This window comes from Streptomyces sp. NPDC021096, from assembly GCF_040641275.1.
Taxonomy (GTDB): Bacteria; Actinomycetota; Actinomycetes; order Streptomycetales; family Streptomycetaceae; genus Streptomyces.
In genome coordinates, this window is sequence record NZ_JBFADG010000015.1 from 1 (window position 1) to 55,615 (window position 55,615).

The following is a 55,615-nucleotide window of genomic DNA, read 5'->3' on the forward strand; positions in this document are numbered from 1 at the left end:
GGGGGCGTAAGGACTACGCGACCGCGGACGCGATCCGTGATCAGCTCCAGCACTCCGGACTCGCGATCGAGGACACCCCCGCCGGACCGCGCTGGACGCTTTCCCCCGCATAGCGGTGCGATGAACTCCCGCTGTACACCCCCCACTCAAGCCGCCCCGCCCGGTACCCCCGGCCGGTCGGGGCCCCCTGAGGTCCGCACCGCTGCCCCGCGCAGCGGTGCGGATCCCGTCCCCCCACGCGGCCGCGCACCCGAACCTGCCTGAAGCGCAAGGTGCGTTCGCGCCACTGGCCCGGAAGATGTCATTCCTCAGGTTGATGTGCGCGGCTGCCGGTGTAAACAAAGGTGAGAGGCATGATCGAGGTACAGGAACTGACCAAACGCTATGGGGCGACTGTCGCGGTCGACAGACTCTCCTTCCGCGTCGAGCCGGGCCGGGTGACCGGCTTCCTGGGGCCCAACGGCGCCGGGAAATCCACCACGATGCGTGCCATGGTCGGCCTGGACCGGCCGACATCCGGCCAAGTCCTCATCGACGGCAAGCGTTACGAGGACCTGCCGCGCCCCTTGACCAAGGTCGGTGCGCTCCTGGAGGCCAAGGCGCTGCACGGCGGACGTACGGGCCGCGGTCACCTGCTGGGCCTGGCGCACAGCAACCGCATCCCCGACCGGCGGGTCGACGAGGTCCTGGACCTCGTCGGGCTGACCAGCGCGGCGGGGAAGCGGGCCAAGGGGCTGTCGCTGGGCATGGGGCAGCGCCTCGGCGTGGCCGCCGCGCTGCTCGGCGACCCGCAGGTCGTGCTCTTCGACGAGCCGGTCAACGGCCTCGATCCCGAAGGCATCCTCTGGATCCGGGGACTGATGAAGAACCTGGCGGCCGAGGGCCGTACGGTCTTCGTCTCCAGCCACCTGATGAGCGAAATGGCGCTGACCGCGGAGCACTTGATCGTGATCGGGCAGGGCCGTCTCCTCGCCGACACCTCGGTCGAGGACTTCATCGCCCGCAACTCCCGTTCGTACATCCTGGTCCGCACCCCCGAGCCGGAGCGGATGCGCGACCTGCTCGCCGCCGAGGGCATCCAGGTGGACGACGGCCCCGACGGAGCACTCGAGGCCGTCGGCACCACCCTGGAGACGGTGGGCGGCCTGGCCGCGAAGAACCAGGTGACCGTCTACGAGATCAGCCCCCGATCGGCCTCCCTCGAAGAGGCCTTCATGCAGCTCACCGCCGACTCGGTGGACTACCGCGCTCGCCAGGAGGTGCGTTGACGATGGCGGACACCACTGCGGCCATGCGCTTCGAATGGACCAAGATCCGCACGCTTCGCTCCACCCTGTGGAGCCTGGCCGTCTACTTCCTGATCAGCGTGTCCTTCGCCTTCCTCGCCGGTCACTTCCTGCGGGGCTCGTACAAGGACATGAGCGCGGAGAACAAGGCGGACTTCGACCCCGTCGCCGCCGGCTTCCACGGACTGAGGCTCGGCATGGTCGTGCTCGTCGTCTTCGGCGTGCTGGCCGTGAGCAGCGAGTACTCGACGGGCACGATCCGCAGCTCGCTGACGGCGGTGCCGCGACGCGGCGTCTTCTACGGGGCGAAGCTGCTCACCGGTGCCGCGACGGCCCTGGTCACGTCCGTCGTCGTCGTGGGCGTCAGCTTCTTCACCACGCAGCTGGCCATGGGCGGCCCGCAGAGTGCCTCGCTCTCCGACGACGGGGTGCTGCGAGCGCTGGCCGGAGGGGTCCTCTACACGACCCTGATCTGCGTGTTCTCCATGGGCCTGGCGAGTGTCCTGCGCAGCTCCGCGCTCACCATCGGCATCCTGGTGCCGCTGTTCTTCATGGTCTCGGCCATCCTCAACAGCATTCCCGGTGTGCAGAAGGCGGCCCAGTTCCTGCCCGACGTGGCCGGCGGGCTCATCCTGCAGAGCGGCCGGCCGGAGGGCACCGTCCTCACGGCCTGGACCGGCATGGCCGTGCTCGTCGCCTGGACCGCCGCCTCCGTGACCGCGGGCTACCTGGCGATGCGCCGCCGCGACGCCTGACGGACGGATCCGACGCGACGCGAACCCCCGGGACGCCCGTCCCGGGGGTTCGCCCGTTCCTCAGGCCGGAGGAACGGGTTGCCATCCCCCGGTCGAGCCCAGCGGCTGGGCGTAGACGGGCCTGCCCTCGGCTCCGCTGGTGCGGAAGGGCCTGCCCTGGTCGTCGAGGCGCAGCACTCCGCGCCGGCCGCCGCTGGACCACTGCAACTCCAGGTCCCACGTCACGTCGTGCTGCTTGACGCCCGCCTTGATGTAGAAGACCTCGGGGTCGCTCTCGCTCACCTTGTACGGGAAGTCCCGCTGCCCGGCCGCGGGCGTGACGACGGGCCGCGCCGAGTCGAGGTCGACGCCGAAGGACTTCGTCGACACGTTGCCGCCGCAACCGACGCCCATGACGTAGGAGTTCCAGGCGAGCGGCGCCTTCGTGCCCCGCACCCGGACGTGCAGCCCTTCGAGGACGACGGTGTCCTTGCCGGTGCCCTGCAGGGTGATCTCGATGAACTGCTCGCCGGCCGCGACGCCGCCGAGCGTGGACACCCAGCCGGGCGCGTCCTGCTCCGTGGGAGGCGGCGTGACGGCGCGGGGAGCGCGGTCGAGCAGGTAACGCTGGGAGCAGGGGTCCTCGAAGGCGTACGGCCGGACGTGGGCGGTCAGCGGAGTGCCGGCCTTCGCCCCGCTGTCCGGCCGATCCGCGGGAGGGGCCGCGGACGCGGTGGGTCCGCCGCCCGTCGCCTCCTCGCCTCCGTCCTTCCCGGCGGCCCCGTCCTCGCTGTCCTCGCTCTTCCGCGCGCCGGGCGAGGACGGCGTGCCGGACGGCTCTCCGCCCGTCCCCGGCTTCCCGTGAGCGGAGGTCTTCGCCCTCGGGGAGGACGCGGCCGCCACGGGGTGTCCCGGGCGTTCCGCGCCGGGGCTCGCGCGGACGAGATCCGCGCCCAGCGCGGCGGTGCCCAGCGCGGTGACGGCGGCGACGACGGAGAGGGCGGCGAGCAGGACCTTCCGGGGCTGTCGTCCGCGCGGCGGCGTCGTGGGTGCCGGCTTGGCGGGCTCATCGGGCTCGGCCGGCCGTGCCGGCTCGTCCGGCTCGTCCGGCCCTTCCGGCCGGGGGGAGGCCGCAGGTATTCCGCCGGCCTGTTCCTCGGCCTGCTCCTCGGTCTGCGCCGGGGCCGGTGACGGCGCCTTGCGTCCACGTGTCGCGTCCGCGACGATCCACCGCCGGTGGACCTCCATCAACTCCTGCGGTGTGGCCTTGCACAGCCGCGCCAGCCGCTCCACCGGCGCGAACTCCGTGGGCACGGCCGATCCATTGCAATACCGGTGCAGCGTCGATGTACTGACGTGCAGTCGCTTGGCCAGTGCCCCGTAGCTCAGCCCCGACCGCTCCTTCAGCGACCGCAGCAGCTCGGCGAGATCGCCCGCCTCCACGTCACTCCCCCATCCCAGGTACCCGTTCCAGGGAACCATCATTCCCCCAGGTCAGAGCCTGTGCGACCGTTCCCGCGTCCCTGATCGGCCGGTCACCCTGGCGCTCGGGACGAGATACCGCACAAGCTTTCGTCATCCAAGCATGCCGCTCCCGTAATCCGGTTGAGCGGCGCCCCGCTGTCCCGCACCGCGACGAAAGAGACCAGCCATGCCCGCCTCCGCCCGCCGAGCCGACCCCCACTCCCGCCCGTTCGCCACCGCCGGCCTGGCGGTCGCCGCGCTCGCCACCCTCACGCTGGCGGCGTGCAGCGGAAGCGGGCAGGGCGAGGGCGTACGCACCGAGGGCGTCGCCTCCTCGCAGTCTTCCGGGCCGGGTCAGGCCGCCCGGCCCGCGGAGCCCTCCTCGTCCCCGCAGGCGGGGCAGGCGCCCCAGGGCAAGCCGACCGCCGGGAAGGGCTCCTCGGCCGGCGCCACGCCGCACGGCGCGCAGCGGACCGGCACCACGCACGACCCGTACGCCCCGGAGAACCGCGTGCCCTGCACCGCCGCCAACATCAAGGTCGTCGCCACGTCGGTCTCCCGCCCGCTCAACCACATGCTGCTCACCGTCACCAACACGGGCTCCAAGATGTGCGATTTGAAGGGGTACCCCGTCGTGAAGTTCGAGGGCGCCCAGTCCGTCCCGCCGGTCATGGAGCACACCAAGCCGCAGGCGGTCACTTCCCTGCCGCCGGGCGGCAAGGGCTACGCGAGCGTGATCCTCTCCGCGGGCGACGGCAGCGGCGGCGAGGGCCGCACGGCACGGCACCTCGAGATCGGCTTCCAGGGCGACGACTCGATGGCCGGGGCCGCCCTCCCGGCCGGGGGCGTGCACATCGACGACTCCCTGCGCGTCTCGTACTGGCTGACCTCGGCCGAGGACGCCCTGTCCTGACCCGCGCTAGCAGCGGACGGGCTGGCCGCTCTGGCGGATGACGTTGTCGGCGGACATCCAGCCCGCGCTCTTCGTCCCGTCGACGCGGACGTAAATCCACTTGTGGCCGTAGGAGTTCTCGACGGAGCAGTGGAACCAGAGCTTCGCGCCGGACTTGGCCGGGGCCACGGCGGCACAGACCTTGTAGGGCCCGTTCAGGATGTTCTTGTCGCCGGTCAGATAGCCGTACGTACCGGGCTTCGGGTCGTGGTGGTTCCAGCCGCTGCAGGTCGTGGGCACCGTGGGCTTGGCCGACGGGGAACCGGACGCGGACGCCGTGGTGCTCGGATTGGCCGTCGCGGAGGCCGAGGGCGCCCCGGACGGCTTCCCGGAGGAGCCCACGGACGGCGAGGCGCCGGGGGAGTTCCCGCCGGGGGCCGTTTCGCCCCCGCCCGGCCGGCCGTCCGCGGGGGAGCTGACCGCGGGGCTCGCCGCCTGTGCCCCGTCACCGCCCGTGCCGTCGTCCTTGCCGGTCAGGGCGTAGGTGACGCCGCCGCCGACGAGCACGACGAGGGCGGCCGCCGCCGCGACGAGGGTGCGGCCGCGGCGCCGTCCGCGGCGGGCCGGCGCGCTGTCGGCGGCGGGAGCGGGGCCCGTGACCGGTGCGGCCGACTGCACGGGCGGCTGCGGCGGGCCGGGCGGCGGGTAGCCGGTGTGCGGAGGCTGCGGGGACGGCTGGTGGAACGGCGGCGCGGCACCGAACCCGGGCGGCGGCACCGGGGCGACGGCCTCCGTCGGCGTCGGCGCGACGGGGGCCTGCGGCGGCGCGGGTGCCGCGGCGGCGTGCGGCGCGGCGCTCACCGTCCCGCCCGCGGCCACCTGCTCCAGCATCGCGCGCGCCTGGTCGGCGGTCGGCCGGTGCTCCGGATCCTTGGCCATCAGCGCCCGCAGCACCGGCGTGAGCGGTCCCGCCCGGCGGGGCTCCGGCAGGGGCTCGGTGACGATCGCCGACAAGGTGGACCACACGGACGTGCGGCGGAACGGTGACGTGCCTTCCACCGCCGCGTACAGCGTCATACCGAGCGACCAGATGTCCGACGCGGGCCCGGGCTCCCTGCCCTGCGCGCGCTCCGGCGGCAGATAGTCGAGGGAGCCGACGAGTTGACCGCTCTGCGTCAGCTTGGCCATGGCCTCGTCGCCGGAGGCCTCCATGGTGGCGATGCCGAAATCGGTGAGCACGACCCTCCCCCAGCCTCCGGCCGGTGGGACCCCCGTCTCGCTTCGCTCGCCGCGCTCCAGCAGCACGTTGCCCGGCTTGACGTCCCGGTGCAGGACGCCGACCCGGTGCGCGGCGTCGAGCGCGTCCATCAGCTTCGCGCCGATCGCCGCGGCCTCGTGCGGCTCCAGCGTGCCGCGCTCCTCCAACACGTCGTCGAGCGAGGGCCCGTCGACGAGTTCCATGACGATGACCGGCAGGCCCTCTTCCTCGGTCACGTCGTGCACGGTGACCACGCCGGTGTGCCGGATACGGGCGGCTGCCTGCGCCTCCCGCTGCATCCGGGTCCGCAGATCGAGCAGTTCGGGCTGTGAGGCGTCGGTGAAGGCCCGCAGGACCTTGACGGCGACCTCGCGGTTCAGCAGTTCGTCCACCGCCCGGGCGACCACTCCCATGCCGCCGCGCCCGATCATCGCGGTCACCCGGTAACGGCCGCCGAGAACCTTGCCTATCAGCTCGTCGCCGTTCGCTTCCCCCGTCACCGCACGCTCCGTTCCGTCGCCGTTCGTCGTGTACCTGGCGAGTCCAGCGTAGAGGTAACGTCCCTGCCCCACCCGGGCCGCAAACACGGCCCGGACAACGAAGAAACCCCCAGATCCATGGACCTGGGGGTTCTTGCAAGAGCGGGCGACGAGAATCGAACTCGCGCTCTGAGCTTGGGAATCACGGGGACCTGGCGAGCGAACGTGCGGCCTGACCTGCGGTGATGCCGGGATTCGTGGCTGATCCGGCGGGCCCTCGTTTTCCCCTCCTGACCGCAGTTTGCTGCTCTGAAGGGCACGGATGGGGCACAGCACCGGTGGCCCGGGCGCCTCGACGCCATCTGTGCCGACTTCGCCTACTCCGGGGCGGATCAGTCAGCGTCCACTGTGGGCAGCCATTGCATCTGAAGCGCGAACCCCGAGGCATCTGCCGCGTGCCCACCACACTCACGCTGCTGAGGAGAACCGTCACCGACCATCGGCGCGTGATCGGAGGGGCTGCCATAACCTGCACGACGCGCCGGTGTCCAGCCGGGGATCCGTATATGCCATTGGGGCGACGTAGCCGATGAAGAGGGTTCTTTAAGGCGTATCTCCAGGCATGGCTAAGGTGCCTTCCTCATGATCACCCATATCCAGCCCAGTGCTTCGAGCAGGACAAAGGCAGGCAGGGCAAGGGCGAGGGTCACCGTTGAGCTGGCTTCCGCAAGTTTGCAGATACCGGCGATTGTCATGCTTCCAAAGATGGGGGGTGCGAGGAGGGCTAGGAAAACTGCTGACCTGTTCAGTTCGGACCCCTCGCGGGATTCGAAGCTGACATGTAGCTCCCGGCTGCCGAACTTGACGATCTCTGGCCCGCGGAAGTGCTCGGGCAGGTTGGCATGCGGTGTTTCCGCCGGCTCGTCAGTGATTTCCCACTCATCACCCCAGTCGAACGGGTCTGGCCCCAAGTTTTCCATGGGTGCCTCCAGGTGCGCCTGGACGCATATCTCTTCATCACCATCTTCCGACAGTGATCGAACTTGCGCATCTGTAGTGAAGGCGTACGCTTGATGGATGTACGCAGATGCAGCATGTGTATGCATCTACGGCCAAGGGAAGGATGGAGGCACGGCGATGACCAGCGGCGTCCGCCCTCGGGAGAGGGTTAAGGCCCAGCAGAATCGTCTGACGAGAGTCACGCTGAATCTAAATCCGCGCGCCGTCCAAGCGATCGCCCAAGCTCACAAGATCTCCGGTGATAGCCGGACAGAGATCATTAACCGAGCTGTGCAGATGTACGCTGAGATCGAGATCATTCGCCATGAAGGCGGAAAACTCTACGTACGCCCTGCGGGGGACGCTGATCGCTTCGAGCAGCTGCGGTTCTGGTGAGATGGATCTCCGTATCACTTCTTGCTGCCTTTGAATGCGATGAGTGGCGAAGCGTGCAGGGCGTCGGGTACCTCCTATTCGATCAGGCGTGGCGGCAGCCTAGGCCTGGGGCAGATCCTTGCTCGGCAAGATGACCGTCTAACTCCGCGCTCATATGCTGCAGGGCATTTGCCACTGCCGGAAGCCCCATACGCATGAGCGACCACAGCGCACTCAGCTCGCGGCTAAACCCCCATGCGCCCGCCTGCGGTGGTCGGAACCTGATCACTTCGATCTCCTGGCCGGTAAAAGCGCTGTGATCGAGGTATGTCATGCCGCCACTACCGCATAGGTACCCGCGCGCCCCCACGGTGGCGGTGAGATCGGCGAGCCGTTGAGATCTCTGGGGGCGGGCTGGGAGTCCACTGCTGTGGAGGGTGCGGCCCTTCCAACCGAGGAGGCCCAGCAGGGCTTGGGTGGATGCTTCGGCGATGGCTGCGGTCCGGCTGCTGTTTGTGAAGGAGTCCAGGACGGGGACCAGGGCTTGCTGGAGGGCGGACCAGTGGGGGCTGGTCCCGTAATGCTGTCGGAGCACACGGGCGGTCCGTCGCTGGGACTGGGCGGGCTCGGCCATCACCGCGTCACGGATCAGGGTCTGTCGGCCATGGGGCAGATGGGTGGGGATGGACAGCCATCGGCGGTCGGCCGGATCGTTCAAGGCGGCGAGGCGGGCCCGATGCTGGTAGTCACGGCGGGTGAACTGGACGTCGTCGAGGACGATCCAGTAGTCCGCCGCGAACAGCTTGGCCAGTGTCGAGAGCCGGGGAAAGAAGTTGGGCTGGTGGATGGCACATAGCCCACCCGGCGGTGGTTCAGGCGGTGAGGAGGCGGCTGTCGAAGCCGTCGCTGATGAGGGATTCGTACGCGGCATGCACATCCTCCGGGACGTCCTGCTCGATGGCGAAGCCGAGCTTCGGATACTCGATGACCCGCTGCAGATCACCGACGAGCTGGTCGACGACGAGCTTCTCGTCGCCGATCGTCTTCAGGTAGTCGTCGAACTCCAGCGGCGCCGAGGCGCAGATCACCTCCACCTCGGGCCACATCTTGCGGGCAGTGGCGAACGCGCGTCGCTCCATGTAGGGCATGGCGATCAGCAGCATGGTCTTCACGGCGATGCCGGCGGCGGTCAGGACGTCACGGGAGAAGGTGATGTTCTGGCCGGTGTTCCTGGCGTTGGGCTCCAGCAGAACCGCTTCGTCAGGGACGCCGAGGGCGAGCGCGTGCTCGCGGAAGTGCACGGCCTCGCCGCGAGGGAAGCGGCCGGGGCGGGTGGGGTTGGGCCCGCCGGAGAAGACGAGGGTGGGGAAGAGCCCGGCTCGGTACAGCTCGGCACAGAAGGCGGGGACGCCCAGGTCGTGGCTGCCCAGGCCGATCGCGGCGTCCGCCGGCCGGAGCTCGTGGCCCATCTGGTGGTAGTCCCAGATCAGCTTGGCGCGTCGGCGCTGGTCGTCGGTGATGGCCCGCTGGATGTCCGTCGTCACTGGCGTCTCTCCCTGGTCACCGCCGCCGGGGACTGATCGCCCCGGCGGTCTTCCGGATGTTCTCGATGCTGGCCAGCTGGTGGCTCATGCCGTACTGAGCGGCCAGCCTCGCGGCCTGATCGAGGGCCGTCAGGCCATCATCCCGGGTGGCAAGGTCGGACAGCAGGATGTGTCCGTGAGCGGTGTCCAGGCGTACGCGCTGCATCGGCGAGTCGGTCACTCCCGTCCTGCGGGCGATGCCGATGAAGTGCAGGGCTTTGCCCAGGTCGCCGACGCCCCGGTGGACGAGGGCGAGTTTCTGGTGGGCGACGGACCAGTCGTCCGGCTCGCCGAGGTCTTCGAAGTCGTGGGTCGCGGCGAGCATGACGCGGGCCGCGTAGTCGTGCTCGCCCTCCTTGCTCAGCGCGGTCCCGACCCACAGGCGGGCCCTGGCGCGGTCGCGGTGGGCGAGCCGGTCGTCGACGGCCAGGTGTTCGTAGGCGCGGGCAGCGGTGTCCAGGCGGCCGGACATCTCGGCGACTACGGCCAGGGAGAGGTCGAGCTGGGCGACGCGGCGGGGGATATCGAGTTGGTCGAAGATCGATCGCGCTCCGGCATACGCGTGCTGGGCCGACAGCGGCCCCACCACCGCCCCCTGGTCGCGCTTGAGGTCACCCATGAGGGCGGTCGAGCGGGCGAGGAGATACAGGCCCTTGTCGTCCAGCTCTGGCGGTCGGAAGCGGTTCAGCCACCGGCCCAGCAGGTTGTCGGCGAAGGTGAAGTTCTGGCGGCTCAAGGCGACCACGACCCGGTCCAGGTCGTCGGTCCACGATTCGTACTCCCAAGCCCTGGGTCCTGCCGAGGTAACGCGGGGGGTCGTCGCGGGCGGCCCGCCGGCCTCGGAGAGGAACGTCTCGAACCGCAAGTGCACTGATGCGTCCGCGCGGGCGAGAGCCGTGTCCAAGATCGCCTGCGTGTCGGGACGAGGCGCGGTCGTGGACAGGTTCTTGTCCCAGTTGGAGACGGTCCGCACGGCGACGCCGAGGTGCTGGGCGAACGCACGGACGCTCATTCGCAGGGCGAGCCGCAGGGAACGGGCTTCCAGGCCGGTCCAGTGATGCACGGTCGCCACGCGTCGCTCCCTTCCGAGAACTCATGCAAGCACGGAACACGCATGCGGAGAGACGGAAGTGCAACGCAAGTGCAACACCGCGTCATTTCGTCGCCGCGCGAGCAGGAGGACGCTTCAACACGCAGGTCACAGCCCCTTCTTCGACCTGGGGTGGCCTTCCTGTTTCATCACCCTTGATCCTTTGGACGGTCCCCTTCATGGAACCCCTCACTGAGCACCGTCGCGTCAGCGGCCCGGTCGTCTATGGCTTCCTGCGGCTGGTCAATGTCTCCACGGCCCGCGAGGCGGCCTTGAAGCGGTCGCTGGCCGAGTACTGCCGCCAGCACGAGCTCTCGCTGTCCGGCGTGTTCACCGAACGCGTCATCAAGGTCAACTCGGCTGCCTTCACCGGCCTGATGGACACGCTGGACGTGCCCGGCACTTACGGCGTCGTGCTGCCCTCCGCCTCCCACCTGGGCCCCAGGGCCATAGCCGCAGCGCGAGGCAAGCGCATCACGGCGACCGGGGCCCGGCTGCTGCTGGTCCGCAAGGAGCTTCCGGGCCTGGCCCGCCGTCGGTGTCCCGGCCACGGCGGCTCCCAGGCCCGCCGGCGCGGCCACGGATCCGCGCCGGTACTGGAGGCAGAGTCATGAACCCCTCCATGACCCCGTCCGACCAGCGATTCTTCGCCTCGTCGCCCGCCTCGGTCGGACTGGCCCGCGACTTCGCCGACAAGACCCTCCTGGTCTGGGGCCTGGACGCCCTCGCCGACGACGTCCGGCTCTGTGCCTCGGAGCTGGCGACCAACGCGGTCGTCCACGCCAACCACAGCAGCTTCCTGGTCCGGCTGGCCATCGACGGCCACTACCTCCACCTGGAAGTCCACGACGAGCACCCCCGCTGGCCCGAAGTCCGCCTTCCCGCCCACGACATTACCTCCGGCCGTGGGCTGCACCTGGTCGCCGCCCTGTCGGTCGGCTGGGGCGTCGCCCCTCTCCACCCCTCAGGAAAGATCGTCTGGTCGCGGTTCCGCATCGCGCCCGCCGTGCAGGAGACGCCATGCTGACCCGCCCCCTCGCGCCCGCGCCGTCCACCGGACCTGGCCCGAGCTTGCTGTTCTCGCTGAGCACCTGGACGTGGTCCGGCCCTGGCCCGGACGGGCAGGACACCGCGCACATCCTGCTGGCCCACCCGCTCGGCCGCGCCAGCCACGACACCCCCGCCGCGATCGAGGCCCGCATGCGACACATCGCCGTCAGGCTCGGCCCCCTCGTTGGCGTCCACGAGGCCGTCGCCGAGCTCGATGGCTGTCTGCGCGTTATCGGCAGCCGGGTGCTGCTGAAGTTCGGCGGCTCCCGCTACGGACTTCGCCTGCCGACCCATCCCGGGTGGACCGACCTGATCACCCGCCGAGGCCAGGCCGTCCTCATCATCGGCCTGGACCCGCTGCCGCAGTCCGCGACCGCCGGCCGCCTCGACACCTACCTCGATGCCGGCCGCGCGGCCGACCGGCTCCTCTTCGGCCTCGCCCGCACCCCCTGACCCAGCCGCCCATGCACGACCCCACACTCAACCGAGAGGGAACTGCCATGGAACCCTTCGAGCGCGCCCGGCTGGACGCCTACTTCACCAAGATCGCCACCCAGTTCGCCCCCACCGAGCAGGCCACCGCCTTCCTCGTCACGCACCTGCTGGCCGAGCGGCCCGCCTTCGTCCGCGCGGTCGCCGCGATGACCCGGCTGCGGGCGGTGCTGCCCAAGCCGAAGTCCATCCACCCCGCCGCCCAGCACGAGATCGAACAGACCACCCCCTGCGACACCCTCTCCCGCGAGCTGTTCACCGACCCCGACACTGCCCTGGACTACCTCGAATCCCGGGCTGCTGGCGACCCGGTGGTGCTGCTGGACGTCGGCGGCTACTTCGCCTCCGCCCTGACCGAACTGCACAGCCGCTTCACCGGTCAGATCCTCGGCGTCATCGAGGACACCGAGAATGGCCATCGCCGGTACGCGGAGCTCGACAAGCTGCCCTGCCCGGTCATCTCGGTCGCCCGCTCGCCGCTGAAGGACCCCGAGGACTTCCTGGTCGGCCAGTCCGTCGTCTTCTCCACCGAGGCCGTCCTGCGCGACCGAGGCGACATCCTCCACGGCCGCCCCGCCCTCGTGATCGGCTTCGGCAAGCTCGGCTCCTCCATCGCCCGGCTCCTGCACGCCAAAGGCGTCCAGGTCACCGTCTGCGACATCGACCCCGTCCGTCGTACACAGGCCCTCTCCCAGGGCTTCGCCGTCGCCCGCGACCGCGAAGCCACCCTCGCCTCGGCCGGCCTGGTGCTCTGCGCGACCGGCGCCCACTCACTCAAGGGCGAGGACTTCCCCCACCTGCGCAACGGCGCCTACGTCGCCACCGTCACCTCGAAGGAGGACGAGCTGGAACTGGACGCGCTGCCCGACGTCTACACCCGCACGATGGTCGGCGAGCACATCACCCGCTACCAGACCACCGGCCACTACTTCTACCTCGCCAACGGCGGCAACGCCGTCAACTTCCTGCACGGCGCGAGCGTCGGACCTTTCATCTTCCTGGTCCAGGCCGAGATCCTGGCCGCGATCAGGATGCTCACCCGCGCCGATCTGGCCCCCGGCCTTCACGAGGTCAGCGCGGACGACCGAGCCGCGATCGCGGCGACCTGGCTCTCCTACTTCAACAGGTGATCGACTTGGCCATCACGGCAGAACACATCCGCACAATCATCCACGGCTACCTCGACGAGCACCCCGACGAGAAGCGGGCCCTCGCCCCTCTCCTCGGTCTCCTGGACGACGGGGCCGACCTGGCCAGCCGCAAGGAATTCCGCGGCCACGCCACCGCCGGCGCCATCCTCGCCCGACCGGACGGCTGCATCCTGCACATCCACCACCTCGCCCTGGACAAGTGGCTGCTGCCCGGTGGCCACCTCGAAGCCCAGGACGACACCCTCCTCGGCGCGGCCCTGCGCGAGCTCGCCGAGGAGACCGGCATCCCTGCCGATGCCGTCACCGCCGTGGCGGACCGACCCGTCCACATCGACGTCCACCCCATCCCGGCGAACGACGCCAAGGGCGAGCACGACCACCAGCACATCGACTTCCGGTTCCTCTTCCGCACGACCGCCGACATTCACCAGCTGCAGGCCGAGGAGGTCACGGACGCCGCGTGGAGGGAGCCGGAAACCATCACCGACGAGCGTCTGCGCCGACGGGTCTCCGCAGCCCTCCGCTGATCACCAGCCTCCGCCACCCCTGGGGCGGAGGCAGCTCGGCCTCGGCCGGGCCGCAAGAGCAATGCTCTTGCGATAACTTGCTCGCCCTCGGGCGACCCGGCGAAGAGTGTCTTCGCCGATAACTTGCTCTCCGGTCGGGGCGAGGCGGGGCATGGTGCAGTTGCACTCGTCCCACCGGTTGCATGCCTGGTCAGAGCAGGTACGGGTGAGAGCGCAGGTACGGGTCGACTCGTTGCGCGCAAGAGACCCGTCCCCGCGCTGACCTGCGCGGGGACGGCTGGGACCAGTGGTACGGGTCAGGCGCCTGAGGAGTCCGCCGAAGTCGGAGCGGTGCAGTAGCGCTCCCACGTGTCCAGGAACTTGTTGCGGGCGAAGCCCTTGGCCTGGCCGCCTTCGGGGAAGCGGATGTTGGCCGAGCGGATGCCATAGTCCTGGAGCAGGATGCCGAGCAGGCGCGGGGTGAGGCCGTTGGTGCCGTACTCGGCCCAGGGCGCTTCGGGGTCCTCCCGCAGGATGTTGATCAGGCGGGTGGTGGGCAGGGCATCGGGGTTGTTGCAGGAGGCGAAGGCGGCGCGGATGTCCGTCAGGATGCGGACCTTCAGCCCTGTGTCCTCCTCTTCCCCGGCTTCGTGACCGACCATGGCCGCGCATGCGGTGCGGGCCAGGTCGGGCCAGCGTCCGCGAGCGAGGTCGGCGACGATGACGAGGGGCTCCCACGTATCGGCCGCCCGGTCCTCGACGGGCATCTCGGGCTCCAAGTGGGCAGCGGCTCGACGGTGGGTCTTCAGCCAGGAGGCGATGCGGTCGCGCAGGGCATGCAACGCGGGCACGTCGCGGCTGGTGCGGAAGGCGGCAACCTTCTCGCCTGGAGCACGGCGGCGCATGCGGATGACGATGGAGCGGTCCATCACGGTGTCGGGCAGATCGCCGATGCCGGCGATGGCGGCCATGGCGAAGGTGGGGAACTCGGTCGGTGTGTGGTCGGGGCCGGCGACGCGGAGGCTGGGGCGGTTGCGCTGGTGACCGGCGTTGAGCAGGCCGCGCAGTTCCTCGTTTTTCTCGGCGGCCTTGACCGTGCCGAAGATGGTGTCGGCCTCGTCGACCAGCAGGGTCGGCGGGTCGGCCTTGGAGATGGAGCGGAAGATCGCGGCCGGAGTCGAGTTCACGGTGATGACCGGCCTGTGCACGGTCTCCGTGACGACGTCCAGCAGGCGGGATTTGCCGCACCGCTTGACCGGGGCCACGACCGCGAGGCGTGGGGCGTGCTGGATGGCGGCCTGGAGGTGGGTCGCGGCGATCCACAGTGTGACCGCGTCGAGGGCCTCCGGGCTGGGCAGCACGACGTACCGGGCAAGGGTCTCGCGCAGTTCGTTGAGCAGGCGCTCGCCTTCGCTGAGGACGGTCCCCGTCCGCTCCGTCGGTCCGGAAGGGGACCGGGGACCGGTCCCCTCGCGGTCCTCGGCCTCATCCCTAGCCCGGTTGACATCGGTACCGGCCGTCGCGGCCGTGCCAGCGGGGGCGGGTACGAGGGGACCGTCCGATGCCATGCGGTCCCCGGCTTCGGGACCGGTCCCCACACCGCTGACCAGCGGATTTCCTTCCCCCGTGCCGCCCTCACGTTCAGCCGGTCCCCACGGCGTCCGTACCGGGGACCGGTCCCCTTCCGGCCCGTCCACCGGTATTCGGGGACTGGTCCCCAAGGTCCCCTCCGGCTGTTCCGGCGCGGATACGGACCGATCCGCGGTCACATCGCCCCCACAGTCCGCCTCCGGACCGCGGCGCCGGCCGGGGACCGCGACCGGAGGCCAGGTGCAGCCGCCGGCTGCGTTGTTCGGGGTCGGGGACGTAAAGTTGGGCATAGACGTTCCTCACCCGGCAGCGCGCGGGCTGGCAGGCCCGCCGCCACCGTTTGTTTGTTCAGGCATGGGCGACTGGTAGGGACACACTGGCCCTCGGCGTTGGCGCGTCGGGGGCCGTTTCATTTCCCTGGTGTGGTCAACGTAGCCACAGTCAAACCGCGAAAGTCCAGCGTTCTCAGGCAGCCTTGGTCTGCTTACCGAGAACGCTGCTCGGGTGGTTGTCCAAAACGGTAAAGCCGAATCACCGGTTGACCAAAAAGCAGCAGGGAAGCCCTGCTGTCCGATGAAGGATGCTGCACGTCAAGGCATGTGGCGCCTCGCCCGCGATCCGCGCCGCCCACCGCTTTTCGGCACCTACTGTCACTTGTGCGGGGCGCTTTATAAACCACGATTCCCGGTTACCGAAAACGGCGAACGCGAGTTAAAACAGAACGCATGTCCCGACGCCCTTTGGAAATCGGTCCTGCCGGAGAGCGGACCGCGCTCGCCATCGAACGTGCCCGAGCGGCACGCGGCCTTGCCCAGCGACAGCTGGCCGACCGCGTCACCGAGTTGGGCCGCTCGATGTCCAACACCATGCTGTCGCGCATCGAGCGCCGGCAACGCCGGTGCGACGTCGACGACCTCGTCGTCATCTCGGCCGCCCTCGGCGTCTCGCCGCTTGCGCTTCTTCACGGGACGCCGTAGCGCCCAGCGCCGTCTTCGCGGGCCTTCAGGTGCGCCAACACCGAAGGCCGCGCCATCCCAACTCGCCCATGCCTGAGCGACCAACACCGGTGCGACGGGCCTGCCAGCCCGCGTGCCAGATGAGGAACACCCCTTGCACCGACCTGCACTGCCCCCTGCCCCGTCCGACTGCCTGCTGTCCGTGGCGGAAGCCGCCGAGCGCCTCGGCACGGGGGAACGTTTCATCAGGCGCCTGATCGCCGAGCGCCGCATCGCCTTCGTCAAGGTCGGACGCCACGTCCGCATTGCCGACAGCGTGCTTGCCGCGTACATCGAGGCCAACACGGTCGAGCCCGCGCGCCGCATACGCTCCCGCTACGGGAAGGCGGCCTGATGGCGGCGCGTCGGACACAGCGACGCCGCGAGTTCGGCACCGTACGACAGCTGCCCTCCGGACGCTGGCAGGCTCGCTACTGGGCGCCTGACGGCGCCCGCCGCAATGCCCCGGAGACGTTCGACACCAAGACTGACGCGCAGACCTGGCTCACCTTGACCCAGGCCGACATCGAGCGCAAAGACTGGATCGACCCGGACGTCGGCGCCGTGAACTTCGAGGTCTTCGCCCTCAAATGGGTCGAGGAGCGCGGCCTGGCCCCCACAACGGACGAGCTGTACCGCAGGCTCCTGCGGCTGCATATCCTGCCCACCTTCGAGCGGCTCGACCTCGACGAGATCACGCCGCCCGGCGTCCGCACCTGGCGCGCCGAGCGCTTGAAGGCCACCGGCGCCACGACGACCGCCAAGTCCTACCGCCTGCTGAAGGCCATCCTCCAGACGGCGACCGACGACGAGCTGATCCGCCGCAACCCCTGCCGTATCAAGGGTGCCGGCATCGAGAAGCCGAAGGAACGACCGACCGCGACCGTCGAGCAGGTCGATGCCCTCGCCGACGCCATGGGCCCGCGGTGGCGCCTGATGGTCTACTTCGGGGCCTACGGCCCGATGCGACCGGAGGAACAGGCAGCCCTACGACGGCCCGACGTCACGCTCGAGCCCCTCGCCGCCCAGGTCACTGAAGCGGCGCCCGATCTGTGTTCTGGCCGTCGCGTCGAGGGCGACACCAAGTCCGCGGCCGGCAAGCGCACGATCTACCTGCCCGCCTTCCTTCATATAGAGGTCAAGCGACACCTCGACTGGTTCGCGGAGAAGGACCCGAACGGCCTGCTGTTCGTAGGAGAGAAGGGAGCGCCCTTCCGCCGGTCCACCTTCGGCCGCAAGTGGAGGCGAGCGCGGGCACAGGTCGGCCTGCCGGACGGCTTCCGTTTCTACGACCTCCGCCACACCGGCCACACCCTGTCCACCCAGTCCGGTGCCACCCTCAAGGACACGATGGTCCGCGCCGGCCAGTCCTCGGAGAAGGCGGCGATGATCTACCAGCACTCCGACGGTGAGCGGCAGCAGGAAGTCGCTGCGGGCATCGACGAGAAAGTTCGCCAGCAGCGAGGCCGGGTCGCAGAGAGGGCGGCGGCGCGAGGAGCATGACTGAAGGGCGCCGAGGCGGGCGGGCTTGCTCGTTCCGCCTCGGCGCCTCAGGGCCCGGAGGCGTCAACTCAGCTCATCCTGGCCACATATGGGTGAAGGTGTGGGTGTTGTTGACCAGCAGCACTTCTTGATTTCCTCCCTCAAATGAGGGAGGATTTCCGGAAATCAACTCTGTGCGTCGAGGGGCTGGGCATGGCAGTCGTGCACGTCGAGGATTTTCGGGTTCGTAACAGGCTGGCCGAGCTAGGGCTGGCGACAGAAGAGATCGAGAACGTCCAGCGTCGCGCCGAAGCAGAGCGGAGCTTCTGTACGCCACTCGACCCCGTCTCCCTTCCCGGCAACATCTTCTGGGGACGGACCATCCGCTTCATGCGCGAGACCTACATCCCCAAAGGGTGGCGCAGCGCGAGTCCGGTGAACGTGCCGCTCGTGATATCCCCGACCGAGACCTTCGCCATCACAGCTTCCAGTGGCAGCAGGGAGACTGGCTTCGCTGCCCTCACGCCCTCGACCCGCTACTCAAAGGGCCCGGCTGTCACCCGGAGGGTGGAGACCAACCGGCAGCTGATGTTCCCGGACTATGAGGTCGAGGCCGAGGCGCAGGATGTCGGCGACGGTATCCCCACCTGGTTTCTGCTCTACCAGCACGTGAACACGGATACGGGGACGCGGCTGTACTCGGAGCTGTCGCTGCCCGATCACATGGGCAGCCGTGGCAAGATCGACAGCTGGCAGGAGCGGATCATCCTGCCCTGGCTCGACTTCGAAGGCGTCATCCCGTTCCCCGACGAGGACGATGGCGAGGGCGGCATCGATATCCCCATCGAGCGCCTAGGCTGACTCGTCCTCCCCACTTCGACTTTTTGGCACATTCCCATGACCACCGCATCCCGGCTCGTCCTGGCGCGCAGGCGCCGGGGGCTCACTGTTACCCGACTCGCTCAGCTTGCGGGCCTCACGGCCCGAAGGCTGTCGGACTTCGAGAACGGGCGGGCGATCCCGAGCCCGCCCTCGTTGTCGGCCATCGCCGAGGCACTGGAGTTCCCTGAGTCGTTCTTCAGCGCTGGGGAGGTAGCTGATCTGCCTGTGGAAACGGTGAGCTTTCGGGCGCTGAGCAAGATGACTGCCTCGCAGCGGGACGTCGCGCTCAGTAGCGGTCGTTTGTCCCGAGGGTTGCAGGACTGGATCGGTGCGCGGTTCGGGCTGCCGGCTGCGGACCTGCCAAGCCTCACTTCCTTCAGCCGCTTGCGGGAGGACGGACAGATCCCGTATCCGGGTGAGGCGGGAGGTGGGGACAACTCTGCCGAGCGGGCCGCGGAACTCGTGCGAACCAGGTGGGGCCTGGGCGTCGCGCCCATCGCCAACATGGTTCACCTCCTGGAGGCCCACGGAGTCCGAGTCTTCTCGCTGTCTCGGGATTGCCCGGAGGTCGACGCCTTCTCGTTCTGGGACCGAGGGATCCCGTTCGTCCTGCTGAACACGGAGAAGACCGCCGAGCGCGGCCGCTTTGATGCGGCTCACGAGCTGGGTCACCTCGTCCTGCACGGCGAAGAACAGATTCCGCACGGCCCCCAGGCCGAGGCTGAGGCCCATCGGTTCGCGGCTGCCTTGCTGATGCCGAGCGCAGATGTCCTTGCTTATGCGCCTCGGAACCCGAGCACGAACTGGATCTTGCAGGCCAAGCGGAGATGGAAGGTCGCCGCCATGGCCCTCGCCCATCGCCTTCACGAGCTGAACCTCACTACCGAGTGGCAGTACAGAACTCATTGCGTGGAGCTTGGCCGACTGGGGTACCGCAAGGCGGAGCCGGAGAGCCGTCTACCCCGAGAGACCTCGCAGGTGCTGGGGAAGGTCTTCGCCGCTCTGCGTGCCGAGGGCACTCGACCAGCCGATGTCGCTCGGGACCTTCACCTGCGGCCTGCGGATCTCAACGACCTGATCTTCGGGCTCATCGTGACCGCTCAGGACGGCGGCAGACCGGACCAGGGGCAGCACGCAACGGCTCCGCGTCGTCCGCAGCTCTCGGTAGTGCGCTGAGCTCTCATGGCCTCGGCGCTTTGCTGATGTGGCGGCAACGCCGAGGCCTGGACAGTGGTGCGCATCACCGAAAGATCGTCTCGTCATTCGCGACGCTTATGCCTTCATGCTGTTCAAAAGCGGCGCGGCGGCACCATGTGAGCCCCGTCCGGGTGGAGTTAGGGCACGCGGAGGGCACGGCGGCCCCAGAGAGGTCTAGACAACGACGAACCCCCAGGTCGCTGACCTGGGGGTTCGTAGAAGAGCGGGCGACGAGAATCGAACTCGCGCTCTGAGCTTGGGAAGCTCATGTTCTACCATTAAACTACGCCCGCGCGAAGGTGCCCATCGGGGCATCGCATCGTCGCACACTCTACCCCATCGAAGGCCACCGGCGCACTTGCCGCGGTGGCCTTCCGTCGTGTGAGGGGGGTGTGGCGGGCATGGGGATGCGGGCGTGAGGGGCGGGAGTTGGGGCGTACCGTGGGGGTGCGGCCATCGGCGGGGGCTGTCGGGGTGCCGCGTTAAGTTCGGCCAGATCCATCCCCTAATGTGGCTTTTGTCTTTCATGTCGTGCCGGAGGCACGCAGTCAGTGCCGCCATGGGGAAAGGGAGCTCGATGGAGCGCACCGTCGTTCGTTGTGCCGAAGGGCACGTGTTCAGCACCGCTTCGTTCCCGATGCAGAACCTCGGTCCCGGCCGGATCGGCCCCGGGCGGCTCCTGCGCTGCCCGCGCTGCGCCCGCCTGCGGCACTCCGTGCCGGTGGGCACCGAGAAGGGGTGAGCCCGGCGCGGGCCCGGGCCGGAGTCGATCTCCGGCCCGGGCCCGCGTTGTCAGGTTGTCCGGCTTCTTTGCGTATCCTCGACTCGTGCTTCTCTCAGACAAGGACATCCGGGCCGAGATCGACGCCGGCCGAGTGCGGATCGACCCGTTCGACGAATCGATGGTGCAGCCGTCGAGCATCGATGTGCGGCTCGACCGCTACTTCCGGGTGTTCGAGAACCACCGGTACCCGCACATCGACCCCGCGGTCGAGCAGGCGGACCTCACGCGTGAGGTGGTGCCGGAGGGCGACGAGGCGTTCATCCTGCACCCCGGCGAGTTCGTGCTGGCCTCGACGTACGAAGTGATCACGCTCCCCGACGACGTCGCCTCGCGGCTGGAGGGCAAGTCCAGCCTCGGCCGGCTCGGCCTGCTGACGCACTCGACGGCCGGCTTCATCGACCCGGGCTTCTCCGGGCACGTGACGCTGGAGCTGTCCAACATGGCCACGCTGCCGATCAAGCTGTGGCCGGGGATGAAGATCGGCCAGCTGTGCATGTTCCGGCTGACCTCCCCCGTCGAGCATCCTTACGGGTCCGCGAAGCACGGCTCCCGCTACCAGGGCCAGCGCGGGCCGACGCCCTCGCGGTCCTTCCAGAATTTCCACCGCACGCAGGTCTGACCGACCAGGGAACAAGGCGAAGAGCAACAGTGAGCGATATCCGCGAGAACCTGACCTACCCGATCTTCGGGCAGGCGATCCGTGAGCTGGCGCAGACCATCGCGGACGACGGCTACGAGCCGGACATCATCCTGTCCATCGCACGCGGTGGCGTCTTCGTCGCGGGCGGCCTCGCCTACGCGCTGGACTGCAAGAACATCCACCTGGTGAACGTCGAGTTCTACTCCGGCGTCGGCGAGACGATGGAGATGCCGGTCATGCTGGCCCCCGTCCCCGACAAGATCGACTTCACCGACAAGAAGGTCCTGATCGCCGACGACGTGGCGGACACCGGCAAGACCCTCAAGCTGGTGCACGACTTCTGCGTGGGCCACGTGGCCGAGGTGCGTTCCGCGGTGATCTACGAGAAGTCCCAGTCCCTCGTGAAGTGCGAATACGTCTGGAAGCGCACCGAGGACTGGATCAACTTCCCCTGGTCGGTCGAGCCGCCGGTGGTGCGCCGCGAGGGCCAGGTCCTCGACGCGTAGGACCGCGGAAGCGGCCATGGAACACACGGAAGGGCCCGTTTAGATCCTCTGGGGATCTAAACGGGCCCTTCCGTGTGACTAAAGCGTGCCCAGCTTGATGAGCGACAGCAGCGCGACGAGCTGGATCGCCGAGGCCCCGAGCGCCTTGGGCCACGGCAGGTCGTGGGATTTGCTCACCATCGAGGTCAGCAGTGCGCCGCCCGCCAGCCAGGTGGCCCAGCCCAGCACCTGTACGAGGGGGCTGTCGCCGCCCAGGAACATCGCGAACAGCAGCCGGGGCGCGTCGGAGAGCGACATGATCAGCATCGACAGCCCGACCGTCGGCTGCCATATCCCGTCGCCGCCCAGCTGCCGGGCCAGCGTGTGGGTGACCGCGCCGAGGATCAACCCGGCGATCACCATGATCACGCCGGTGATCAGCACGGCCGGCAGGACCTGGGAGAGCGAGGCGTTCAGTACGTCCTGACGGGCCTTGTCGAAGCCGAAGACGGCCAGCAGGCCGTAGACGAAGGTGACGATCAGCGCCGGGGCCCACATCTGGTGGTCCCGCATCTGCCAGAAGGTGGCCGACGGGCGCAGCACGATGCCGCTCAGCAGGTCCTTCCAGTGCAGCCGGGGCCCGGCGGGCGGAGCGGGCGCGGGCGCGGCGCCGTAGGAGCCGTCACCGCCGTCGTACTGGCCGTACGCGTCCGGGGCCTCGCCGAGGCTGAACTGCTGCGTGTGGCCGGGGTTGTCGGCGGTCCGCCCGTAGTACGGGTCCTGGCCGCCGTACTGCTGCTGCCCGTAGCCCGGCTGGGGCTGGGGCGGCTGCGGTGGGTGCCCGCCCCCGAAGTACTCCGGCTCGTCGTACCCGCCCGGCTGCTGCCACTGCTGCTGCCCGCCGCCGTAGCCGCCGCCGGGCATGCCGGGTTGCCCGGGCGCGCCCTGGCCGCCGTACGGAGCCTGCTGTCCTTGCCGCGCGGGGTCGGCACCGTGAGGGTCCCGCCCGCGTCCCATCCTGAATCCAGCCACGCCTTCGAACGTACCCGCTCCGGCGAGGTCCCGGCGCCGGCCCCGGGGGAACGCACCCGGCATTGCGGCCGAGCTGTGACATCCCTTAGGGGAAAGCCCAGGGTCGCGGGGGGTTTGTGGCGCCCCATGGGGTCAGACGGACGACGGCTCCCCGCCGCCGACATTCTCGATCATCCGCTGCAGGACCCGCAGGGCGGCCACGTACTCCTCGTCCGTGATGCCGGCGTGGATCTCCCCGCGCACCCGGGCGACGACCTCCTTGGTGCGGTCCTTGGCCTCCCGCCCGGCGTCGGTGAGGTGCAGGAAGCCCTGGTCGTCGGCGGAGAGCCAGCCGCGGGCGAGAAGGCTGTCGACCGACTGGACGATCGTGTCCGCGCCGACGTCCAGCACGGGGCAGAGGCTGTCGCGGATCTGCTCCCGCGTCAGCCCGGAGCCGCCGGCGGCGTCGGTCTGGTTGAGGATCCACCACTGGAACTGCGTGATGTCGACCCGCGCCATCGCCCCCCGGATGTGCTGGATGACGGCCTTGTTGGCGACCCAGCTCCAGTAGCCGATGGGCTGGGCGGCGAGCGAGGCGAAGTCGACGGGGGCGGCGGGGTCGGCCATGGCGGGTGCGGTCTGCGTCGTCGTCATGGGAACGACGCTAGGACCTCAAGCACGCTTGAGATCAAGTGTGTTGGGGGTCACGACAACGGCCGGGCCCCGCGAACATCCGCGGGGCCCGGCCGTGCGTCCTTGCGTAAGCCGCCTACTTCACCGGCTCCGGGTCCGGCGTCGGGGCGTTCGCCGGCTCGCCGTCGTCCTCCGGCTCGGCCGGGGTCTTGACGGACTCCAGCAGCAGCTGGGCCACGTCGACGACCTGGATGGACTCCTTGGCCTTGCCGTCGTTCTTCTTGCCGTTGACCGAGTCGGTCAGCATGACGAGGCAGAACGGGCAGGCCGTGGAGACGATGTCCGGGTTGAGGGACAGCGCCTCGTCGACGCGCTCGTTGTTGATGCGCTTGCCGATGCGCTCCTCCATCCACATGCGCGCACCGCCGGCGCCGCAGCAGAAGCCGCGCTCCTTGTGGCGGTGCATCTCCTCGTTGCGCAGGCCCGGCACCTTGGCGATGATCTCGCGCGGCGGCGTGTAGACCTTGTTGTGGCGGCCCAGGTAGCAGGGGTCGTGGTAGGTGATCAGACCCTCGACCGGGGTGACGGGGACCAGCTTGCCCTCGTCGATGAGGTGCTGCAGCAGCTGCGTGTGGTGGATGACCTCGTACTCGCCGCCGAGCTGCGGGTACTCGTTGGCGATGGTGTTGAAGCAGTGCGGGCAGGTCGCGACGATCTTCTTCTTCGCCTTCTCGACCTTGACGCCCTCCTCCGCATCCTCGCCGAACGCCATGTTCAGCATCTCGACGTTCTGCTGGCCGAGCTGCTGGAAGAGGAACTCGTTGCCCAGGCGGCGGGCGGAGTCACCGGTGCAGGCCTCGTCGCCGCCCATGATGGCGAACTTCACGCCCGCCATGTGGAGCAGCTCGGCGAAGGCCTTCGTCGTCTTCTTGGCGCGGTCCTCCAGGGCGCCGGCGCAGCCGACCCAGTAGAGGTAGTCGACCTCGGTGAGGTCCTCGATGTCCTTGCCGACGACCGGGATCTCGAAGTCGACCTCCTTGGTCCACGCCAGGCGCTGCTTCTTCGCCAGGCCCCAGGGGTTGCCCTTCTTCTCCAGGTTCTTGAGCATCGTGCCCGCCTCGGACGGGAAGGAGCTCTCGATCATCACCTGGTAGCGGCGCATGTCGACGATGTGGTCGACGTGCTCGATGTCGACCGGGCACTGCTCGACGCACGCGCCGCACGTGGTGCAGGACCACAGCACGTCCGGGTCGATGACGCCGTTCTCCTCCAGCGTCCCGATCAGCGGGCGCTCGGCCTCGGCGAGGGCGGACGCGGGGACGTCCTTCAGCTGCTCCGCGGACGCCTTCTCGTTGCCCTCGGCATCCTTGCCGCCGCCGGCGAGCAGGTACGGCGCCTTGGCGTGCGCGTGGTCGCGCAGCGCCATGATCATCAGCTTCGGCGACAGCGGCTTGCCGGTGTTCCAGGCGGGGCACTGCGACTGGCAGCGGCCGCACTCGGTGCAGGTGGAGAAGTCGAGGATGCCCTTCCAGGAGAACTCCTCGACCTTCGAGACGCCGAAGACGTCGTCCTCGCCCGGGTCCTCGAAGTCGATCGGCTTGCCGCCGCTCGCCATCGGCTGCAGCGCGCCGAGGGCGACGTCGCCGCTCGCCTCACGCTTGAACCAGATGTTCGGGAAGGCCAGGAAGCGGTGCCAGGCCACGCCCATGTCCGTCTTCAGCGAGACCGTGATCATCCAGATGAAGGACGTCGCGATCTTCAGACCCGCGAAGAAGTAGGTGAGGTTCTGGAGCGTGGAGACGTCCATCCCCTCCAGCCACGAGACGACCGGGTACGAGACGAAGAACGAGGCCTCGTAGCCGTCCACGTGGTGCTGGGCGCCCTCGAGCGCGTGCAGCATGAAGATGCAGACGCCGACGATGAGGATGACGGACTCGACGAAGTACGCCTGGCCGGTGTTGGAGCCGGCGAAGCGGGACTTGCGGCCCGGCCTGCCCGGCCGGTTCAGCTGCCGGATGACGATGAGGGTCAGGATGCCGAGCGCGGTCATCGTGCCGAGGAACTCGACGAAGACGTTGTACGGGGCCCAGTCGCCGATGATCGGCAGGATCCAGTCGGCCTGGAAGAGCTGGCCGATGGCGTTGACGATCGTCAGCAGCAGGGAGAAGAAGCCCACCGCCACGAACCAGTGCGCCACGCCGACCACGCCCCAGCGGTTCATCCGCGTGTGGCCGAGGAACTCCTTGGCGACGGTGACGGTCCGCTGCGTGGGGTCGTCGGTGCGGGTGCCGGCGGGTACGGGCTGGCCTAGCCGTACGAAGCGGTAGATCTGCAGGAGGGCACGGCCGAACAGCGCGACGCCGACCGCGATGAGGACCAGCGACACAATGATCGCGGCGAGTTGCATGGGAGGGGCTCCTCGAACCTGCGAGAGCGGGATTACTAGGCGGTAACTTATCCAGTCCGTACGAGACTACTCACTCTCCCGCGCGCGATATAGCGGCATCGCCGGTGATCTGTGTCGCGAAGGCAACCCTTACGGGCGTTCGGCCCATCCGGGCGGAGCCTTGCGCTCCGCTTTTCGGCCGTGACTGACTGTAAGACTGACATAAAAGTTGAGCGGGCCCGACTCAGGTCCGTTGACAGGTTTGCGGTCGTGCTGCACTCTTGAGTCTGTTCCACTCAAGTCAGCTGGAGGAATCGACATGGCACGTGCGGTCGGCATCGACCTGGGTACGACGAACTCCGTCGTCAGTGTTCTCGAGGGCGGTGAGCCCACCGTCATCACCAACGCCGAGGGCGCCAGGACCACGCCGTCCGTCGTCGCCTTCGCGAAGAACGGCGAGGTGCTGGTCGGCGAGGTCGCCAAGCGCCAGGCCGTCACCAACGTCGATCGGACGATCCGCTCGGTCAAGCGCCACATGGGCACTGACTGGAAGATCAACATCGACGGCAAGGACTTCAACCCGCAGCAGATGAGCGCCTTCATCCTGCAGAAGCTCAAGCGGGATGCCGAGGCCTACCTGGGCGAGAAGGTCGTCGACGCGGTCATCACCGTCCCGGCGTACTTCAACGACTCCGAGCGCCAGGCCACCAAGGAGGCCGGTGAGATCGCGGGTCTGAACGTCCTGCGCATCGTCAACGAGCCCACCGCGGCCGCCCTGGCCTACGGTCTCGACAAGGACGACCAGACCATTCTGGTCTTCGACCTCGGTGGCGGCACCTTCGACGTCTCGCTGCTCGAGATCGGCGACGGCGTCGTCGAGGTCAAGGCGACCAACGGTGACAACCACCTCGGTGGTGACGACTGGGACCAGCGCGTCGTCGACTACCTGGTCAAGCAGTTCGCCAACGGCCACGGCGTCGACCTGTCCAAGGACAAGATGGCGCTGCAGCGTCTGCGCGAGGCCGCCGAGAAGGCGAAGATCGAGCTGTCCTCGTCCACCGAGACCTCGATCAACCTGCCCTACATCACGGCGTCCGCCGAGGGCCCGCTGCACCTGGACGAGAAGCTCACCCGCGCCCAGTTCCAGCAGCTGACCGCGGACCTGCTCGACCGCTGCAAGACCCCCTTCCACAACGTCATCAAGGACGCGGGCATCAGCCTGTCCGAGATCGACCACGTGGTCCTGGTCGGCGGTTCCACCCGTATGCCCGCCGTCGCCGAGCTCGTCAAGGAGCTGACCGGCGGCAAGGAGGCCAACAAGGGTGTGAACCCGGACGAGGTCGTCGCCATCGGCGCCTCGCTCCAGGCCGGTGTCCTCAAGGGTGAGGTCAAGGACGTCCTGCTCCTCGACGTGACCCCGCTGTCCCTCGGCATCGAGACCAAGGGCGGCATCATGACCAAGCTGATCGAGCGCAACACCACGATCCCGACCAAGCGCTCCGAGATCTTCACGACGGCCGAGGACAACCAGCCGTCCGTGCAGATCCAGGTCTACCAGGGCGAGCGCGAGATCGCGGCGTACAACAAGAAGCTCGGCATGTTCGAGCTGACCGGCCTTCCGCCGGCCCCGCGCGGCGTCCCGCAGATCGAGGTCTCCTTCGACATCGACGCCAACGGCATCATGCACGTGACCGCGAAGGACCTGGGCACGGGCAAGGAGCAGAAGATGACCGTCACCGGCGGCTCCTCGCTCGCCAAGGACGAGGTCGACCGCATGCGCCAGGAGGCCGAGCAGTACGCGGAGGAGGACCACCGCCGCCGCGAGGCCGCCGAGACCCGCAACCAGGGCGAGCAGCTCGTCTACCAGACCGAGAAGTTCCTCAAGGACAACGAGGACAAGGTCCCGGCCGAGGTCAAGACCGAGGTCGAGACCGCTGTGGCCGAGCTGAAGGAGAAGCTCAAGGGCGAGGACACGGCCGAGATCCGCACCGCGACCGAGAAGGTCGCCGCGGTCAGCCAGAAGCTCGGCCAGGCCATGTACGCCGACGCCCAGGCCGCGCAGGGCGCCGAGGGTGCCGCCGGTGCCGCCGGCGCCGGTGCCCCCAAGGCCGAGGACGACGTCGTCGACGCCGAGATCGTGGACGACGAGAAGCCGAAGGGCGGTGCGTCGGCGTGACGGAGGAGACCCCGGGCTTCAACGAGAACGAGAAGCCTGAAGGCCCCTCCGACGCCACCACCCCCGACGACGCGGCGCAGGCCGCCGGATCCGCCGACAAGGCGGGTCCGGCCGGCCCGGCCGCGCCCGGCGAAGAGCTGGTCGAGGTAGGCCTCCAGGCACAGCTGGACCAGGCCCAGGCCGCGCTCACCGAGCGCACCGGGGACCTCCAGCGGCTCCAGGCCGAGTACCAGAACTACCGTCGCCGCGTGGAGCGGGACCGGGCCACGGTCAAGGAGATCGCCATCGCGAACCTCCTGTCCGAGCTCCTCCCCACGCTCGACGACATCGGTCGCGCCCGTGACCACGGCGAGCTCGTCGGCGGCTTCAAGTCCGTCGCCGAGTCGCTGGAGACGGTCGTGTCCAAGATGGGCCTGCAGCAGTTCGGCAAGGAGGGCGAGCCCTTCGACCCGCTGGTGCACGAGGCGCTGATGCACAGCTACGCGCCCGACGTCACCGAGACCACGTGCGTGCAGATTCTGCAGCCGGGGTATCGGATCGGCGAGCGCACGATCCGCCCCGCGCGGGTCGCGGTCGCCGAGCCGCAGCCGGGCGCGAGCCCGAAGGCCGACGAGGCGTCGGACGAGGAGAGCGGTGGCCCGGAAGAGGGCTGACGCAGTGGCTGACCGGAAGGAGGGACGTCGGGGATGAGCCTGAGCAGGGACTTGTTGGAGAAGGACCTCTACAAGGTCCTCGGCGTCCCCAAGGACGCCACCGAGGCGGAGATCAAGAAGGCGTACCGGAAGCTCGCCCGCGAGTACCACCCGGACGCCAACAAGGGCGACGCCTCGGCCGAGGAGCGCTTCAAGGAGATCTCCGAGGCGAACGACGTCCTGGCCGACGCCAAGCGCCGCAAGGAGTACGACGAGGCGCGCGCCCTGTTCGGCAACGGCGGCTTCCGCCCGGGGCCGGGCGGCGGCGGCTCGTTCAACTTCGACCTGGGTGACCTCTTCGGGGGCGCCCAGGGCGGCGGTGGCGCCGGTGCCGGTGCCGGTGGCTTCGGCGGCGGTCTGGGCGACGTCTTCGGCGGCCTGTTCAACCGGGGCGGCGGCGCGGGCACGCGCACCCAGCCGCGCCGCGGCCAGGACATCGAGTCCGAGGTGACGCTCAACTTCACCGAGGCGGTGGAGGGGGCCACGGTCCCCCTGCGGATGTCCTCCTCGGCGGCGTGCAAGAGCTGCTCCGGAACGGGCGACAAAAACGGTACGCCCAGGGTCTGCCCGACCTGCGTCGGCACCGGCCAGGTGTCGCGCGGCACGGGCGGCGGGTTCTCCCTGACCGACCCCTGCCCCGACTGCAAGGGCCGGGGGCTGATCCCCGAGAACCCCTGCGACGTCTGCCACGGCAGCGGGCGCGCCAAGTCCTCCCGCACGATGCAGGTCCGCATCCCCGCCGGGGTCTCCGACGGCCAGCGGATCCGGCTGCGCGGCAAGGGTGCTCCGGGCGAGCGCGGCGGCCCGGCCGGCGATCTGTACGTCGTCGTGCACGTCGGCGCGCACCCGGTGTTCGGGCGCAAGGACGACAACCTCACCGTCACCGTGCCCGTCACGTTCGCGGAGGCGGCGCTCGGCGGCGAGGTCAAGGTCCCCACGCTCGGCGGCCCGCCGGTCACCCTGAAGCTGCCCGCGGGCACGCCCAACGGCCGCACCATGCGCGCCCGGGGCAAGGGCGCGGTCCGCAAGGACGGCACCCGCGGCGACCTCCTGGTCACCGTCGAGGTGACCGTGCCCACGAACCTCGGTGACAAGGCGCGTGAGGCCCTCGAGGCCTACCGCGATGCCACCGACGACGAGGATCCGCGAGCGGAGCTGTTCCAGGCCGCGAAGGGAGCATGACCCATGGAAGGGACCGGCCGCCGACGTAATCCGTATCCGTATGAACTGACCGACGAGTCGCCGGTCTACGTCATCTCCGTCGCCGCTCAGCTCTCGGGCCTGCACCCGCAGACGCTGCGGCAGTACGACCGCCTCGGCCTGGTCTCTCCCGACCGCACGGCCGGGCGCGGTCGCCGCTACTCCGCGCGCGACATCGAGCTGCTGCGCCAGGTGCAGCAGCTCAGCCAGGACGAGGGCATCAACCTGGCCGGCATCAAGCGCATCATCGAGCTGGAGAACCAGGTGGCCGCGCTCAAGGCGCGCGTCGCCGAGCTCCAGGCGACGGTCGAGGGTGCCGCCACGGCCATGCAGCAGGCGGAGGCGGCCGTCCACGCCTCCTACCGCCGGGACCTGGTCCCCTACCAGGACGTCCAGCAGGCCAGCGCGCTGGTGGTCTGGCGCCCGCGGCGGGACCCGCGGGAGCGCTGAGCGGACAGCGAACTGCGGACAGCGAACAGCGAACAGCGAAAAGGGCCGGGAGAGCGGATCGCTCTCCCGGCCCTTTCGGTTTCCCGGGCTGCTTCCCTCCGGAGTTGATTACGGAGAGTTATCCACAGGCCTGGTGTGGTGACGCTGGGTCCGGGACACTCGGAGCATGACGGGGGACGAGACTTCATTGCGGGCCCGGGCCGATGCCCAGGGCGGGGTGGTGCTCACGGCGCAGGCGCTGGCCGAGGGGTGGACGCGGGGCCGACTGAGCCGCTTTCTGACGGCCGGGGGGTGGACGCGGGTCCGGCCCGGGGCGTGGCTCGTGCCGGGGCGGGAGGCGGGGTGGGCGGAGCTGCTGTGGACGCATCAGCTGCTGCGGCCGGAGCTGGTGGTCAGCCACTGGTCGGCGGCGATGCTGCACGGCGTCGAGACCGGCCCGCCGGGCGGGCGCCCCGACTTCATCTGCCCCGGCCCCGCGGCCCTCAAAGGGGCCACGCTGCACAGACTGCCGCTCGCGCCGGGCGATGTGACCGTCGTGGCCGGGCTGAGGGCGACCACCGTGGCCCGGACGATGGCGGATCTGCTGCGGGCGGGACCGCGGGACGAGGCGCTGGTGGCCGTCGACTCGGCCCTGAGCTGGCGGCACGGCCGCGGAGCCGGGCCGCCAGGCTCGCGCGGACGGCCGCTGACCACGCTCGACGACATCGGCCGCGCCCTGACCCGGGCCCCGGCCCTGCGCGGCGCCGCGACGGCCGCCTGGTGGCTGGCCATGGCCGACCCCCGCTCGGGCTCACCCGCCGAGACGCTCGCCCGGCTGCGGATACACGACGCCGGGCTCCATCCCGAGACCCAGGCCATGCTCGTGGTGCCCACGACCGGCCGCCGGGTCTACCCCGACTTCCTCTTCCGCCCGCAGGGGCTGGCCGTGGAGACCGAGGGATACACCTGGCACGGCACCAGGGCGCAGCACCAGCGGGACGTCATACGGTTCAACGACCTGGCGGCGTGCCGGGAGGTCCGCCGCATCCTGCGGTTCACCTCGGCCGACGTCCGTCACCGCCCGGCGATGATGATCCGCGACATCCGCAGCGCCCTGGCCTGACGGCTCAGCCCCGGCCGAGCGCCCGCGTCACGGTGATCTCGATGACGACGCGGTCGGGGTTGGGGCGGGGCGTTCGGTGGTAGCGCTCGGCGTAGCGGGTGACGGCGTCGGCGATGACGTCGGCCTCGGTGCGCACGACGGCACGGCCCTCGAGGGTCGCCCAGCGCTTGCCCTCCATCTGGCAGACGGCCACCCGCGCGCCGGCCCGGCCCGCCGCCTGCACGTTGGCGACCTTGCGGCTGCTCTTGCCGGTGATGACGCGGGCGATGCCGGAGGTGGGGTCGAAGGTGACGCCGACGGGGACGACGTGCGGGGAGCCGTCCGGGCGCAGGGTGGTCAGGGTGCAGACGTGCCGCTCTCGCCAGAAGTCGACGTAGGCGGGATCGGGGTCGCGGAGGTCGATCGCCATGACGGTCAGGTTAGGCGAGATGGTGGCCGCGGCGGGGCGGTACCACCGCCTCCGCCGTGGCCGGCGCCGCCGCGTACGCCCGATCCGGGGACACGGGAGCGCTGGCGGGAGCAGGGTTGAGTGGAATAGACTCAACTTATCGCACGTTGGCCAAAGCAGGACCGAACGTGGGTACCACGAGCACAAGGAGGAGCGCAGGTCGTGGATGCCGAGCTGACCAACAAGAGCCGGGAGGCGCTCAGCGCCGCCAGCGACCGGGCCCTGACGGCCGGGCATGCCGACATGACGCCCGCACACCTGCTCCTGGCCCTGCTCGCCGGGCAGGAGAACGAGAACGTGATGGACCTGCTGGCCGCCGTCGAGGCCGACGCGGCCGCGCTGCGGTCGGGGGCCGAGCGGCAGCTGGCGGGCCTGCCCAGCGTGCAGGGTTCCACCGTGGCACCGCCGCAGCCGAACCGCGAGCTGATGGCGGCGCTCGCGGACGCGGCGGAGCGGGCGCGGGACCTCGGCGACGAGTACATCTCCACCGAGCACCTGCTCGTCGGCCTGGCCGCCAAGGGCGGGCGGACCGGTGAGCTGCTGGAACAACAGGGAGCGTCGGCCGGGAAGCTGCTGGCCGCGTTCGAGAACGCGAGGGGCGGACAGCGGGTGACCACCGCGGACCCGGAGGGTACGTACAAGGCGCTGGAGAAGTTCGGCACGGACTTCACGGCCGCCGCCAGGGACGGCAAGCTCGACCCCGTCATCGGGCGCGACCACGAGATCCGGCGCGTGGTGCAGGTGCTCTCGCGCCGCACCAAGAACAACCCCGTCCTCATCGGTGAGCCCGGTGTCGGCAAGACGGCCGTCGTCGAGGGGCTCGCGCAGCGGATAGTGAAGGGCGACGTCCCGGAGTCGCTGAAGAACAAGCGGCTCGTCGCGCTCGACCTGGGCGCGATGGTGGCCGGCGCGAAGTACCGCGGCGAGTTCGAGGAGCGGCTCAAGACCGTCCTGGCGGAGATCAAGGCCAGCGAGGGCCGGATCATCACGTTCATCGACGAGCTGCACACCGTGGTCGGCGCGGGCGCCGGCGGCGACTCCGCCATGGACGCGGGCAACATGCTCAAGCCCATGCTCGCCCGCGGTGAGCTGCGCATGGTCGGCGCGACCACGCTCGACGAGTACCGCGAGCGCATCGAGAAGGACCCGGCGCTGGAGCGCCGCTTCCAGCAGGTGCTGGTCGCCGAGCCCTCCGTCGAGGACTCCATCGCGATCCTGCGCGGCCTCAAGGGCCGCTACGAGGCCCACCACAAGGTGCAGATCGCGGACTCGGCGCTGGTCGCCGCCGCGACCCTGTCCGACCGCTACATCACCTCCCGCTTCCTGCCCGACAAGGCCATCGACCTCGTCGACGAGGCCGCGTCCCGGCTGCGCATGGAGATCGACTCCTCGCCCGTGGAGATCGACGAGCTGCAGCGCGCCGTCGACCGGCTGAAGATGGAGGAGCTCGCCCTCAACAACGAGTCCGACGCCGCCAGCAAGGAGCGGCTGGCCAAGCTCCGCCGCGACCTCGCCGACAAGGAGGAGGAGCTGCGGGGGCTGACCGCGCGCTGGGAGAAGGAGAAGCAGTCCCTCAACCGCGTCGGTGAGCTCAAGGAGCGCCTCGACGAGCTGCGGGTGCAGGCCGAGCGCGCACAGCGCGACGGCGACTTCGACACCGCCTCCAAGCTGCTCTACGGCGAGATCCCTGCCGTGGAGCGGGAGCTGGCGGAGGCCGCCGAGGCGGAGGCCGAGGCGGAGCAGGAGGCCGCGGCCAAGGACCTCATGGTCAAGGAGGAGGTCGGCCCGGACGACATCGCCGACGTCGTCGCCTCCTGGACCGGCATCCCCGCGGGCCGGCTGCTCGAGGGCGAGACGCAGAAGCTGCTGCGCATGGAGGACGAGCTCGGCAAGCGGCTGATCGGGCAGGCCGAGGCCGTCCGCGCGGTGTCCGACGCCGTGCGGCGCAGCCGGGCCGGCATCGCCGACCCCGACCGGCCGACCGGCTCGTTCCTCTTCCTCGGCCCCACCGGCGTCGGCAAGACCGAGCTGGCCAAGGCGCTCGCGGAGTTCCTCTTCGACGACGAGCGGGCGATGGTCCGCATCGACATGAGCGAGTACGGCGAGAAGCACTCCGTCGCCCGACTGGTCGGCGCCCCGCCCGGCTACGTCGGCTACGAGGAGGGCGGCCAGCTGACCGAGGCCGTGCGCCGGCGCCCGTACACCGTGGTCCTGCTGGACGAGGTGGAGAAGGCCCACCACGAGGTCTTCGACATCCTGCTGCAGGTCCTCGACGACGGCCGGCTCACGGACGGGCACGGCCGGACAGTGGACTTCCGCAACACCATCCTCATCCTCACCTCGAACCTCGGCTCCGCCTATCTGGTGGACCCGCAGCTGGACGAGGCGCAGAAGAAGGCGAAGGTGCTGGAGACCGTCCGCGGCTCCTTCCGGCCCGAGTTCCTCAACCGGCTCGACGACACCGTCGTCTTCCACCCCCTCGGCACCGGCCAGCTGGAGCGGATCGCCAAGATCCAGATCGCCCATCTGCAGCGCCGCCTCGCCGACCGCCGGCTCACCCTCGACGTCGGCGACGAGGCCCTGCGCTGGCTGGCCCGGCTGGGCCACGCACCGCAGGAGGACGGCGGCACCCCGCCCGACCTCACCTACGGCGCCCGGCCGCTGCGCCGACTGGTCCAGACCGCCATCGGCGACCAGCTGGCCCGGGCCATCCTCGCCGGCGAGATCCGCGACGGCGACACGGTCCGCGTCGACGTCGCGGAAGGGGCGGACGGGCTCAGTGTTTCCGGCGTGTCGCCTGTGCCTACGGAGGCCGCAGCGAAATCCCTGTGACATCCGGCCCGGCGGGGGTACCAGCCCCCGCCCGGGATGGGGGAGGATGGCGGGAGACCGTACGAAGGGAAGAAAACGGTGAGCATCGACCCGTCCTCGATTCCTAATTTCGGGGGCCAGCCCGAACCGCAGCCTGAGGCGGGCCCGACAGGCCCCGTCATCCCCGACCAGGACCTGGTCAAGCAGCTCCTGGAGCAGATGGAGCTGAAGTACGTCGTCGACGACGAGGGCGACCTCGCCGCGCCGTGGGAGCAGTTCCGGACGTACTTCATGTTCCGGGGCGAGGAGGAGCAGCAGGTCTTCTCCGTGCGCACGTTCTACGACCGCCCGCACGGCATCGAGGAGAAGTCCAAGCTCCTCGAGGTCATCGACGACTGGAACCGTCGCACGCTGTGGCCCAAGGTCTACACGCACACCCACGACGACGGCACCGTCCGCCTCATCGGCGAGGCGCAGATGCTGATCGGCGTCGGCGTCGCGCTGGAGCACTTCGTCTCCAGCACGGTCAGCTGGGTGCGGGCCTCGATCGAGTTCGACAAGTGGCTCGTCGAGCAGCTCGGCCTGGAGGCCGACGCCGAGTCCGACGGCGAGGACAAGCCGGACGACGAGGCGTAGGGGTCGTAGCGGCTCCTCACATCGGGACCCTGGCCACGGCCAGCAGGTACGTCCCGTAGAAGAACGACAGCCCGGCCAGCGCGCCCGTCGTCACGGCGATGGTGCGGGGCCGGGCTTTCGCCATGGCCAGGGCGGCCGGCAGCAGCAGCGGGAAGGCCGGCAGCAGGAAGCGCGGCTTGGAGGCGAAGTAGCTGGAGCCGCCGACCGCGATGACGGTCAGCACCAGCACGTACACCAGCAGTGCCGCCGGGGGCCGGTCCAGGGTCAGGTACACCAGCGCGACCAGGGCCACGGCGAGGATCGCCACGGCCATGTAGTACGCCATGTAGTCGCGCGCGACGATCAGGTGCCGGATGAACCGGAAGGCGTCCCTTCCGAAGTCGAAGCGCGAGCCCCACAACCGCTGCACCTCGAAGTAGCCCAGCGGCCCGCCGCCGGAGTGGAAGCCGGCCCAGACGACGTAGCCCGCCCAGCCCACCGGTGCGATCGCGGCGCCCGTCCACACCCGCCAGTCCCGGCGCGAGCGGTCGTCCCGCCACAGCGTGAGCGCGGCGGCGCAGCAGACGGCGGCGGCGACGGCGATGGCGTTGGGGCGGGAGAGCCCCGCCAGCAGGGCCAGCACCCCGGACCACAGCCGCCGGCCCGTGATCGCCGCGTACAGGGCCCATGCCGCCAGCGCGGTCATCAGGGACTCTGTGTACGCCATGGTCTGCACGATGGCGTGCGGCAACAGCCCCCACAGCAGCACCAGCAGCGTCCCCACGCGTCGCCCGTGCAGCCGCTCGCCGACCGCGTAGACGCCCCAGGCGGCCGCCCCGGCCGAGGCCCAGGCGACGAGCAGCCCGGCGGTGACGACGGTGAACGGGAGCACCGTCGCCACCGCCCGCACCAGGCCCGGGTAGAGCGGGAAGAAGGCCAGGTCGTTGAAGATGACCCCGCGCGTGGTGGGCGACGGCAGGATCGTGCCGTAGCCGTCGCGGGCGATGCCCGCGTACCAGATGCCGTCCCACAGGTGCCCCAGCAGCGTGCGCGGGTGCTTGCCGATGGACCAGGCCCACGCGGCCATCACCGTCATGCCGCTCAGCCGGGCGGCGGCGTACAGCCCGAGCGCCGGAAGGGCCCGCCGCAGCGCTTCGCGCACGCGGTCCGTGCGACCGGCCCGGCGGCGGGCCCGGTCGGTGCGGTGCGGCTCCGCGGCCCGGACGGGTGCGGCGTCGTGTTGAACGGCTGGGCCGGCGGACACGGGGGCACCTCCGGTGCTGGTGCGGACGGTTGGAGGCACACCGGCGGCATCCGGGCGCATACCGACCATGCGGCCGATGCCCCGCGCGCGCGAGACGGAGCGCCCGTCAGCGGTGTGCCTTCCACCCGCTCGGCCGCACGGCGGAGTGTCGGCGGGGCGAGCGGGCCCGCCATGTGCTGTGCCGCCGTCCCGGCCCCGCCTATCGTGACCTTGATCGCCTGAACTGATGTGGCACCGAGGGGAAAGCGGGACGCGAATGGCTATGGACGCTGTGGATGTCACGGGCCCGGGCTGGAGCCCGGCGGCACGCGTGCGGGGGATGGGCGCGTCGGTCTTCACCGAGATGACCGAGCTGGCGCGGCGCACGGGAGCGGTCAACCTGGGCCAGGGCGTGCCCGAACTGGACAGCCCCGCCCCGCTGCTGCGGGACGTCGCCGACGCCGTGCTCGCGGGCGCCAACCAGTACCCGCCCGCGTACGGCTTCGCCGCGCTGCGCGAGGCCGTCGCGGCGCACCAGCGCCGCCGCTACGGGCTGGAGTACGAGCCGCAGGGCGAGGTGCTCGTCACCACGGGCGCGACGGAGGCCCTGGCGGCGGTGCTGCTGGGCCTGTGCGACCCCGGTGACGAGGTCATCGCCTTCGACCCCTGCTACGACGCCTACCCGGCGGGCGTGCGCTTCGCGGGCGCGAAGCTGGTGCCCGTGCCGCTGGCCGAGGGCGAGGGGGAGGGCGCCGGCTTCGTCCTGGACGTGGACGCGCTGCGCGCGGCCGTGACCGGCCGCACCCGCGTCCTGCTGCTCAACACCCCGCACAATCCCACCGGCAAGGTGTTCGACGCCGAGGAGCTGGCCGCCATCGCCGAGCTGTGCCGGGAGCACGACCTGACGGTGGTGACGGACGAGGTGTACGAGCACCTGGTCTACGGCGACGCCGTGCACCGGACGATCGCCGCCCTCCCGGGGATGCGGGAGCGGACGCTGACGATCTCCTCGGCCGGCAAGACCTTCAACGTCACCGGCTGGAAGATCGGCTGGGTGTGCGGGCCGGCGCATCTGGTGCGGGCGGCGGCATCCGTGAAGCAGTTCCTCACCTATGCCACGGGAACGCCGTACCAGGAGGCGCTCGCGCGGGCGCTGGGGGGCGTGGAGGGGTGGGCGACGGAGCTCCGTGGAATTCTGCGCCGTAATCGCGACCTGCTGAGCGACGGGCTCGCGCGTGCGGGTCTGCGCCCCTATCGCGCGGACGCGGGCTATTTCGTCCAGGCGGACATCCGCGCGTGGGGGCATGAGGACGGCGTGCGATTCTGCCGTGAACTGCCGCTGCGCGCCGGGGTGGTGGCCATTCCCACGTCCGCCTTCCAACTGCGCCCCGACGCCCCTTCCCATCTGGTGCGTTTCTCCTTCTGCAGGCGGGAGAAGTCGGTGGTGGAGGCCGTGGAGAAGCTGATTGCCGCCGCTTGATCAAAGGATGTGCGGGCGGCTCATGCCCGCCCGCATATGCGTCCGGCGGATCTCGACTTCCGCCGGACGCCGGTCTGTTGAACATTTGAACTGCATGGCGCTCGCGTGGATGGAAAGTTGCAGATGATGGGTAAAACTGCTGTGGACGCCGCTCATTCGTGATTCCCTCTCATTCAGAGCCACGTTGAGAGACAACTCCTGGGAATCCCCGCAACCCGGAATCGCATCGCCGGAACGGAACCGAGGAGCTCAAATGTGGGCATGAGCCGGCGCACCCGAAGGAATCTGGTCCTCCGCGGGGCGGGCCGGCCCACCCTCCACTGCTCGTTCGCGGAGCCGACCCATGCTCACCACCCTCAAGACCACCTACACCGATACCCGCGCCGCCGATCTCGCCTGGTGTCTGGGGAAGGAGCCCCTTCCCGCCCTGGCGGTCCTCGATCTCCAGCTCGACGAGTCGGCGGTGCAGCTGCGCCTGCTGGGCGCCTCCCACCAGGTCATACTCGAAGAGGAGGGCGGGGTTTGTTCGGAGACCGTCGCCTGCATACCCGGCAGCAGCACCCCGCTGCCCCTCGGCGTCGCCAAGCGCGTCGGCGCCTGGGAGTACGAATTCGCGGCACGCGTCGAGACCCTCTCGCGCAGCTCGTTCGCGGGGCGCGCGCAGGAACTGCTCGCGCTGGTCGCGGAGCACCCCCAGGGCCTGGCCGGCACCTTTCCCGGCGACCCCCACGCCTTCACCGCGCTGCTCGCCCAGCGCCGCGAGGGCCAGATAAGTTGGCGCACCTGGCACGCGTATCCCCAGGAGGGACGGCTGGTCGCCACCCGGACCCGCGTGGGAGTGCGGACGACCGCACCCCTGTGAAGTCACCCAACAGCGTGAGCATTAAACCCGTGTGGGTGACAGGGGGGTACCCGCTCGTGACGTAGCGTTCCCGCATGGTCCACCGCCCGGTACCAGCGCGGCTGCCCGTACCGGCCGGGCTCGGCCGCCTCCTCGTCCTGACCACGGTCTTCGTCTGCGCCGCCTGCGGGCTGGTGTACGAGCTCGAACTGGTCGCGCTCGCCTCCTATCTGATCGGCGACTCCGTCACCCAGGCCTCCGTCGTCCTGTCGGTGATGGTCTTCGCCATGGGCGTGGGCTCGCTGCTCGCCAAGCGGCTGCGCGCACGCGCGGCCCTCGGCTTCGCGGCCGTCGAGGCGGTGCTGGCGCTCACCGGCGGCCTCTCGGCCATGGCGCTGTACGCCTGTTTCGCCTGGTACGGCCAGGCCCGGCCGGCCCTGGTGGGGTTCTCGCTCGTGATCGGGGTGCTGATCGGCGCCGAAGTGCCGCTGCTGATGACCCTCATCCAGCGCATCCGCCGCCAGGACGCCGGCTGTGCGGTCGCCGACCTGTTCGCCGCCGACTACGTGGGCGCCCTCGTCGGTGGGCTCGCCTTCCCCTTCCTGCTGCTGCCCGTCCTCGGACAGCTGACGGGCGCCCTGCTGACCGGCGCGGTCAACGCCGTCGCCGGCGGGGCGCTGGTGCTGTGGCTCTTCCGCGGCGACCTGTCCCTGCGGGCGCGCTGGACGCTGCTGACGGCCAACGGCCTGGTGCTGGTGGTGCTGGCCGTCTGCTCGGTGCTCACCGGACCCTTCGAACAGGCCGCGCGGCACGCCGTGTACGGGGCGGACGTGCGGGTCGCCGTGCACAGCCAGGTCCAGGAGGTCGTGCTGACCGGCGGGGGCGGCAGCGGCCGGCCGCTCTCCCTCTTCCTCGACGGCCGGCTGCGCGTCAGCGGCGACGAACCGCGCTACCACGAGGCCCTCGTCCGCCCTGCCATGGCCGGCGGCCCGCACGCCCGCGTCCTCGTCCTCGGCGGCGGCGACGGCCTCGCGGTGCGGGAGGTGCTGCGCCACGACGGCGTCGGCTCCGTCACCGTCGTCGAGCTCGACCCCGCCGTGGTGCGGCTGGCCCGCACCGACCCGGAGCTGGCCGCCCTCAACCACCGCGCCTACCGCGACCGGCGCGTACGGGTCGTGGCGGGCGACGCGTTCGACTGGCTGCGCGAGGCGCGCGGCGGGGCCGGCGGCCCGTACGACGTGGTGATCTCCGATCTGCCCGACCCCGGCCTCACCCCCAGCACCAAGCTGTACTCCCAGGAGTTCTACGGCCTGGTGGCCCGCGTGCTGGCCCCCGGCGGGCGCATGGCCGTCCACGGCGGCGACCCCGACGCCCGCCCGCACACCTTCTGGACCGTGGACGCCACGGTCCGCTCCGTGGGGCTGCGCACCGCGCCCTACGGCGTCCGGGCGCTGCCCGCGCCGCACGCCGACCGGCAGGGCTGGGGCTTCCTGCTCGCCTCCCGCACGCCCGTGCGGCCGGCAGGGCCCGACGCGGGGCCGCCCGTGCGGGAGCTGCACGGCCGGCCGGGGCTGCTGCCGTCGACCCTGATGCACCCGCGCTACGCGGCGGGGTGAGGGCGCAGGGCCGTGCGGAAGGCGCCGGGGGCCAGGCCCGTGCGCTGCCGGAAGAACTTGGAGAAGTTGGCGGCGTCGTCGAAGCCGAGCCGGTCGGCGATCCTGGCCGCGGGCAGGTCGCTGTGCGCCAGCAGCCGCTTGGCCTCCAGCGTCACCCGCCGGTCGATGAACTCCTTCGCGCCGACCCCGGCCGCCGTCGTCGTGGCCCGCGAGAGGGTGCGGGGCGCGTAGCCGAGCGCCGCGGCGTAGTCGGCGACCCGGTGGTGGGTGGCGAAGCCGCGCTCGACGGCGGCGCGGAAGCGCACGAACGTCTCGCCGGGTACGGGGGCGCCGCTCGCGACGGCGCTGCCGTGGGCCAGGCGCAGCACCAGGACGGACAGCAGGTGGCGCAGGACGTCCGTGTGGATGCCGGCGGGCAGGTGGGCTCCGGTGCGGAAGTCGGTGGCCAGATGGCGCACGGCGCAGAAGACGGCCTCCCGGTCGCCGCCGGCCGGCCGCCACAGCACCGGGCGGAACGGGTCGTCGGCCGCCTCCGAGACCGCGGTGCCGGGCGGCAGGAAGCCGGGCTGGACGAGGACGACGGTGCCCTCGAGCGCGCTGACGTCGCCGAACTGCTGGACCTGGCCGGGCCGGACCCACAGCACCGAACCCGCGTCGAGCGGGTGGGCGGTGAAGTCCACGGTGTGGGTGGCGGAGCCGGAGTCGACGGCGACGATCTGGTGGAAGGCCGGCCGCTGCGGCCTGGTCAGCAGGCCGTCGGGGGCGCGCTCGCGCAGGGCGGCCAGCGTCAGGACCTCCAGGCCGGCCGGGGTGCCGGGCGGGGCGTCGTAGGCGAGATCGACGATCCCGCGGCCTGCTCGGCCGCCGCCGTCGCCGTCCGGGTCATCATGTCGTTTTTTCACCATGGAGAGACGCGAGCCTACCTGGCCGGTGCCAGGGGGCGGTCATAGCGTGGTCGCTCGGTACTACAGCGGTTCGACACGCAACAGGAGACCCCCATGGCGAAGATCGCCCTCTTCGGCGCCACCGGCACGATCGGCAGCCGCATCCTGCGCGAGGCGCTGGACCGCGGCCACCAGGTCACGGCCGCCCTCCGCGAACAGTCCAAGATCACGGAGCGCCACCCGGGCCTCATGGTCGTCAGCGGTGACGTGCTCGACGCCGCCTCGGTCGCCGCCGTGGCCAAGGGCCATGACGTCCTGGTCAGCGCGGTCGGCGGCGGCGACGGCCCCGGCCATGTCGCCACCATCGCGCCCGCCGCGAAGTCCCTGGTCATGGGGCTGCACCGGCTCGGGGACGCCGCCCCCAGGCTCATCGCCGTCGGCGGCGCCGGCTCGCTGCGCACCCCGGACGGCAAGCAGGTCTGGGACGCGGAGGGGATCCCGGACTTCCTGCTGCAGATCATGCACGCGCACGGGGACGCGCTGGAGTACTACCGGACCGTCTCCGACGTCCGCTGGACCAACATCAGCCCCGCCGCCCTGATCGAGCCCGGCGAGCGGACGGGTACGTACCGCACCGCGCTGGACGAGCTCGTCGCGGACGCGCAGGGCAGGAGCCGGATCTCCGCCGAGGACTACGCGGTGGCGGTCGTCGACGAGATCGAGGCGCCGAAGCACATCGGTGAGCGGTTCACGGTCGGTTACTGACCGTCTTACGACGGAAAGTTCGATCGGATTCGACCGGGGCGGGCCTGCTGCGGGAGCCGGTGGGTAGGCTCGCTAGCTATGGAGCATGAGGTGTTCGTTCCGTTTCCCGTCGGTGCGGTGCGGCGGGTTCTCTCCGACCCCGCACGCGTCGCCCGGTGTGTCCCCGGCCTGCAGCAGGACGCCTCGTCCGGCGCGGCGCTGACGGGGCGGCTGCGGGTGCGCATCGGCGGTTCCACGATCACCTACCGCGGGGCCCTGCGGCTGACCGAGCGGGACGGTTCGTACGAGCTGTCCGGCGAGGGCACGGAGGCGCGGGGGACCGGCACGGTGACGCTCGCGCTGAGCGCCCTGCCGGAGGAGATGCCGGGCGGCACGCGGCTGAGCTGCCTGGGCACGGTCAGCGGCGCCGGGCGGCTCGCGGAGTTCGACGCGAAGACCGCGGAGTCCGCCGCGCGACGGCTGCTCGACCGCTTCGGCGCGGCACTGGCGGAAGAGCTCCGCGAGGACGAGGCCGCCGTCCCGCTCGCGGAACCGGCCGCGCCCGTCGCGGCGCACGCCGCCGACGCCGCGGACGAGGCCGACGACGACTCCGAGGCCTTCGAGGACGACGCCCTCGACGACGAACCCCCGGCCGAGGCCGCGCACGCCCGCCGCACGATGATCGGCCGCAGCGCGGAAGAGGTCGACCACGCCCCGCCCAGGGGGCGCTACGCCCCCGTCCCCGCCCCGGAGACCACCTCCGGCACGGCCGTCCTGCGCTGGGCCGCCCCCGCGGCGGCGATCGCCCTGGCGGGCGCGGTGGTGGTGACGAGGGCGCTGCGCCGCAAGCGCTGACGCCACGTCAAGCGGCCCCGGCCGCAGCCCCGTCCCCGTAGGGTCGGACCGTGAGCGAAAACGTAACGCTGGGCGCCGGTAGCGCCGAGGTGACCGTGGAACCCGCCAACGGCTGCCGCCTCGGCAGCCTGAAGATCGGTGGGACCGAACTCCTGCGTCAGGGCGAGCGCTACGGCGCCTTCCCCATGGTCCCCTGGTGCGGCCGCACCGAGCTCGGCCGCTTCCGCAACGGCGGCGAGATCCACCAACTGCCCATCAACTCCGCACCGCACGCCATCCACGGCACCGGCCGCGACACGGCCTGGCGCACCGCCCGGGTGGAGGAGCGCAGTGCCGCGTTCACCTACGACCTGGCCGACCCCTGGCCGTACAGCGGCCGCGTCACCCAGTTGGTCGAACTGAACGACGACTCCCTCACGCTCACCATGGGCGTCGAGACCTACGGCGACTCCTTCCCGGCGCAGGCCGGCTGGCACCCCTGGTTCCTGCGCAACCTCGGCACCGGCAAGGACGTGGAGATCGACTTCCGGGCCGACTGGCAGGAGGAGCGGGGCGAGAACCACCTCCCGACCGGCCGGCGCATCGACCCCCGGCCCGGCCCCTGGGACGACTGCTTCGGCATGCCCGACGGCGTCGACGTCACCCTCACCTGGCCCGGGGCGCTGGAGCTGAAGGTCACCAGCCGCGCCGAGTGGGTCGTCGTCTACGACGAGCAGACCGAGGCCGTCTGCGTCGAGCCGCAGTCCGGCCCCCCGAACGGGCTCAACACCCATCCCCGCCTGGTCACGCCGATCGATCCGCTGGAGATCTCCACGACGTGGACCTGGCGGTCCCTGGCCTAAGCTCATGGCCATGAGCGATGTGCGTGACGCCCTGCTGCAGCAGATCAAGGACAAGGCCGTGGTGCACGGCAAGGTGACCCTCTCCTCCGGCAAGGAGGCCGACTACTACATCGACCTGCGCCGGATCACCCTGGACGCCGAGGCGGCGCCGCTGGTCGGCCAGGTCATGCTGGACGCCACGGCGGACCTGGACTTCGACGCCGTGGGCGGGCTCACCCTGGGCGCCGACCCGGTGGCCACCTCGATGCTGCACGCGGCCGCCGCGCGCGGCCGCAAGCTGGACGCCTTCGTCGTCCGCAAGGCGCAGAAGGCGCACGGCATGCAGCGTCGCATCGAGGGCCCGGACATCAAGGGCCGCCGCGTGCTCGTGGTCGAGGACACCTCGACCACCGGCGGCTCCCCGCTGACCGCCGTCGAGGCGGCCCGTGAGGCGGGCGCGGAGGTCGTCGCCGTGGCGACCATCGTCGATCGTGGTGCGGAATCCGCCATCGAGGGTGCCGGCCTGCGCTACGTGACCGGCTACTCCCTCGGGGACCTTGATCTGTCCTGACCTGCCGCTTCTTCAACAGTGCCGCCACAGGGCGCGTGGTTTCACGTGAAACCACGCGCCCTGCGCATATGAGCGTGGTGGGCCTCATGTGGAGTAATTCGGGGAGTCTGGGAAGATGGGTCCGACGATGACCGTCGCCCCCTAGGTCAGGGCCCGTATTTCGCCCGTACCCGCACATCACAAGGAGCGGACAGATGCCCATCGCAACCCCCGAGGTCTACAACGAGATGCTCGACCGGGCGAAGGCAGGCAAGTTCGCCTACCCGGCCATCAACGTCACCTCGACGCAGACTCTCCACGCCGCGCTGCGCGGATTCGCCGAGGCGGAGAGCGACGGCATCATCCAGATCTCCACCGGTGGTGCGGAGTTCCTGGGCGGCCAGTACAGCAAGGACATGGTCTCGGGCGCCGTCGCGCTCGCCGAGTTCGCGCACGTCGTCGCCAAGAAGTACCCGGTGAACATCGCGCTGCACACCGACCACTGCCCCAAGGACAAGCTCGACGGCTACGTCCGTCCGCTCCTCGCGATCTCCCAGGAGCGCGTGGCCGCCGGTCTGAACCCGCTCTTCCAGTCCCACATGTGGGACGGCTCCGCCGAGAAGCTCGACGAGAACCTTGCGATCGCGAAGGAGCTCCTCGCCGAGGCCGTGAAGGCGAAGATCATCCTCGAGGTCGAGATCACCCCGACCGGTGGCGAGGAGGACGGCGTCTCCCACGAGATCAACGACGACCTCTACACCACCGTCGCGGACGTCGAGCGCACCGCCGAGGCGCTGGGCCTGGGCGAGAAGGGCCGCTACCTGCTGGCCGCCTCCTTCGGCAACGTCCACGGCGTCTACAAGCCGGGCAACGTCGTCCTCAAGCCGGAGCTGCTGCGCGAGCTGCAGGACGGCATCGCCGCCAAGCACGGCAAGGCCGACCCGTTCGACTTCGTCTTCCACGGCGGCTCCGGCTCCACGGAGCAGGAGATCCGCACCGCGCTGGAGAACGGCGTCGTGAAGATGAACCTCGACACCGACACCCAGTACGCCTTCACCCGCCCGGTGGCGGCCCACATGTTCAGCAACTACGACGGCGTCCTGAAGGTCGACGGCGAGGTCGGCGACAAGAAGACCTACGACCCGCGCACCTGGGGCAAGCTGGCCGAGGCGAGCATGGCCGAGCGCGTCACCAAGGCCTGCGCCGACCTGCGCTCCACCGGCACCAAGCTGAAGTAAGCGGTCCCACGGACCCGTACGCGAGGGGCCCGGCCCTCCGCTCACCGAGCGGCGGACCGGGCCCTTTCGCGTGGCCGGGCGCGCCCGTGCGGGAGATGATCCCGGCATGAGCGACTCCGCACCGGAACCCGGTCGCGGGCCCCGCCCCGAGCCGCCCCCGGCGCACGCCACGGCGGCACCGGCCGGGGCTCCCGCCGACGCCGCGCCCGCGGTGCGCATGGGCACCGCCACGGGACGCGCGGTGCTGCTGACGGCCGTGCTCGGCTCCGGCATGGCCATGCTGGACAGCACCGTCGTCAACGTCGCCCTGCCGCACATCGGCCGGGACCTCGACGCCGACCTCGCCGCCCTGCAGTGGACCGTCAACGCCTACATGCTCACCCTGGCCGGGCTGATCCTCCTCGGCGGCTCCCTGGGGGACCGCTACGGACGGCGGCGGGTGTTCGTCGTCGGCGTGGTGTGGTTCGCGCTCGCGTCGCTGCTGTGCGGCATCGCGCCCAACGCCGGGGTGCTCATCGCGGCCCGCGCGCTGCAGGGCGTCGGCGGCGCCCTGCTCACCCCCGGCTCGCTCGCCCTCATCCAGGCCGTCTTCCACCCCGACGACCGGGCCGCCGCGGTCGGCGCCTGGTCCGGGCTGGGCGGTGTGGCCTCGGCGGTCGGCCCGTTCGTGGGCGGCTACCTGGTGGACGGGCCCGGCTGGCGCTGGGTGTTCCTGATCAACCTGCCGCTCGCGGCCGTCTGCGTGCTCGTCGCCCAGCGCCACGTACCCGAGACCCGGGACCCCGCCGCGCACGGCCGCTTCGACGTGCTCGGCGCCGCACTGGCCGCGCTCGCGCTCGGCGGCGTGACCTACGCACTGATCGCCGCGCCCGACCAGGGCGCCTCGCCCTGGGTGATCGGCCCGGCGGTCGCCGGCGTGCTGCTGGGCGTTGCGTTCGTGTACGTCGAGGGGCGACGGGACGACCCGATGCTGCCGCTGGAGATCTTCGCCGTCCGGCAGTTCTCGGCCATCAACCTCGTCACGGTCTTCGTCTACGCGGCCTTCAGCGGCTTCTTCTTCCTCTCGGTGCTCCAGCTGCAGGTCGTCGTCGGCTGGTCCGCCCTCGCCGCGGGCACGGCCCTGCTGCCCACGACCGTGCTGATGCTGCTGCTGTCCGCCCGCTCCGGGCGGGTCGCCCAGCGCATCGGCCCCCGCATCCCCCTGACGCTCGGCCCGGTGCTGTGCGCCGTGGGGCTGTTGCTGATGACCCGCGTCGGCGCGGGCGCGGTGTACTGGCGCGACGTCCTGCCCCCGCTCGTCGTCCTCGGCCTGGGCATGGTGGTGCTGGTCGCGCCGCTGACGTCGACGGTCCTGGCGTCCGTCGACGTCTCCCGGGCGGGCCTGGCCAGCGGCATCAACAACGCCGCCGCCCGCGCCGCCGGCCTGATCGCGGTGGCCGCGCTGCCGCTCGCCGCGGGCATGGAATCCGACGTCTACCGCGACCCGGCGGCCTTCTCCGCCACCTTCGACAAGGCCATGCTGATGTGCGCGGGCGCGCTGCTGGTGGGCGCGGTACTGGCCTGGGCCACGGTCCGCGCCCCGCAGCGGCGGGTGTGCCACCCGGAGTGCGAGTACCACTGCGGAGTCTCCTCGCCGCCGCTCGATCCCGGCAACGCATAGGCCCTCACCGGCGGCTGCGGCAGACTGGAGCCCATGTCGATTCACGAGAACCTTCTCGGGGGACCGCCCCCGACCCACCTCCCCGACGACCCCGAGCCGCGCGAGCTGCTCGCCTCCGGAGCGGCCCCCTCCGAGGTCGCCGCCAAGTACCCCTCCTCCTCGCTCGCGTGGGCCCAGCTCGCCGACGAGGCGTTCGAGGGCGGCCGGGTCGTCGAGTCGTACGCGTACGCCCGCACCGGCTACCACCGCGGCCTCGACGCGCTGCGCCGCAGCGGCTGGAAGGGCCACGGCCCGGTGCCGTTCGAGCACGAGCCCAACCGCGGCTTCCTGCGCGCCCTGCACGCCCTCGCCCGGGCGGCGCAGTCGATCGGCGAGCAGGAGGAGTACGAGCGCTGCGCGACCTTCCTGCGCGACAGCTCCCCGACGGCCGCCAACACCCTCGGCTGACGAAGCGCCGACGCACCGCGAACGCCGTCACGGCCCTTGCCGTGGCGGCGTCCGTGCACCGATGATCGCGGCGTACCCCGGCGAGACCCCGGCGATCCCGGGAGCGACGGCAGTGGAGGCGACGCGTGACTTCGGAACCACGGCTCGACCAGACCACCACCCCCCATCTGGACTTCACGGGCACCACCCCGTACGAGGACTACGTCCGCGCCGACGTCCTCTCCCACCTGCAGGAACCGCTCTCGGACGACCCCGGCGAGATGGTCTTCCTCGTCACCACCCAGGTGATGGAGCTGTGGTTCACCGTCATCGTCCACGAGTGGGAGACCGCGGCCCGTGCCCTGCGCGGGGACGACCTGCCCGTCGCGATGGCGGCCCTCAAACGCTCCACGTACGAGCTCGAATCGCTCAACGCCTCCTGGAAGCCGCTCGCGCACCTGACCCCGGCCCAGTTCAACGCCTTCCGCTCCGCCCTCGGCGACGCCTCCGGCTTCCAGTCGGCCACCTACCGCCGCCTGGAGTTCCTCCTCGGCGAGAAGTCCCCGGCGCTGCTGGTCCCCTACCGCGGCACCCCGCGCATCCACGCGGAACTGGAGAAGGCGCTGCACGCGCCGAGCCTGTACGACGAGGTCCTGCGCTACCTGTCGCGGCGCGGCCACGCGATACCCGCCGCCGTCCGCGACCGCGACGTCTCCCAGCGCTACGCCGGCGACCCGGCGGTCGAGGACGTCTGGCAGCGCGTCTACGCGGGCGACCAGAACAGCGAGGAGTGCCGGCTGGGCGAGGCCCTGACCGAGGTCGCCGAGCTGGTCTGGCGCTGGCGCAACGACCACCTCGTGGCCACGCGCAGAGCGATGGGCGCGAAGGTGGGGACGGGCGGGTCGGCCGGGGTCGCCTGGCTGGAGAAGCGGGCGACCAAGCACGTCTTCCCCGAGCTGTGGACGGCCCGCAGCCGTGTCTGAGCCCCTCGCCGCCGAAGCCGCGGCCCTCGACGCCGCGGATCCGCTGCGCGGCAAGCGGGCGGAGTTCGTGCTGGAAGGGGACGGGGGCGAGGGGGCCGAGGTCGTCTACCTCGACGGCAACTCCCTCGGGGCGCTGCCCCGGGCCGTACCCGGCCGGGTCGCCGACGTCGTCGCCCGCGAATGGGGGCGGTTGCGCGTCCGGTCGTGGACCGAGTCCGGGTGGTGGACCGCGCCCGAGCGGGTCGGCGACCGGATCGGACGGCTCGTCGGGGCCGGCCCCGGCCAGGTCGTGGCCGGCGACTCCACGAGCGTCAACGTCTTCAAGGCGGTCGTCGCCGCGATCCGGCTCGCAGGGCAGGACGGCCACGGCCGCGACGAGGTCCTCGTGGACGCGGCCACGTTCCCGACGGACGGTTATCTCGCCCGCTCCGCCGCCCGCATGACCGGCTGTCGCATCCGCGCCGCCGACGCCGCGGACATCGCGGACGCGGCCGGCCCGCGCACCGCCGTCGCGCTCGTCAACCACGTCGACTACCGCACCGGCCGCCTGAACGACCTGCCCGCCACGACCGCCGCCCTGCACGCCGCGGGGGCGCGCGTCGTCTGGGACCTGTGCCACAGCGCGGGCGCGCTGCCCGTCGGGCTCGACGCCCACGGCGTGGACCTCGCGGTCGGCTGCACGTACAAGTACCTCAACGGCGGCCCCGGTTCGCCCGCCTTCCTCCACGTCCGGCGCGACCTGCAGCCCCGCTTCGACTCGCCGCTGCCCGGCTGGAACTCCCACGCCGACCCCTTCGGCATGTCCCCCGACTACGTCCCCGCCGACGGCGCCCCGCGCGGCCGGGTCGGCACGCCGGACATCCTCTCCCTCCTCGCCCTCGACGCGGCCCTCGACGTCTGGGACGGCGTCGACCCCACCGCCGTACGGGCCAAGAGCCTCGCCCTCACCGACTTCTTCCTGCGCTGCGTCCGGACGTACGTACCGGCGGGCCGCGTCGAGTCCCTCACGCCGGACGCGCACGACCGGCGCGGCAGCCAGGTGTCCCTGCGGTGCGTCCCGGACGCGGAGGCGGTGATGGCGGAGCTCGTCCGCCGGGGCGTCGTCGGCGACTTCCGCCCGCCGGACGTCCTGCGCTTCGGCTTCACCCCGCTCTACACGCGCTTCGCGGACGCGGAGCGGGCGGCACGCGTACTGGCCGGGGTGCTCGGCCGGTGACCGGGCCCGTGGCGGTGACCGTCGCGTACGGGCCCCATCCCAGCCAGGTCATCGACCTCTACCGCGGCGGCCCGGCGGCACTCCGGGTGACGCTGCTGCACGGCGGCTTCTGGCGCGAGGCCTACGACCGCCACCACCTCGCGCCGCTGGCCGCGGCGCTGGCCGGCCGGGGAGCGGAGGTCGTCCTGGCCGAGTACCGCCGCGTGGGCGGGGGCGGCGGCTGGCCCGCCACCTTCGACGACGTCGTACGGGCCCTGGAGGCGGGCGAGCGCGCCTGTACCGCTGCCTCGCGGCACGTGCTGGTGGGGCACTCGGCGGGCGGCCACCTGGCGCTGTGGGCGGCGTCCTCGCCCCTGGCCGCCGGGGTCCGCGTCGACCACGTCGTCGCGGTGGCCCCTGTGGCGGACCTGGCCCGCGCACGGGCCCTGCGGCTGAGCGGCGGGGCGGTGGCGGAGCTGGTGGGCCCGGGGGAGGAGGCGGCGGCGGACCCGATGCGGTTGCTTCCGCCGCGGGCGCCGGTGACGGTGCTGCACGGGACGGAGGACGAGGACGTGCCGGTGGCGCTGTCGCGTGCCTATGCCGGGGCGGCGGGGGCGGCACTGGAGCTGCTGGAGGGGGCCGGGCACTACGAGCCGATCACGGTGGGCACCCCGGAGTGCGCCCGGCTGCTGGCCGTAACCGGGGGAAATTCAGCCCGTCCGGCGATTGAGGACAAGAAACGGTGAAAGGGCGGGGCAGGGGCAAGATTCCGCGCCGCCCGGGCCCCGCGTAGTACTTGAGACGGACCCCTACAGATCCCCACACGTGCGGACGCCGTGCGCGATTGTCTTGCCTACCGTTGACGATGTGAAGCACACCCATGAGACGAACGGCCTGCGCAGCGAGATGCGCATGGTGGAGAGCGCCCTCGAGGGCATACGCCAGGACCTGTTCACCGACGCCTTCGCCTTCCGGCCGCTGCCACCCCTCGACGGCGGCCACGGGCTCGTGCGCAGGATGCCGGGCGGCCTCGCCCGGTACGTGCGCTGGTTCCCGCACGCCGCCGTCGTCGGGTTCACGATCCTGGTCATGCTGGGGGCGCTGGCGTACCGGCCCGGCATCGGCGGCATGCTGCTGGCGCTGTTCGCGGGCGTGCCGCTGGTGACCACGCTGTTCCGGCCCGTCGGCGCCTGGTGGCTGTCGCTCGCGGCGGCCTTCGTCAGCGGCGTCGTCCTGGGCGGCCAGCTGTGGAGCCCGAGCGGGTTCGTCTCCCACGTCGCCGTGATGGTGATCGTGGCCCTGCGCACCCGGCCGCGCATCGCCGCGGAGATGTGGCTGATCACGGTCGTGTTCGGGGTGTTCCTCGGCTCGCTGCACGGCTACGGCTACGACGACGGCACGGTCGAGATGACCCTCCTCTCCGGCATGATCCTCTTCGCCATAGCGGCCTTCCGCGGCCTGCGCGACTCCAAGCGGCAGGTCGCCGCGCAGGCGGCCGTCACCGAGGTCGAGCGCTCCCGCCGCACCGTGCTCGAGGAGCGCACCACGATCGCCCGCGAGCTGCACGACGTCGTCGCCCACCACATGTCCGTGGTGGCCATCCAGGCCGAGGCCGCGCCCTACCGCGTCGCGGACACGCCGCCCGAGCTGGCCGCCGCCTTCGCCACGATCCGGGAGAACGCCGTGGCCGCCCTCACCGAGCTGCGCCGCGTGCTGGGCGTCGTACGGTCCGAGGACCCGGACGCGTTCGCCGACCCCGAGGCGCCGCAGCCGACGCTGGCCGACCTCGGCGGGCTGCTGGCCAACGTCCGCGAGGCCGGCCTCGACGTCGAGCACGTCACCACCGGCGCGGCCCGCCCGCTGCCGCAGGGCGTGGAGCTGTCCGCGTACCGCATCGTCCAGGAGGCCCTCAGCAACGCCCTGCGGCACGCCCCGGGCTCCACGGCCCGCGTGGAGATCAGCTACGTCCTCGGCGGGCTCGGCCTGCGCATCGTCAACGGCCGCCCCGACCGGCTGGCCAAGCCCTCCCCGGGCGCCGGCCACGGCGTGCTCGGCATGCGCGAGCGCGTCACCATGCTCGGCGGCGAGATGACGGCCCAGGCCACGCAGGAGGGCGGCTACGAGGTCGCCGCCTTCATCCCGGTCGCGACGGGCGAGGCGGCGGCATGACCATCAGGGTTCTCATCGTCGACGACCAGATGATGGTCCGCGAGGGCTTCTCCGTCCTGCTGGGCGCCCAGCCCGACATCGAGGTCGTCGGCGAGGCCGTGGACGGCCGCCAGGCCGTCGAGAAGGTCGCCGAGCTGCGCCCCGACGTCGTCCTGATGGACATCCGGATGCCGGTGCTCAACGGCCTGGAGGCGACGCGCGAGATCGTCGCGGCCGACGCCGGCGCCAAGGTGCTGGTGCTGACCACCTTCGACCTGGACGAGTACGTCTACCAGGCGCTGCGCGCCGGGGCCAGCGGCTTCCTGCTCAAGGACGCCTCCGCCCGCCAGCTCGCCGACGGCGTGCGCATCGTGGCCGACGGCGAGGCCCTGCTGGCGCCGACGGTCACCAAGCGCCTCATCCAGGAGTTCTCCCGCCTGGGCGCCCCCAAGGCCCCCACCCAGGAGCGCGTGGGCGACCTCACCGAGCGGGAGACCGAGGTCCTGGTCCTGGTCGCCCAGGGCCGGTCGAACTCCGAGATCGCCGCCCACCTCGTCGTCGCCGAGTCGACGGTCAAGACGCATGTCAGCCGCATCCTGGTGAAGCTGGGCCTGCGCGACCGCACCCAGGCGGCGGTCTTCGCCTACGAGGCCGGCCTGGTCACCCCGGGCGGCGGCTAGCCGCCGCCCGGCCCGGCGGCCGGCAGGGTCAGCCGCCACGCGTCCGGCACGGCCGTCCACGTGCGCGCGCGGACCGGACCCCGGATGCGGTTGTCGGCGCGGTAGCGGAAGTCCGGGCCGGACACCGTGACCGCCCGGGCCCTGGTCCGTACCGGCTCGGGGTCGGCGGGCGCGTGGACCACGACTTCGGCCAGGCCGTCCACGGCCGCCACCGCCACGCGCCCCACCGGCCGGTCCAGGTCCGCCAGCAGCACCCCGTCAGCCTCCACCCGCAGCCGGGTGCAGGACGGCAGCGGGTGCCGGCCGGACGGGCCCGAGAGCATCGTCAGGGCCGTGCGGGCGGTCCGGGCGGCCGGGGACCACCACGACTGGTGGGCGCCGCCGCCCTGGGCCACCGTCCGCGCCTCTGCGCCGGGCGCGCCGGCCCTCTCGTGCGCCCCCGGCTCGGGCCGGGCGCCCACCGGGCGGTGCGCGGCGCGGTGCGCCGCCCCCGCGGGCACCCACAGGCCGCCCAGGACGACGCCGTCGCTGTCGTCGGCCAGCATGCCCAGCCGCCGCTCCACGCCGTCCAGAACGGCCCGTGCGGCCGCCACGGCCCCCAGCGGGACGCCGAGCACCCGGGCCACCGAGACGGCCGGCAGCGCGCCCACCGGCACCCACGCCAGGGGCGCCTCGGCCAGCTCGCGGCGCCGGTGCAGCAGACCGACGACGCGCAGCAGGGCCCGGTCGTCGCCGATCACGACGGTCCGGCGCCGGCCGCGCCGGGCGACGGCCCGCGCTACTTCCTCCGGCCCGTTCGGGAGGCAGATTTTCGCCACCGCTCCGGCGCACAGCACGTCCCTCGCGATCCGCGTGGACTCGCCGTCCACACGGCGTGCGACCGGGTCGATGACGACGAGCAGCTGCGCTCCGGTCGGGTCTGCAGCCGACACCTTCGTCCTTCCTCAGGTAATCTCTCGGTGCAAGAGCCCCTGTCGCTGTTGCGCCAGGGGCTTCGTCTATCCGGGGCACCGGTTCGACGGCTCTAGCGGTGGTGAACGCCCGAAACAACGGGCTCACGCCGCCTGTGCACGTTGGACATGCCCCGCCCGGAAGGGGTGTACGCCTGTGCCCGCACTTGTGCTGCTCGGTGCTCAGTGGGGTGACGAGGGCAAGGGAAAGGCCACCGACCTGCTCGGTGGATCCGTGGACTACGTGGTGCGCTACCAAGGTGGCAACAACGCCGGCCACACGGTCGTCGTAGGTGACCAGAAATACGCGCTCCACCTCCTCCCTTCCGGAATCCTCTCGCCGGAGTGCACTCCGGTCATCGGCAACGGTGTAGTCGTCGACCCGGCGGTCCTGCTCTCCGAGCTGAGCGGACTCAACGAGCGCGGCGTCGACACGTCCAAGCTGCTGCTCAGCGGTAACGCCCACCTGATCACGCCGTACCACACGACGGTCGACAAGGTGACGGAACGCTTCCTCGGCAAGCGGAAGATCGGCACCACCGGCCGCGGCATCGGCCCGACCTACGCGGACAAGATCAACCGCGTGGGCATCCGGGTCCAGGACCTGTACGACGAGTCGATCCTGGAGCAGAAGGTCGAGGCTGCCCTCGACTTCAAGAACCAGATCCTGGCGAAGCTCTACAACCGCCGCGCCATCGACTCCGCGAAGATCGTCGACGAGCTGCTGGCCTACGCCGAGCAGATCAAGCCCTTCGTCGCCGACACCACGCTGATCCTGAACAACGCCATCGACGAGGGCAAGGTCGTCCTCTTCGAGGGTGGCCAGGGCACCCTGCTGGACGTCGACCACGGCACGTACCCCTTCGTCACCTCCTCGAACCCGACCGCGGGCGGCGCCTGCACGGGTGCGGGCGTGGGCCCGACGAAGATCAACCGCGTGATCGGCATCCTGAAGGCGTACACCACGCGCGTCGGCGCCGGTCCGTTCCCGACCGAGCTGTTCGACAAGGACGGCGAGGCGCTGCGCACCATCGGCGGCGAGCGCGGTGTCACCACCGGCCGTGACCGCCGCTGCGGCTGGTTCGACGCGGTCATCGCCCGCTACGCGACCCGTGTGAACGGCCTGACGGACTTCTTCCTCACCAAGCTGGACGTGCTGACCGGCTGGGAGCAGATCCCGGTCTGCGTCGCGTACGAGATCGACGGCAAGCGCGTCGAGGAGCTGCCCTACAGCCAGAGCGACTTCCACCACGCGAAGCCGATCTACGAGATGCTGCCGGGCTGGACCGAGGACATCTCCAAGGCCAAGACCTTCTCCGAGCTGCCGAAGAACGCCCAGGCGTACGTCAAGGCGCTCGAGGAGATGTCGGGCGCGCCGATCTCCGCGATCGGCGTCGGCCCGGGTCGCGACGAGACGATCGAGATCAACTCGTTCCTGTCGTAAGCGGCACGCGCACATGACGACGGCGCCCCGGTGGCTCACTGCCACCGGGGCGCCGTCGTCCGTTCTCTCAGGAGATCTTGCGGTAGACGAGCGACGCGTCCTTCGTGGCGGAGTCGGAGAAGTCGCGCCGCATCCTGCCGTCCGGGAGCAGGACCAGCTCGGACGAGGAGCCCGGCTGGCAGGCCGACTTGGGCATGGCCCGGGTGACGCTGGAGGAACCGACGTGCATCGGGCTCCCGTCGGTGCCGCCGCCGGTGGCGGTCGCCTGCCAGGTGCAGACGTAGGAGGTGCCGTCGTCCAGGAAGCCGCTTCCGTCGATGGTGACCGAGCTCCCGGAGATGGTGATGGTCCGGGTGTTGACGCGCGCGCCGCTGCCGAAGCTCGACTGCCAGGTGCCCAGGAACGCCCGCGGCCCGGCCTCGGGAGTGGGCGTGGGAGTGGGGCCGGCCGCGGTCGTCGGCCCGGTCGTGGGAGGCACGGGTGCGGCGGACGACGCCGGTCCGTGGGAGGAGGCCGGGGGCGTCGGCGCCGGGGACGGGCTGTTGTGCGCGGCGTTGCCCGCGTCCCGGTTGAGCAGATAGACCGTGCCGCCGCCCGTGAGCAGCCCGACGGTCACGATCGCGGCCACGATGTAGGGCGTCTTCGAGCGGTGCGGCTGCGGCGCGGGCACGACCGGGTGGTGGTACGGGCCAGGGCCGTACGGGCCCGGGGGCGGGTAGGCGTAGCCCGCCTGCGGCCCCGGCGCGGGCGGCGGCAGGGGCTGGGCGCCACCCGCCACGGGCCCGGTCAGGGTGGGCGGGTCCACCGGCCGGGCGTCCTGCGGCGGGTCGACCTGCGTGGGCGGCCCGGCTATGGAGTGCGGCGGTATGCCGGCCGGGTGGGCGGGGTTCTCGACGTCGAGCAGTTGGACGGCGTGCCG

56 protein-coding genes and 1 tRNA gene (1 of these 57 cut by a window edge) are annotated in these 55,615 nt (G+C 71.0%); 40 read left to right on the plus strand and 17 right to left on the minus strand.

What is annotated here, in order from left to right:
- Positions 1–353: 353 nt before the first annotated feature.
- Together AB0G59_RS19530 and AB0G59_RS19535 are read left to right on the plus strand one after the other, a co-directional pair.
- Positions 354–1,268 (plus strand): ATP-binding cassette domain-containing protein, encoded by a 915-nt coding sequence (locus tag AB0G59_RS19530; RefSeq protein WP_360913161.1) that lies wholly within the window; start codon positions 354–356, stop codon positions 1,266–1,268.
- A gap of 2 nt (positions 1,269–1,270) precedes the next feature.
- Positions 1,271–2,041: an ABC transporter permease subunit gene (locus AB0G59_RS19535; RefSeq protein ID WP_360913163.1), complete on the plus strand. Its 771-nt coding sequence runs from the start codon at positions 1,271–1,273 to the stop codon at positions 2,039–2,041.
- Positions 2,042–2,101: 60 nt separating this feature from the next.
- Here the strand turns inward: AB0G59_RS19535 and AB0G59_RS19540 are convergent, their stop codons facing one another.
- Positions 2,102–3,463 (minus strand): helix-turn-helix domain-containing protein, encoded by a 1,362-nt coding sequence (locus AB0G59_RS19540; RefSeq protein ID WP_360913165.1) that lies wholly within the window; start codon positions 3,461–3,463, stop codon positions 2,102–2,104.
- Positions 3,464–3,671: 208 nt separating this feature from the next.
- On the opposite strand from AB0G59_RS19540, the gene AB0G59_RS19545 reads away from it, so the two are divergent.
- Complete coding sequence (locus AB0G59_RS19545; RefSeq protein WP_360913167.1) at positions 3,672–4,397, plus strand: DUF4232 domain-containing protein; 726 nt, start codon at positions 3,672–3,674, stop codon at positions 4,395–4,397.
- Between the two features lie 6 nt (positions 4,398–4,403).
- On the opposite strand, the gene AB0G59_RS19550 is transcribed toward AB0G59_RS19545, so the two are convergent.
- Both AB0G59_RS19550 and AB0G59_RS19555 read right to left on the minus strand, forming a co-directional pair.
- Positions 4,404–6,134, minus strand: a complete 1,731-nt coding sequence (locus AB0G59_RS19550; RefSeq protein ID WP_360913169.1) for a protein kinase — start codon at positions 6,132–6,134, stop codon at positions 4,404–4,406.
- 605 nt (positions 6,135–6,739) lie between these two features.
- The gene (locus AB0G59_RS19555) at positions 6,740–7,093 is read right to left on the minus strand and encodes a hypothetical protein (protein WP_360913171.1); all 354 of its coding nucleotides are present in this window, start codon (positions 7,091–7,093) and stop codon (positions 6,740–6,742) included.
- A 157-nt stretch (positions 7,094–7,250) separates the two neighbouring features.
- On the opposite strand from AB0G59_RS19555, the gene AB0G59_RS19560 reads away from it, so the two are divergent.
- Entirely contained in the window at positions 7,251–7,508 is a 258-nt protein-coding gene (locus AB0G59_RS19560; RefSeq protein WP_360913173.1) for a hypothetical protein, read from the plus strand.
- A gap of 82 nt (positions 7,509–7,590) precedes the next feature.
- On the opposite strand, the gene AB0G59_RS19565 is transcribed toward AB0G59_RS19560, so the two are convergent.
- Genes AB0G59_RS19565 through AB0G59_RS19575 form a run of 3 tightly spaced genes read right to left on the minus strand, consistent with a single transcriptional unit; the run spans position 7,591 to position 10,142 of the window.
- The gene (locus AB0G59_RS19565; protein ID WP_360913175.1) at positions 7,591–8,424 is read right to left on the minus strand and encodes a WbqC family protein; all 834 of its coding nucleotides are present in this window, start codon (positions 8,422–8,424) and stop codon (positions 7,591–7,593) included.
- Positions 8,360–9,031, minus strand: coding sequence for a YdcF family protein (locus AB0G59_RS19570; protein WP_360913177.1), 672 nt, complete (start codon positions 9,029–9,031; stop codon positions 8,360–8,362). The genes AB0G59_RS19565 and AB0G59_RS19570 overlap by 65 nt, the downstream gene beginning before the upstream one ends.
- Before the next feature lie 16 nt (positions 9,032–9,047).
- Positions 9,048–10,142, minus strand: a complete 1,095-nt coding sequence (locus tag AB0G59_RS19575; protein WP_360913179.1) for a hypothetical protein — start codon at positions 10,140–10,142, stop codon at positions 9,048–9,050.
- A 197-nt stretch (positions 10,143–10,339) separates the two neighbouring features.
- Between AB0G59_RS19575 and AB0G59_RS19580 the strand changes: the two genes are divergently transcribed.
- The 5 genes from AB0G59_RS19580 to AB0G59_RS19600 are packed head-to-tail and all read left to right on the plus strand — an operon-like array spanning position 10,340 to position 13,380.
- On the plus strand, positions 10,340–10,774 hold the full coding sequence (locus tag AB0G59_RS19580) for a hypothetical protein (protein WP_360913181.1): 435 nt from the start codon (positions 10,340–10,342) through the stop codon (positions 10,772–10,774).
- Positions 10,771–11,187, plus strand: a complete 417-nt coding sequence (locus tag AB0G59_RS19585; protein WP_360913183.1) for an ATP-binding protein — start codon at positions 10,771–10,773, stop codon at positions 11,185–11,187. Before AB0G59_RS19580 ends, AB0G59_RS19585 begins: the two co-directional genes overlap by 4 nt.
- Complete coding sequence (locus AB0G59_RS19590; protein ID WP_360913185.1) at positions 11,181–11,663, plus strand: DUF5949 family protein; 483 nt, start codon at positions 11,181–11,183, stop codon at positions 11,661–11,663. The genes AB0G59_RS19585 and AB0G59_RS19590 overlap by 7 nt, the downstream gene beginning before the upstream one ends.
- 47 nt (positions 11,664–11,710) lie before the next feature.
- Entirely contained in the window at positions 11,711–12,832 is a 1,122-nt protein-coding gene (locus AB0G59_RS19595) for an adenosylhomocysteinase (RefSeq protein WP_360913187.1), read from the plus strand.
- Positions 12,833–12,837: 5 nt separating this feature from the next.
- Positions 12,838–13,380: an NUDIX domain-containing protein gene (locus AB0G59_RS19600; RefSeq protein ID WP_360913189.1), complete on the plus strand. Its 543-nt coding sequence runs from the start codon at positions 12,838–12,840 to the stop codon at positions 13,378–13,380.
- A 296-nt stretch (positions 13,381–13,676) separates the two neighbouring features.
- Here AB0G59_RS19600 and AB0G59_RS19605 read toward each other — a convergent pair whose 3' ends face one another.
- A complete protein-coding gene (locus AB0G59_RS19605) occupies positions 13,677–14,927 on the minus strand; it encodes a DUF3631 domain-containing protein (RefSeq protein ID WP_360913190.1) in 1,251 nt (416 codons plus the stop codon).
- A 747-nt stretch (positions 14,928–15,674) separates the two neighbouring features.
- Here AB0G59_RS19605 and AB0G59_RS19610 point away from each other — a divergent pair.
- The 5 genes from AB0G59_RS19610 to AB0G59_RS19630 all read left to right on the plus strand — a co-directional run bounded on the left by AB0G59_RS19610 (position 15,675) and on the right by AB0G59_RS19630 (position 19,484).
- Positions 15,675–15,926, plus strand: a complete 252-nt coding sequence (locus AB0G59_RS19610; RefSeq protein WP_360913192.1) for a helix-turn-helix transcriptional regulator — start codon at positions 15,675–15,677, stop codon at positions 15,924–15,926.
- 133 nt (positions 15,927–16,059) lie between these two features.
- Positions 16,060–16,299, plus strand: a complete 240-nt coding sequence (locus AB0G59_RS19615; RefSeq protein ID WP_360913194.1) for an excisionase family DNA-binding protein — start codon at positions 16,060–16,062, stop codon at positions 16,297–16,299.
- Positions 16,299–17,447, plus strand: coding sequence for a tyrosine-type recombinase/integrase (locus AB0G59_RS19620; protein ID WP_360913196.1), 1,149 nt, complete (start codon positions 16,299–16,301; stop codon positions 17,445–17,447). The genes AB0G59_RS19615 and AB0G59_RS19620 overlap by 1 nt, the downstream gene beginning before the upstream one ends.
- Positions 17,448–17,639: 192 nt before the next feature.
- Complete coding sequence (locus AB0G59_RS19625; RefSeq protein ID WP_360913197.1) at positions 17,640–18,287, plus strand: hypothetical protein; 648 nt, start codon at positions 17,640–17,642, stop codon at positions 18,285–18,287.
- A 36-nt stretch (positions 18,288–18,323) separates the two neighbouring features.
- A complete protein-coding gene (locus AB0G59_RS19630) occupies positions 18,324–19,484 on the plus strand; it encodes an XRE family transcriptional regulator (RefSeq protein ID WP_360913199.1) in 1,161 nt (386 codons plus the stop codon).
- Between the two features lie 243 nt (positions 19,485–19,727).
- Here the strand turns inward: AB0G59_RS19630 and AB0G59_RS19635 are convergent.
- A tRNA-Gly gene (locus AB0G59_RS19635) sits at positions 19,728–19,798 on the minus strand.
- A gap of 266 nt (positions 19,799–20,064) precedes the next feature.
- Between AB0G59_RS19635 and AB0G59_RS19640 the strand changes: the two genes are divergently transcribed.
- The 3 genes from AB0G59_RS19640 (at position 20,065) to AB0G59_RS19650 (ending at position 21,435) form a co-directional block, all read left to right on the plus strand.
- Positions 20,065–20,247 (plus strand): hypothetical protein, encoded by a 183-nt coding sequence (locus AB0G59_RS19640; RefSeq protein WP_071962986.1) that lies wholly within the window; start codon positions 20,065–20,067, stop codon positions 20,245–20,247.
- 85 nt (positions 20,248–20,332) lie between these two features.
- Complete coding sequence (dcd, locus tag AB0G59_RS19645; RefSeq protein WP_071962992.1) at positions 20,333–20,908, plus strand: dCTP deaminase; 576 nt, start codon at positions 20,333–20,335, stop codon at positions 20,906–20,908.
- Between the two features lie 29 nt (positions 20,909–20,937).
- A complete protein-coding gene (locus AB0G59_RS19650) occupies positions 20,938–21,435 on the plus strand; it encodes a phosphoribosyltransferase (RefSeq protein ID WP_360913201.1) in 498 nt (165 codons plus the stop codon).
- A gap of 78 nt (positions 21,436–21,513) precedes the next feature.
- Here AB0G59_RS19650 and AB0G59_RS19655 read toward each other — a convergent pair whose 3' ends face one another.
- The 3 genes from AB0G59_RS19655 to AB0G59_RS19665 form a co-directional block, all read right to left on the minus strand.
- On the minus strand, positions 21,514–22,431 hold the full coding sequence (locus tag AB0G59_RS19655) for a Yip1 family protein (RefSeq protein ID WP_360913336.1): 918 nt from the start codon (positions 22,429–22,431) through the stop codon (positions 21,514–21,516).
- Positions 22,432–22,578: 147 nt separating this feature from the next.
- Positions 22,579–23,079 (minus strand): MarR family winged helix-turn-helix transcriptional regulator, encoded by a 501-nt coding sequence (locus tag AB0G59_RS19660; RefSeq protein WP_360913203.1) that lies wholly within the window; start codon positions 23,077–23,079, stop codon positions 22,579–22,581.
- Positions 23,080–23,194: 115 nt separating this feature from the next.
- On the minus strand, positions 23,195–25,465 hold the full coding sequence (locus AB0G59_RS19665) for a (Fe-S)-binding protein (protein ID WP_360913205.1): 2,271 nt from the start codon (positions 25,463–25,465) through the stop codon (positions 23,195–23,197).
- Positions 25,466–25,763: 298 nt separating this feature from the next.
- On the opposite strand from AB0G59_RS19665, the gene dnaK reads away from it, so the two are divergent.
- The 5 genes from dnaK to AB0G59_RS19690 all read left to right on the plus strand — a co-directional run bounded on the left by dnaK (position 25,764) and on the right by AB0G59_RS19690 (position 31,064).
- Positions 25,764–27,620, plus strand: a complete 1,857-nt coding sequence (gene dnaK, locus AB0G59_RS19670) for a molecular chaperone DnaK (RefSeq protein WP_071962990.1) — start codon at positions 25,764–25,766, stop codon at positions 27,618–27,620.
- Positions 27,617–28,273: a nucleotide exchange factor GrpE gene (grpE, locus tag AB0G59_RS19675; RefSeq protein ID WP_071962991.1), complete on the plus strand. Its 657-nt coding sequence runs from the start codon at positions 27,617–27,619 to the stop codon at positions 28,271–28,273. Before dnaK ends, grpE begins: the two co-directional genes overlap by 4 nt.
- A gap of 33 nt (positions 28,274–28,306) precedes the next feature.
- Positions 28,307–29,494, plus strand: a complete 1,188-nt coding sequence (gene dnaJ, locus AB0G59_RS19680; RefSeq protein ID WP_360913208.1) for a molecular chaperone DnaJ — start codon at positions 28,307–28,309, stop codon at positions 29,492–29,494.
- 3 nt (positions 29,495–29,497) lie between these two features.
- Positions 29,498–29,962 carry a helix-turn-helix domain-containing protein gene (locus AB0G59_RS19685; RefSeq protein WP_071963000.1) on the plus strand — a complete coding sequence of 155 codons (465 nt, stop codon included), beginning with the start codon at positions 29,498–29,500 and terminating at the stop codon, positions 29,960–29,962.
- 166 nt (positions 29,963–30,128) lie between these two features.
- Positions 30,129–31,064 (plus strand): hypothetical protein, encoded by a 936-nt coding sequence (locus tag AB0G59_RS19690; protein WP_360913210.1) that lies wholly within the window; start codon positions 30,129–30,131, stop codon positions 31,062–31,064.
- Between the two features lie 4 nt (positions 31,065–31,068).
- Here the strand turns inward: AB0G59_RS19690 and AB0G59_RS19695 are convergent, their stop codons facing one another.
- A complete protein-coding gene (locus AB0G59_RS19695) occupies positions 31,069–31,473 on the minus strand; it encodes a TIGR03618 family F420-dependent PPOX class oxidoreductase (protein ID WP_360913212.1) in 405 nt (134 codons plus the stop codon).
- A 201-nt stretch (positions 31,474–31,674) separates the two neighbouring features.
- Here AB0G59_RS19695 and clpB point away from each other — a divergent pair, with 201 nt between their 5' ends.
- Complete coding sequence (gene clpB, locus AB0G59_RS19700; protein ID WP_360913214.1) at positions 31,675–34,344, plus strand: ATP-dependent chaperone ClpB; 2,670 nt, start codon at positions 31,675–31,677, stop codon at positions 34,342–34,344.
- A 78-nt stretch (positions 34,345–34,422) separates the two neighbouring features.
- A complete protein-coding gene (locus AB0G59_RS19705) occupies positions 34,423–34,959 on the plus strand; it encodes a YbjN domain-containing protein (RefSeq protein ID WP_360913216.1) in 537 nt (178 codons plus the stop codon).
- Between the two features lie 16 nt (positions 34,960–34,975).
- On the opposite strand, the gene AB0G59_RS19710 is transcribed toward AB0G59_RS19705, so the two are convergent.
- Positions 34,976–36,202, minus strand: a complete 1,227-nt coding sequence (locus tag AB0G59_RS19710; RefSeq protein WP_360913218.1) for a hypothetical protein — start codon at positions 36,200–36,202, stop codon at positions 34,976–34,978.
- A gap of 262 nt (positions 36,203–36,464) precedes the next feature.
- Here AB0G59_RS19710 and AB0G59_RS19715 point away from each other — a divergent pair, with 262 nt between their 5' ends.
- A complete protein-coding gene (locus AB0G59_RS19715; RefSeq protein ID WP_360913220.1) occupies positions 36,465–37,661 on the plus strand; it encodes an aminotransferase class I/II-fold pyridoxal phosphate-dependent enzyme in 1,197 nt (398 codons plus the stop codon).
- On the opposite strand, the gene AB0G59_RS19720 is transcribed toward AB0G59_RS19715, so the two are convergent.
- Positions 37,662–37,817 carry a hypothetical protein gene (locus AB0G59_RS19720; RefSeq protein WP_177337817.1) on the minus strand — a complete coding sequence of 52 codons (156 nt, stop codon included), beginning with the start codon at positions 37,815–37,817 and terminating at the stop codon, positions 37,662–37,664.
- Positions 37,818–38,004: 187 nt separating this feature from the next.
- On the opposite strand from AB0G59_RS19720, the gene AB0G59_RS19725 reads away from it, so the two are divergent.
- Together AB0G59_RS19725 and AB0G59_RS19730 are read left to right on the plus strand one after the other, a co-directional pair.
- The gene (locus AB0G59_RS19725; protein WP_071963002.1) at positions 38,005–38,523 is read left to right on the plus strand and encodes a DUF2617 family protein; all 519 of its coding nucleotides are present in this window, start codon (positions 38,005–38,007) and stop codon (positions 38,521–38,523) included.
- Between the two features lie 74 nt (positions 38,524–38,597).
- Positions 38,598–40,118 (plus strand): polyamine aminopropyltransferase, encoded by a 1,521-nt coding sequence (locus tag AB0G59_RS19730; RefSeq protein ID WP_360913223.1) that lies wholly within the window; start codon positions 38,598–38,600, stop codon positions 40,116–40,118.
- On the opposite strand, the gene AB0G59_RS19735 is transcribed toward AB0G59_RS19730, so the two are convergent.
- Positions 40,103–41,023, minus strand: coding sequence for an AraC family transcriptional regulator (locus AB0G59_RS19735; protein ID WP_360913225.1), 921 nt, complete (start codon positions 41,021–41,023; stop codon positions 40,103–40,105). The genes AB0G59_RS19730 and AB0G59_RS19735 overlap by 16 nt on opposite strands.
- Positions 41,024–41,116: 93 nt before the next feature.
- On the opposite strand from AB0G59_RS19735, the gene AB0G59_RS19740 reads away from it, so the two are divergent.
- The 12 genes from AB0G59_RS19740 (at position 41,117) to AB0G59_RS19795 (ending at position 52,302) form a co-directional block, all read left to right on the plus strand.
- On the plus strand, positions 41,117–41,767 hold the full coding sequence (locus AB0G59_RS19740; RefSeq protein ID WP_360913227.1) for an NAD(P)H-binding protein: 651 nt from the start codon (positions 41,117–41,119) through the stop codon (positions 41,765–41,767).
- A gap of 78 nt (positions 41,768–41,845) precedes the next feature.
- Positions 41,846–42,601, plus strand: coding sequence for an SRPBCC domain-containing protein (locus AB0G59_RS19745; protein ID WP_360913229.1), 756 nt, complete (start codon positions 41,846–41,848; stop codon positions 42,599–42,601).
- A gap of 50 nt (positions 42,602–42,651) precedes the next feature.
- Positions 42,652–43,443, plus strand: a complete 792-nt coding sequence (locus tag AB0G59_RS19750; RefSeq protein WP_360913230.1) for an aldose 1-epimerase — start codon at positions 42,652–42,654, stop codon at positions 43,441–43,443.
- A gap of 4 nt (positions 43,444–43,447) precedes the next feature.
- A complete protein-coding gene (gene pyrE / locus AB0G59_RS19755) occupies positions 43,448–43,993 on the plus strand; it encodes an orotate phosphoribosyltransferase (RefSeq protein ID WP_360913232.1) in 546 nt (181 codons plus the stop codon).
- Between the two features lie 194 nt (positions 43,994–44,187).
- Positions 44,188–45,210 carry a class II fructose-bisphosphate aldolase gene (gene fbaA / locus AB0G59_RS19760; protein WP_360913234.1) on the plus strand — a complete coding sequence of 341 codons (1,023 nt, stop codon included), beginning with the start codon at positions 44,188–44,190 and terminating at the stop codon, positions 45,208–45,210.
- Between the two features lie 217 nt (positions 45,211–45,427).
- Positions 45,428–46,870 carry an MFS transporter gene (locus AB0G59_RS19765; protein WP_360913338.1) on the plus strand — a complete coding sequence of 481 codons (1,443 nt, stop codon included), beginning with the start codon at positions 45,428–45,430 and terminating at the stop codon, positions 46,868–46,870.
- Between the two features lie 33 nt (positions 46,871–46,903).
- Positions 46,904–47,317 carry a DUF3151 domain-containing protein gene (locus AB0G59_RS19770; protein ID WP_360913236.1) on the plus strand — a complete coding sequence of 138 codons (414 nt, stop codon included), beginning with the start codon at positions 46,904–46,906 and terminating at the stop codon, positions 47,315–47,317.
- A gap of 125 nt (positions 47,318–47,442) precedes the next feature.
- A complete protein-coding gene (locus AB0G59_RS19775) occupies positions 47,443–48,279 on the plus strand; it encodes a tryptophan 2,3-dioxygenase family protein (protein WP_360913238.1) in 837 nt (278 codons plus the stop codon).
- Positions 48,272–49,495: a kynureninase gene (gene kynU / locus AB0G59_RS19780; RefSeq protein ID WP_360913240.1), complete on the plus strand. Its 1,224-nt coding sequence runs from the start codon at positions 48,272–48,274 to the stop codon at positions 49,493–49,495. Before AB0G59_RS19775 ends, kynU begins: the two co-directional genes overlap by 8 nt.
- Positions 49,492–50,220 (plus strand): alpha/beta hydrolase, encoded by a 729-nt coding sequence (locus tag AB0G59_RS19785; RefSeq protein WP_360913242.1) that lies wholly within the window; start codon positions 49,492–49,494, stop codon positions 50,218–50,220. The genes kynU and AB0G59_RS19785 overlap by 4 nt, the downstream gene beginning before the upstream one ends.
- A gap of 166 nt (positions 50,221–50,386) precedes the next feature.
- Positions 50,387–51,643, plus strand: coding sequence for a histidine kinase (locus tag AB0G59_RS19790; protein WP_360913340.1), 1,257 nt, complete (start codon positions 50,387–50,389; stop codon positions 51,641–51,643).
- Complete coding sequence (locus AB0G59_RS19795; RefSeq protein ID WP_360913244.1) at positions 51,640–52,302, plus strand: response regulator transcription factor; 663 nt, start codon at positions 51,640–51,642, stop codon at positions 52,300–52,302. The genes AB0G59_RS19790 and AB0G59_RS19795 overlap by 4 nt, the downstream gene beginning before the upstream one ends.
- Here the strand turns inward: AB0G59_RS19795 and AB0G59_RS19800 are convergent.
- Positions 52,299–53,234, minus strand: coding sequence for a diacylglycerol kinase (locus tag AB0G59_RS19800; RefSeq protein ID WP_360913246.1), 936 nt, complete (start codon positions 53,232–53,234; stop codon positions 52,299–52,301). The two genes, AB0G59_RS19795 and AB0G59_RS19800, sit on opposite strands and share 4 nt — an antisense overlap.
- Positions 53,235–53,409: 175 nt before the next feature.
- Between AB0G59_RS19800 and AB0G59_RS19805 the strand changes: the two genes are divergently transcribed.
- Complete coding sequence (locus AB0G59_RS19805; protein WP_360913248.1) at positions 53,410–54,696, plus strand: adenylosuccinate synthase; 1,287 nt, start codon at positions 53,410–53,412, stop codon at positions 54,694–54,696.
- 67 nt (positions 54,697–54,763) lie between these two features.
- On the opposite strand, the gene AB0G59_RS19810 is transcribed toward AB0G59_RS19805, so the two are convergent.
- Positions 54,764–55,615: the 3' end of a serine/threonine-protein kinase gene (locus AB0G59_RS19810; RefSeq protein WP_360913250.1), read on the minus strand. It continues 882 nt past the right edge of the window; 852 of the gene's 1,734 nt are visible here — the last part of the coding sequence; its start codon lies beyond the right edge, outside the window — the gene reads right to left on this strand; the stop codon is at positions 54,764–54,766.

Excerpts from the sequence above, each read along its gene's own strand:
- AB0G59_RS19530 (WP_360913161.1), top strand. The coding sequence starts at position 354 with ATGATCGAGGTACAGGAACTGACCAAACGCTATGGGGCGACTGTCGCG.
- AB0G59_RS19535 (WP_360913163.1), top strand. The coding sequence starts at position 1,271 with ATGGCGGACACCACTGCGGCCATGCGCTTCGAATGGACCAAGATCCGC.
- AB0G59_RS19545 (WP_360913167.1), top strand. The coding sequence starts at position 3,672 with ATGCCCGCCTCCGCCCGCCGAGCCGACCCCCACTCCCGCCCGTTCGCC.
- AB0G59_RS19555 (WP_360913171.1), bottom strand. The coding sequence starts at position 7,093 with ATGGAAAACTTGGGGCCAGACCCGTTCGACTGGGGTGATGAGTGGGAA.
- AB0G59_RS19560 (WP_360913173.1), top strand. The coding sequence starts at position 7,251 with ATGACCAGCGGCGTCCGCCCTCGGGAGAGGGTTAAGGCCCAGCAGAAT.
- AB0G59_RS19565 (WP_360913175.1), bottom strand. The coding sequence starts at position 8,424 with ATGTGCATGCCGCGTACGAATCCCTCATCAGCGACGGCTTCGACAGCC.
- AB0G59_RS19580 (WP_360913181.1), top strand. The coding sequence starts at position 10,340 with ATGGAACCCCTCACTGAGCACCGTCGCGTCAGCGGCCCGGTCGTCTAT.
- AB0G59_RS19585 (WP_360913183.1), top strand. The coding sequence starts at position 10,771 with ATGAACCCCTCCATGACCCCGTCCGACCAGCGATTCTTCGCCTCGTCG.
- AB0G59_RS19590 (WP_360913185.1), top strand. The coding sequence starts at position 11,181 with ATGCTGACCCGCCCCCTCGCGCCCGCGCCGTCCACCGGACCTGGCCCG.
- AB0G59_RS19595 (WP_360913187.1), top strand. The coding sequence starts at position 11,711 with ATGGAACCCTTCGAGCGCGCCCGGCTGGACGCCTACTTCACCAAGATC.
- AB0G59_RS19605 (WP_360913190.1), bottom strand. The coding sequence starts at position 14,927 with ATGGCATCGGACGGTCCCCTCGTACCCGCCCCCGCTGGCACGGCCGCG.
- AB0G59_RS19610 (WP_360913192.1), top strand. The coding sequence starts at position 15,675 with ATGTCCCGACGCCCTTTGGAAATCGGTCCTGCCGGAGAGCGGACCGCG.
- AB0G59_RS19620 (WP_360913196.1), top strand. The coding sequence starts at position 16,299 with ATGGCGGCGCGTCGGACACAGCGACGCCGCGAGTTCGGCACCGTACGA.
- AB0G59_RS19625 (WP_360913197.1), top strand. The coding sequence starts at position 17,640 with ATGGCAGTCGTGCACGTCGAGGATTTTCGGGTTCGTAACAGGCTGGCC.
- AB0G59_RS19630 (WP_360913199.1), top strand. The coding sequence starts at position 18,324 with ATGACCACCGCATCCCGGCTCGTCCTGGCGCGCAGGCGCCGGGGGCTC.
- AB0G59_RS19640 (WP_071962986.1), top strand. The coding sequence starts at position 20,065 with ATGGGGAAAGGGAGCTCGATGGAGCGCACCGTCGTTCGTTGTGCCGAA.
- AB0G59_RS19655 (WP_360913336.1), bottom strand. The coding sequence starts at position 22,431 with ATGGGACGCGGGCGGGACCCTCACGGTGCCGACCCCGCGCGGCAAGGA.
- AB0G59_RS19660 (WP_360913203.1), bottom strand. The coding sequence starts at position 23,079 with ATGACGACGACGCAGACCGCACCCGCCATGGCCGACCCCGCCGCCCCC.
- AB0G59_RS19665 (WP_360913205.1), bottom strand. The coding sequence starts at position 25,465 with ATGCAACTCGCCGCGATCATTGTGTCGCTGGTCCTCATCGCGGTCGGC.
- dnaK (WP_071962990.1), top strand. The coding sequence starts at position 25,764 with ATGGCACGTGCGGTCGGCATCGACCTGGGTACGACGAACTCCGTCGTC.
- dnaJ (WP_360913208.1), top strand. The coding sequence starts at position 28,307 with ATGAGCCTGAGCAGGGACTTGTTGGAGAAGGACCTCTACAAGGTCCTC.
- AB0G59_RS19685 (WP_071963000.1), top strand. The coding sequence starts at position 29,498 with ATGGAAGGGACCGGCCGCCGACGTAATCCGTATCCGTATGAACTGACC.
- AB0G59_RS19690 (WP_360913210.1), top strand. The coding sequence starts at position 30,129 with ATGACGGGGGACGAGACTTCATTGCGGGCCCGGGCCGATGCCCAGGGC.
- AB0G59_RS19695 (WP_360913212.1), bottom strand. The coding sequence starts at position 31,473 with ATGGCGATCGACCTCCGCGACCCCGATCCCGCCTACGTCGACTTCTGG.
- AB0G59_RS19715 (WP_360913220.1), top strand. The coding sequence starts at position 36,465 with ATGGACGCTGTGGATGTCACGGGCCCGGGCTGGAGCCCGGCGGCACGC.
- AB0G59_RS19720 (WP_177337817.1), bottom strand. The coding sequence starts at position 37,817 with ATGAGCGGCGTCCACAGCAGTTTTACCCATCATCTGCAACTTTCCATC.
- AB0G59_RS19725 (WP_071963002.1), top strand. The coding sequence starts at position 38,005 with ATGCTCACCACCCTCAAGACCACCTACACCGATACCCGCGCCGCCGAT.
- AB0G59_RS19730 (WP_360913223.1), top strand. The coding sequence starts at position 38,598 with ATGGTCCACCGCCCGGTACCAGCGCGGCTGCCCGTACCGGCCGGGCTC.
- AB0G59_RS19735 (WP_360913225.1), bottom strand. The coding sequence starts at position 41,023 with ATGGTGAAAAAACGACATGATGACCCGGACGGCGACGGCGGCGGCCGA.
- AB0G59_RS19740 (WP_360913227.1), top strand. The coding sequence starts at position 41,117 with ATGGCGAAGATCGCCCTCTTCGGCGCCACCGGCACGATCGGCAGCCGC.
- AB0G59_RS19745 (WP_360913229.1), top strand. The coding sequence starts at position 41,846 with ATGGAGCATGAGGTGTTCGTTCCGTTTCCCGTCGGTGCGGTGCGGCGG.
- pyrE (WP_360913232.1), top strand. The coding sequence starts at position 43,448 with ATGGCCATGAGCGATGTGCGTGACGCCCTGCTGCAGCAGATCAAGGAC.
- fbaA (WP_360913234.1), top strand. The coding sequence starts at position 44,188 with ATGCCCATCGCAACCCCCGAGGTCTACAACGAGATGCTCGACCGGGCG.
- AB0G59_RS19765 (WP_360913338.1), top strand. The coding sequence starts at position 45,428 with ATGGGCACCGCCACGGGACGCGCGGTGCTGCTGACGGCCGTGCTCGGC.
- AB0G59_RS19770 (WP_360913236.1), top strand. The coding sequence starts at position 46,904 with ATGTCGATTCACGAGAACCTTCTCGGGGGACCGCCCCCGACCCACCTC.
- AB0G59_RS19790 (WP_360913340.1), top strand. The coding sequence starts at position 50,387 with ATGGTGGAGAGCGCCCTCGAGGGCATACGCCAGGACCTGTTCACCGAC.
- AB0G59_RS19795 (WP_360913244.1), top strand. The coding sequence starts at position 51,640 with ATGACCATCAGGGTTCTCATCGTCGACGACCAGATGATGGTCCGCGAG.